Raw genomic sequence first — 57,671 nt, forward strand, 5'->3', positions numbered from 1 at the left:
AAGAAAGGGCCTTTGTTGCCCATGGAACGCAGATAATCCTCGGCTTCGCGGACCAGTTCCTCGGCGGCTGGTTCATCCACTTGAGACTGGTCGACTTCCATTTCAAGACGGTGGACATAGTTGGCCAGGTCGTCGTTGCAGTGCAGAAGCACCCCGGCCTGGGCCTTCCATTCGGCAGCCTTGCGGGGCAGATCCCCCTCGTCCAGGTGGACGCCCAACATGGACGAAAGCCTGTGCAGCAGCTGCAGAGTTCCCTGGGCGCATTCGTCGCTGCCTAGATACTGGGGCACGGAGACCCAGATGGACTCGGTGCTGTAGCCGTCCTGAGTCGCCAAGGCATCCAGAACAGTGGGAATGCCTATAGGGCCTGAGTGGCCGTCGGTGTCGGTCTTGGGCTGGTCACCCGCCAGATCGTCTATGGGCAGGGGCCTGGTGTGGGGGCAGTCGGCAAACATGGCGCCTAGAGTGATGATGGTATCCGCCTCCTCGTCTTCGGCCCAGTGGATACTGCGTCGGCAGAAGTCGCTCCAGTGGTAGTTGGGCTCCGGACCCATTTCCAGCAGAAGAGTATGGGCGTCATCTATTTGTACCCGATAAATCTTGGTGGAGGGCCAGATGATCCGACGTCTGCCCTGTACATGGCAAAGCATAGGTCGTGACATCTGGTAGTCGTAGAACCCGTCGCCCGGGATGCTGCCAACTTCGTGGGAATCGTAGGCGTTCAGCAGGTGGCGGATGACGTTTGTCGAGGCTGAGCATGCATCATTCCAGCCGTCGAAGGCGGCCACCATGGTGCAGTGTTGCCTGTGCCTGGCTTCTTCACTCATACCTCTCACCCTACCGGTCGGAAGCCCTGCCCTGCATGGCTTTGCCGTCAGCAGAGGGTGGCTCTATAAGGCGGCGACACGCTCTTTTTGCCAAGTGAGAGGGTCTACGCTACAGTAGTGCAACGTGCTTCAGCAGTCACCACCACGGTGGAAGTTGAGTGTGCGGGCATAGCTTAGTTGGTAAAGCGCGACCTTGCCAAGGTCGAGACCGCGGGTCCGAGTCCCGTTGCCCGCTCGAGGTTTCGAGCAGTTTAACCAATACGGTGGGTTAGCCAAGCGGTTAGGCAGCGGCCTGCAAAGCCGTATAGACGAGTTCGACTCTCGTACCCACCTCTCTCTCGAAACGAGAATGACCCGGGCGGTTGGCGCAGAGGTAGCGCACTTCCCTGACACGGAAGGGGTCACTGGTTCGAATCCAGTATCGCCCACGAGGATCACTTCGGTGGTCTTTCCCAATCCGGGCGATTGGCGCAGCGGCTAGCGCACTTCGTTCACACCGAAGGGGTCGCAGGTTCGATTCCTGCATCGCCCACCTGGATCTCTCTCCAAAGCCTTTTCTTTTTGTACAGTATGTTACAAGTCAGTAATTGTTAGTTTACAAACTTTCTAAACTCTCAACGATCTTTAACCCGTAGATTTCTGCGGCAAACGTTTTGTTAATAAATATTTTTTACTTTTTCTTGCTGCTCTTTACCATCCAGACTGAGGTCGGGTGCCCAGACTTGCTTATGGCGATCACATTCAGCTATCACTTGTTTAGCCCTCCCCCGCCCTGAAATGTTCACGGTTTGTTGGATTTGCCAAGGGCAGGTAAAATCCGCATTAGAGCCGGAAAGCGAACCTCAGGTTTGGCATGTCCGGGGACTTGTGATAATTTGCTCTTAGGAACAGATCGGGGGATCTGACAGAAACAGGAGTGACCGGGCGTGTCCTTGAAGAGGTGATAGTATGATGCAGAAAGGCCTAGGCCAATGAAGGAACATTGCTAGCCTGGTTGAATCTGTAATCCACCCACAGCTTGAGGGAACTGTGGTTTTCCTGTTTTATCCAAGTAATACTTGCGTGGTCTGTTTGTTTGGCCGCGTTCCGGTTGTCGTTAATAGCGGCGGCCGTGCTGTAAAGCTCCTCCGGCGGCGCAGAATTATACCCCCCTCTCCTGCCGCCGGAGGCCTTACTTATAAGCCCTCATTTCAGGGCCTGCAGGTATCGGTATAGGGTGGGAATCGATATCCTAAGCTCGGGGGCTACGATGCCTACAGCACCCTTGATCAGGAAGATGCCACGTTCCTTAATGTCACTGATGATGTTCAGCCTGTCCTGCTTGGTCAACTTGTCCATAGGGATGTCGAACTGACGGATCGCCTCTCTGGTGATCCTGCGGATATTCTCCTCGGGCTCCTGACTGATGTGGCTGCGGGAAGCTTCTGTGGAGATCTGTACATCGTCTGAGTCGATCGAGGTCAGGGTCTGCAGCACATGGGCTGCTTGCTGTAGCTCGGTGATGTTGATGCTGATGCAGAGCAGGCCGATGACCGTCTCCTGTTGGTCGCGGATCAGGTAGGAGGAGACGCGAAACTCGTGCTTGTTCAAGCATCGCCCACGGTAGTCGGAGACGAAGTCGGCCCCGCCATGGTCGGCTCGTATGGCCAGTTGTCGGGTCTGGTCGGTCACGCCATCGCCCAAGGTACGTCCAGAGAGCTGGCCGTTGCGGATGAAGACTATGGAACTCTCCGGGCGTGTGATGTCATGCACGGTAATCTCGGCCATGGGACCGAAGGAATCGGCTATGAATTCTGCCAGGGGAAATACCTCTTCAAGGTTGTCTACGGTGAAATGCATAACTGATCCTCAACATCCTAACAGGGCAGCTTGTAGCCACCGGTTGGTGCTGCGGGAAGCGAAAGGTATTGGATGGCGTGATATGGTCCATCACCTCCATACCAGCCAATCGGCCTCCTCTAATTTCGTATATTAGACCTTCTCTTGCGCCTTGCGGTTAGTACGAACGATTACTATGACCGAAGGAGCATCGAAGTTCGAAAGGGGTTCTTATGGTAACGCAAAAGAGTGGGTGAATTTTGTTTTTCGATACTCGGCCAGTCGTTCGAACTTGGCTTTATGGAAAAGCTGCCTGTCACGATCCTAGGTCACAATGCAAGAGCAATGCGAGCATGAGCGCGTGTTTTGGCGTCAGCCGATCTGACGGCGTCGTTACCAAGGACGCCACACGGGGCTGTTCATCAATTTGGCATGGTGAATGAACGGCGGCCAGGCTTGCTGTTGAAGTCCAGTGAGCTGTGGGGGTGAGATCCTGTTTGATGGGCTTCCTGAAGATAAAGGCGATGTTGTCGATGATGAAATCAAGACGAACCCTCGCAAGATTCAGAATTCCTCATTGGGAACTCAAATAATCTTCGTGCTTGTACTGATTCCTACCCTTTAGGCTACGGTCAACACATCAAAATCACACCATTACCTTGCCTAGAGAGTCTGCCTGCCTGTCCCCGGGCTCAGCTGGCCGCTACGCCACCCACGGCGGGCAGAGCGCCAACCATGAGCATGATGGCCACAAAGATGGCCAACCCGATACGGTAGATTACGAATCCCCGGTAGGAGAAGCGCGAGACGATCTTCAAAAAGGCGATGATGACAATGTATCCCAGCAGGAAGCTGACTACGGTGGCGCAGATGGTGGCTCCCCAACCGGGGAAGGCAGCATCAGCGTTGATGTTCTTCAAGGACTTAACTGTCTCAAGGATGCCAGCGCCGAAGACCGCGGGGATGGCCATGAGGAAGCTGACCCTGGTAGCGGCTTCGCGGGTGTAGCCCAGACCACGGCCGAAGGTCATGGTGCCTCCCGAGCGGGATACACCAGGTATCAAAGCCAGCATCTGCCCGATGCCGAAAAGCAGGGCGTCGCTGACATTCATCTGGCGGATCTCCTTGTTCTGGCGACCGTGGCGGTCAAAGTAGTCCAGCAGGAGGCCGAAGACGATCAGCATCACGACGGTGATCCAGAGGTTGCGCAGCTTGGTCTCGATTACCTTCTGAAAGAGCAGACCCGCCACCACAATGGGCATGGTCCCGAGAATGATGTACCAGCCCAGGGCCGCGTCATGGTCCTTGGAGCCCATACGCTCGCGCCAAGAGGAACCGTCCTTGCCTGTCAGGCAGCGGAACCAGTGAGTCAGTATGCGAATAATGTCATGCCGAAAGTAGAGCAGGACCGCCAGCTCCGTGCCGAATTGGATGATGGCTGTGAAGGCCGCACCCGGGTCCTGGCCCAGCAGGCCGCCCACAATGCGAATATGGGCGCTGGATGAGACTGGGAAATATTCCGTTAAGGCCTGGACCAGGCCAAATAGAATGGCTTCGAAGAAATTCATGGACTCCTCTTGCTCTCTCGGACAACAATGGCAAGCATAGCCATCGCGCAGGGCAGAGTGAACCAAGGGCGCAGCATGTCTCGCAGAATGCCCACAATGGATCTTGTCGGAATCGACGACTCGACGAATAGGGGTGTGGATTATCATGGCCAAAACCTACAGAAAATCCAGGGGCGGAGCCCCATCGGGATTCTTCGAGTGTGAGGGGCGCGGGCTGCAATGGCTGGGCAAAGCCCAGGAGCAGGGCGGTCCCCGGGTTGTGGACGTCTACGACTGGGGCCCGGGCTACCTGGACATCGAGGAGATCACCTCCGCCTCCCCCACGCCGGGTGCTGCCTATCGCTTCGGCGCCCAGCTAGCCCACATGCATGATGCAGGTGCCGACCACTTCGGCTCTGCTCCAGATGGCTACACGGGTACCTGCTACTTCGGACCCCTGCAGGATCCGCTGCCCATGGATGTAGGGGCCTGGAATGATCCGGCCACGTACTGGGGCAGGGGGCGTCTGGAACCCATGGTGGGTATGGCCATGGCACGGCACGCCCTGAACCGAGAGGACCAGAGGACGACCGAAGAGGTGATCCAGGCTCTGCCGGAGCTGCTGGGCACTGCCGCCGATGACAAGCCGGCACGGGTGCACGGGGACCTGTGGAGCGGGAACGTCATGTGGACCAGAAACGATGGGAACACGCAGGCCGTCCTGATTGACCCTGCAGCCCACGGCGGTCACCGCGAGGAGGATCTGGCCATGCTGCAGCTCTTTGGGATCCCTTATTTGGACCAGATTCTGGACGGCTACCAGAGCGTGCATCCGCTGGCGGCCGGCTACGAGAATCGGACCACGCTCTGGCAGCTCTATGCCATAGCCGGGCATTGCGCCTTCTTCGGCGGCGGTTATGTGAGCGAGTACCGGTCCATGTGCCGATCGCTGCTCAGCTAAAGATGTCCTTGAGCTTGCCGAAGATCCCCTTGCGGCCCCCGACTCCGGCAGGCTTGGCGCTCTGCGGGATTTGGGTAGCGTCAGAATCGTGGCTGTCGGCGAAGTCCTCAATGAGGCGGCGCTGATCCTCGTCCAGCTTGGTAGGGATCTGGACCAGCACGTGGACGATGATGTCGCCACGCTCCTCCCGGTTGCCCAGACGGGTTACGCCCAGACCCTTGATGGTGATCTCCTGGTCAGGCTGGCATCCGGCGGGAATCTCCACCTTACGGTGGCCGTCAAAGGTCTCAAGTTCAACCTGATGGCCTAGGACCGCCCAAGTCATGGGCACGGCAATCCAGCAATGCAGGTCCTGGCCGCTGCGGGTGTATCGCTTGTCGGGTTTGATGGTGATGTCCACGTAAAGGTCGCCAGCCGCGCCGCCTCCCTCGCCTACCTCGCCCTGGGAGGCCAGCCGCAGTCGAGAGCCGTCAGCCACGCCTGCGGGCACATTGACACCCACTTCACGCCGGGTTCGCACACGGCCGTGGCCGTCGCAGACCGGGCATGGGTGCTCGATGATCGTGCCGTGGCCCTGGCAACGCTCACAGGGGGCCTGGCTCATCATCTGTCCCAATAGCGTCCGTACAACCTTTTGAGCGTAACCCTTGCCGTTGCAGACCGGGCAAGTTATTGGGGAAGTCCCCTTCTGGGCTCCCGAACCGCCGCACTCCTGGCAGAGGCCGTAAGTGCTGATGGGTGTCCGCACCACGCCGCCGAAGATGGCTGTCTTCATGTTCACGGAGACTTGAGCCAGAGCATCCCGACCGGGCTGGGTACGCGGAATCGGCCCTTGGGTGGCCCCGCCAAAACCGCCGCCGAAGAACTGGTTGAAAACGTCACCCATATCGAAGGCGCTCGCCCCCTGGGAGGCCTGTGGGTTGTTGGGGTCCACGCCCGCATCATACATGCGCCGCTTCTCAGGATCGGAAAGCACCTCGTAGGCACTGTTGACCTCTTTGAACTTATCCTCGTATTCAGGCCCGGCGATGTCCGGGTGATACTTGCGGCTCATCTTGCGGTAGGCACGCTTGATGTCCTGATCGCTCGCGCCTCGCTCAACTCCCAAAACCTCGTAGTAATCTGCCACCGATCATCCTTTTCGTTTGATGCCCTCTCGACCAATGGTCGCACAGGCCTACGATACATATGACGTATACCGTTTCCTGACGGTCACGGCTCTCCGTCGCCGGCCAGGAAGCCAGTCAGGTAGGAGGCCACGGCCCGAACCGCGCTCATAGTCGCTGGATAGTCCATATGCGTCGGGCCAATGGATCCCACAAAAGCCACAGGCTCGTCGGACTCGGAACCGTCTGTCGGCCGTGCGTGCCCATACCCGCTGGTCACCACTGACGCATGTACCAGCTCAGGGGTTCGGGTCTCGGTGCCGATGGCCACGCTGACCCCATTGCTTTCGCGTGAAAGCTCACTCTGGGCCCGCATAAGCCGCATGAGCACCACCTGCTCCTCAAGGGCATCCAACAATGAGCCTAAGTCCCCCAAAGAGACAGCCTGGCTGTGGGTCAGCTGAGAAGTGCCGGCCATATAAAGGCCGCTGGTCTGTTCTTGGGTGGCCATCTCGTCGAAGACGGTGGCCACAAGAAGCAGCATAGCTTTGTCACGGCCCTCGGTAAGAGAGTCAGCCAGCATGCGGCAGCGATCAGCGGCACGGTCCAGAGACCGGTCCTGGCACTGCTTGTTGATCTGGTCGGACAGGCCCGCCAGGGCGTTCGGGTCATCCTGAAGTGGTCCGTGCAGGGTGCGCTGAACCACCCGGCCGGTGTCGGTGATGACAACCATCAAAATGGTCCCTCGGCTCAGCCCTATAAGCTCGGTCCGTCGCAGGTTCGAGCTGGCCAGGGAGGGTGAGGCCACCACGGCGATCTGTCCAGTGATCTGGGCCAGAAGCTGGGCTGCGTGTTGAAGGGTGTCCTCCAAGTTGACCGACCCGGACAGGAAGGCGTTGATGCCTCTGCGCTGGGCGGCTGACAGGGGCACGATGGTGGCCAGCCTGTCGACAAAATAACGGTAGCCTTTCTGGGTGGGGATACGCCCGGCCGAGGTATGGGGCTGAACCAGGTAGCCCTCGCTCTCCAAGGCCGCCATGTCGTTGCGGACGGTGGCAGAGCTGACTCCGAGCTGATGATTTCGGGTGAGCGAGCCCGACCCTACTGGCTCGCGAGAACGAATATAGTCCTCAACGACCGCGCGTAGCACCAGCATGCGTCTGGTATTAGGCAATGTCGCTCCTTCCGTCATGGTTTCATTATTAGCACTCGGGCTGTGAGAGTGCCAAAACGTCGCGCGAAGAGCCAAATTGTGTCGTCTCAAACCGATACCATGGAAACGCAATGCGAAGGTAATCGAACATTTTTGACACAAGTCGAACATGAAGACTTCTAGATTGGAAGGAAAGCAGCATCATATGACAGATTTCACATGGTCCGAACTAGATGAGCGCGCTGTCAAGATGGCCAAGGTCCTCTCGGCTGACGCAGTCGAAAAGGCCGGAAGCGGCCACCCCGGCTCCCCTATTTCACTGGCGCCCATAGCTTATGCGCTCTACCAGCACTTCATTCGGCATGATCCCAACGATCCCGACTGGGCGGGACGTGATCGGTTCATTCTTTCCGGCGGCCACGCTTCTTTGACCCAATACGTACAGCTCTACTTCTCTGGGTACGGTCTGACCATCGACGATCTGAAGCACTTCCGCACCGCTGGTACAAGAACCCCAGGCCATCCCGAGTACGGTCTGACCCCCGGGATCGAGATGACCACCGGCCCGCTGGGTCAGGGTCTGGCTTCCGCTGTGGGCTTCGCCTATGGCCAGCGCTATCAGCGCGGTCTGCTGGATCCGGATGCTCCTGCCGGACAGTCTCCTTTCGACCATAAGGTCTGGGTTATCTGCGGCGAGGGCGACGTCGAGGAGGGCGTCTCCTCCGAGGCCAGCTCTCTGGCGGGAGACCAGCGTCTGGGTAACCTGACCGTCATCTTCGATGCCAATCATATCCAGATCGAGGGCGACACCCGCATCTCACTGGGCGAGGACATCCTCAAGCGCTACCAGGCCTACGGCTGGTACACCGATGAGTTCAGCTTCATCCAGCCCGACGGCTCCTACAAGGAGGATGTCGAGGGTCTGGCTGCAGTTCTGGAAAAGGCCGAGCAGGTCACCGATCGACCAAAGTTCATCAAGGTGGATACCCTGATGGCCTGGCCCACCCCCGGCAAGACCAACGATCCTTCGGCCCACGGCTCAGCCTTGGGCGCGGAGGCCGTAGCCGCCCTGAAGAAGACCTTGGGCTATGACCCGGAGCAGAGCTTCCAGGTGGACGAGGAGGCCCTGGCCCACGCCCGCGAGGTTGCCCAACGCGGCCTGGCCGCCCACAAGGCCTGGGACGAGAAGTATCAGACCTGGCGCAAGGCCAATCCCGACAAAGCTGCCCTTTACGACCGCATCCATGCCGGCAAGCTGCCCGAGGGATTCGACAAGGCAATCGACGACCTGGAGGCTGGCTTCGAGCCTGGCTCCAAGGTAGCTACCCGCAAGGCCTCCGGCGCGGTCATCAATGCCCTGGCACCCATTATGCCCGAGCTCTGGGGAGGATCCGCCGATCTGGGTGGCTCCAACAACACCAACATCAATGGTGCGGTCTCCTTCGCTCCTGAGGCTGATGAGACCGTTCAGTGGCCCAAGGCCAACAAGTACGGTCGCCAGCTGCACTTCGGCGTGCGAGAGTTCGCCATGGGCGCCATCACCAACGGCATCCTGCTGGGTTCGGACACCAGGCCCTTCAATGGGACCTTCTTCCAATTCAGCGACTATGAGCGCCCTTCGGTGCGTCTGGCCGCCCTCATGGACATTCCTAACCTATATGTGTGGACTCACGATTCCGTAGCCCTGGGCGAAGACGGACCCACCCACCAGCCTATCGAGCATCTGACTGCCGTGCGTGCCATCCCTCAGATGGAGGTCGTGCGCCCGGCCGATCAGTACGAGACTGCTGAAGCCTACCGCGCCTTCTTCGAGAAGGACAATACCCACCCCACAGCCATGATCCTGACCAGGCAGGGCGTGCCCACCCTGGAAGAGACCAAGGCCAAGGCCCGTGAGGGTGTACGCAAGGGCGCATACGTGCTGGTCGACACCGAAGGCCAGCCTGATGTGTTGATCATGGCTACCGGCTCCGAGGTGCAACACGCTGTGGTAGCCTCCAAGACTCTGGCTGAGCAGGGCATCAAAGCCCGTGTCATCTCAATGCCCTCGCTTGAGTGGTTCGAAGAGCAGGACGACGACTACAAGGAAGCCATTCTGCCTGCCTCCGTCAAGGCCCGCGTCTCCGTTGAGGCCGGACTGGCCACGCCTTGGTACAAGTACCTGGGAAGCTACGGCAAGCCCGTATCCATCGAGCAGTTCGGCCTGCAGGGCAGCGGCGACGAGAACATGCGCGACCTGGGCATCACCGCTGATCATGTGGTAGAAGCAGCACAGGCCTCCATGGAAGAAGTCCGCTTGGCCCGCTGAACCCGGCATCGTGATCAAACAGGGACCGACCGTGGCAGCCGGCCCCTCCCCTCCCGCAGGAACGCCCGAAACGCGTTCCTGCGGGAATACAGCAACAGACTTCCCGGTAGTGCATAGTGAATGAGATCCCATCGGGAACCCAAATAAGGAGTGACAAGATGGCAGAAAATGCAAACACCCAGCGCACCAGCGATTCCGGTGTCTCGATCTGGCTGGACGATCTGAGCCGTACCCGCATTGAGTCAGGCAATCTGCAACAGCTGATCGCCGAGCGCAATGTGGTGGGTGTGACTACCAACCCCTCAATCTTCCAGAAGGCCCTGAGCCAGGTTGGTCCCTATGACGAACAGCTCAAGCAGCTTGGCCGCATACCCGTCGAGGAGGCCGTTCGCGAGCTGACTACCACTGACGTGCGCAACGCCACCGACATTTTCCGTGAGGTTGCCGAGAAGACCGATTACGTGGACGGACGCGTCTCCATCGAGGTTGATCCTCGTCTGGCCCACAACACCGAAGAGACCGAAAAGCAGGCCGAAGAGCTTTGGAACAAGGTCGACCGACCCAATGCCTTCATCAAGATCCCTGCTACTCTGGAGGGTCTGCCTGCCATTACGGCCACTCTGGCCAAGGGCATCTCGGTCAACGTTACTCTGATTTTCTCTCTTGAACGCTACCAACAGGTCATCGACGCCTTCATCGAGGGCATCGCCCAGGCCGATAAGAACGGCAAAGACCTCAAGCGCATCGGCTCGGTCGCCTCCTTCTTCGTGTCCCGCGTGGACACTGCGGTTGACAAGCTCCTGGAGGCCAACGGGTCTGACGAGGCCAAGTCTCTAGAGGGCAAGGCCGCCGTGGCCAACGCCCGCCTGGCCTACGAGCTCTTCGAGAAGGCCTTCGACAAGGATCCTCGTTGGGCCGATCTGGAAGCCAAGGGCGCCAAGCGTCAGCGTCCTCTCTGGGCTTCCACCGGCACCAAGAATGCTGCCTACTCCGATTGCAAGTACGTGGACGAGCTGGTGGCCCCTCAGGTCGTCAACACCATGCCTGAGAAGACCCTTGAGGCCCTTGCGGCTCATGGCAACGGCGCCCCCTCCATCGAGGGCACCTATGAGGAGAGCCACCAGATCATGCAGAAGCTGGCTGATCTGGGCATCAACATCAAAGACGTGACCGACAAGCTGGAGGCCGATGGCGTTGCCGCCTTCATCAACTCATGGGATTCGGTCCTTTCTGATGTGCAGAAGGGCATCGACCGCGTTAACGGCTGAGCTCCTGACTGAGAGTCGTTGCAACTAATGAATTGTGCCCCGCCCGGTTTGAACCGGGCGGGGCACAATTCATATCTTTACTTCCAGCAGATGTATGACTACTCCGCCTGAGTCTCCTCGACCACATGCTCCAGGGCAGCGATCAGGGCAGGGCTGTCATTGGGCATGTTCAGTCTGGTCAGGGTGCCGCCGGAGGACTGGATGGCCTTGGCCAGCTCCAGATCGACGTCATAGCAGATCTCCAGGTTATCGGCAATGAAGCCGATGGAAGCGGAGACGATGGTCTGCATGCCGCTCTTGGTAATCAGATCTTTGGCCACGGTGACGAAATCAGGGCCGATCCAAGGCTCCTCGGTGCGACCTGCCGACTGCCAGGCAAGCACGTACTGATCCTCATTGAGGCCAGCGGCCTGAGCCACGGCATTGGTTAGGCCAATGACCTCATCCTTGTAGGGGTCTCCTCCCTGGATGATGCGCAGGGGCAGGGAGTGAGCGCTGAAGATCACCTTGGTATCCGGCCGGTCGGTCAGCTCCCTCTTGGCCACCAGCTGATCGCTCCAGAAGTGGATCAGCTCCTGGTGGTTCCACCAAGAACGCACCGGCAGGTATTCCATGTCTGGATGGGCCTCGATGGCCTTGCGTGCGCGGTTATGGTAGTCCTCGCTCGAGTAGGATGAGTACTGCGGGGCCAGAGGCAGGCCAATCACCCTGGTGATGCCATCTGCGGCAATCTGGTCGACCGCATCCCTTATGAAGGGGGCGATGTACTTCAGCCCTTGGTAGACCTTGTAGGCGCCAGGATGTGCATTGTCTAGCGCGGCCTGGAGACCGTCGCGCTGGGCCCTGGTGATCCTGGCTAGGGGCGAGGGCAGACCGATGGCCTTGTAGCGGCCGACCAACTGGTCCATCAGCGGTTTGGGCGGCTCCTGCCCGTGGCGGATGTTGGTGTAGTACCCCTTGATGTCAGACTCCTGGTATGGAGTGCCGTAAGCCATCAGGAGGATTGCAGTAGGTTCAGTCATCGGCAACTTCTTTCTGTGAAAATGGAATGCAGTATGTCAGGCCGACATTGACCAGGGCTATGACGATGACCACCAGGAACATGTTCCTGTAGGAGGTCAGCCCAGCCTTTCCATCCACCTTGCCCAGTTCAATGGCTGAGGCGAAGAGGAGGGGAGCTATGGTGATGCCTATCTTCTTGCAGGCGGACAATCCGCCAATGGCTTGCATACGGTTCTCAGGTCCGGCCAGCCTTCCGGCGATGACCTGGAGCGGCGAGGACATCATCGAGCCCATGCCGACTCCCATTAGGAAAGATAGAACCATGAAGAGCTGCAGGTTGTGCAGGGTCAGGGTGATCACCAGGGCCATCAGTCCTATCAGCGAAGAGGAGAAGACGAGCGTGGTCCGATAGCCGAACTTGTCGACTAGGAGCCCGCCCAGCCAGGATCCGACCACGGAACCTAGACCGACGCCGACCATGACCATGCCGGCCAAACGGACCTGGAGACCGAAAACGGAATGGACATAGGTTGGGATATAGACGAAGAGGGAGAAGAGCATGCCTCCCAGCGTTCCCAACAGCAGAGTGAGCCCATAGGATGGCAGCTTCAGCAGACGGATGGGCAGGAAGGGCAAGGTCTCCTTGGAGCCACCCAGGCTGTGCTCATGCACTAGGAATACCGAGCCAGCCACTAGTGCAACTAGGAGGCATCCGATGATCAGGGGTAGGTAGGCTGCCCCGTACTGGAGGAAGGTAATGGCCACCATCAGCAGGGCCAGGGTGATGCTGAAGGAGCTTAGACCCAGGTAGTCGGTCTTCCAGGCCTGGCCGGTCTGGGAGTCGCCCATCATGAACCAGGCCAGGATGAACAGGATGGCAAGGAAGGGCAGCATCATGTAGTAATAGGCCCGCCATCCGTGGGTGATACCCAGGAGCATGCCCGAAAGAACCGGGCTGACCATGGCGGAAAGACCGGCGATGATGCCCACCGTGGAGACCTTTCTGCCCTGGTTGTTCCTGCGGGCGCGCTGTAGGAGAACGTTCATGGACAGGACCATGATGCCGCTGTCTCCCAGAGATTGCACGAACCGGCCCAATAGCATGACCGCATAGTTGGGCGAAATCGCCGTCATCAGGCATCCAACAAACCAGAAAGCCAGCTCCCAGAGGAAGACCTTCCTGGTCCCGTGGGCATCGGAGAGGTTGGAGGTGATAGGGGTACCCACCACCAAGCCTAGGGTGTAGAGGCCTACCACCCAGGAAGAGCCCATAGTGGTCAGGTTGAAGGTCCTGGTGATGGACGGCAGCATGGTCGGCACCGCTCCCCCATCCAGCTGGGTGATGAAGACGATGACCATGAAGAACCATATAGGCGTGGAAAGGATCGATTTTCTCTCTTTTGTCGACATGTCGTTACTGTCCCAACCCGTCCATGAACAGCTTGTCAATGTGCTCAGGATTGGCCTGGGTGCCCACTAGGAAGTAGGGGAATTCGCCGTAGATGGAGCTGGCTTCGAGGTAGCGCATCTCGGTGACGATCTTCTTGAAATCGACCGGATCGTCGGCGAACAGGGTGACTCCCCACTCGTAATCGTCCAGGCCGATGGAGCCTGTCAGGATGATGGAGACCTTGCCGGCGTAGGAACGACCGATCTTGCCATGGTCGTGCATATAGGTCTTGCGCTGGTCGTAGGGCAGCGTGTACCAGTTGGCACCTGGGACGCGGGTCTTCGACATTGGATAGAAGCAGATGTAGGGCTTGTCTGGCGTCTTAGGGTGAAGACTGGCATTGACATAGGACCAGCCGCGATCCGTGGTCGGCTCGCCCGAGTAGAGGCCCACCTCAGTGACCGACACATAGGATATGGTTGGCTCCAGGTAATCAGACAGAGACAGCTTTTCCAGGTCGGTCTCTACCTCTTGCAGCTGATCCAGGGTCTCCCTGAGGACCATCAAACCCAGATCCGCCTTTTGTCCATTGACCTGACACCAGTAGTGGCTCCCCCGGCCCTGGAACTGGACTGCGTCCAGCTGTGTGGCAAGGGCCCTGAACTCATCCAGGCATTCCCGGCGTTCGCCCTCCGGCACTCGGCGCCATTTGGCCCAATTGATTTTCCAGAAGAGGTGAAGGCAGAACCAGCCCTCCAGGCTCGGTGCAGCTTGCTCAGCCATGAGCGCATCCTTTCGTTTGCTTTTAGCTTGCACGGCATTGTGTGATGTGCCGTTCTCTTGGCACATCCTTTCTCACTTTATAGGTCAAAAGGCTGAGTCGTTGCATTATTAGGTACAGGGTGAAAGACATATTGTGGTAACAGTCAAGGGCTATGAGCTTGTGCTGTCAAGGAAGCAAACGGGTTCTGCATATATCAGCTTCAGACACCAGCGGAAATTAATTTCAGTAAATTTGACTAATCAAGTTGGCTCAAGCCGTGCAATAGCTCAAATGCTCTGCTGAACAAACCTGCTGATGAAAGGGTGCACACCCACAAGGACGGTTTGCTGCGCATCATGGAAGAAGGCGGAGGAACATCAGGCTCTCGCCTCTAAATCACCGAAGCAAAGCGACAAGACAAAGCAGGAGATAAACGGCGCTGACAGGTCGGCATGACCAACAGCTATGAGAAAGTCACCTCAACATGGAAAACCCCGGTCGATGCCGGGGCCAAGCATTCGCTGATGGAATCAGGCTAGCTTGTACTTGGAAATAAGATCCAAGGCGATAATGATAGCCACCCAGATCAAGGCCACGATGATAGTCAGCCGGTTCAGGTTCTTCTCAGCTACACCGGAGGTGCCCGCGTTGGAACCGATTCCACTGCCAAACATGTCGGACAGGCCGCCGCCCTTGCCTTTGTGCATCAGGATCAGCAGGGTCAACAGAATGCTGGTGATGATGACGACGATTTCAAGCGCTATCTTGACAATGGTCACGGCACATACCTCCATGTAAGGAACTGGGAACAAGTATACAGACACCTGGCGAAAAACGCATCAGCCCTTGGCAGTCAGCCGCACGATTCGAGCGAACTCCTCCACCTCCAGGGAGGCACCGCCCACCAGAAAACCGTCTACATCCGGCTGGCTGATCATCTGTGCGGCATTTTTGGAGGTGACCGAACCGCCGTAGAGAATGCGCACGGCCTGGCCCGCTGGCTTTCCGAATTTGCCGGTGATATGGTTGCGGATGGCCCAGGCTGCCTGCTGGGCTGTATCAGGGGTGGCTACCATGCCGGTGCCGATGGCCCAGACCGGCTCGTAGGCCACGATCAGGTTGTCCATGTCTTCCTTGGCCAGGTCACGAATAACATCATTGACCTGGCCAACAGCGAAGTCCAGCTGAATGCCTTGGCGGCGCTCCTCGTAACTCTCACCAACGCAGAGGATGGGCTTCATGCCTGCCGCCAGAACAGCACGAACCTGATCGACGATGTTGGCGTCGTCCTCTGGATGGTACTTGCGCCGCTCGGAATGGCCTACGATGACGTAGCTGCAGCCCAGCTGGGCCAGCATGTCGGCGGATACATCTCCGGTAAAAGCCCCTTGAGCAGTAACGGAGACAGCCTGGGCTCCATATTCTATGGGCAGGTTATCGGCTTCTACGAGCACCTGGACGGAACGCAAAGCAGTGAAGGCAGGCATCAAAGCCACCTGACAACGTCTTTGGTCGAAGTGAGCGTCGCGCAGGAGCCAGGCCAGCTTCTGCACGAAATAGGTGGCTTCCAGGTGGTCGAAGTTCATCTTCCAATTGCCGGCCACCAGGGGGATGCGTGCCATACTGGACCTTTCCATCTGCGTATTACAACAGCAATGCCGGGCCTCCGGCTGCAAAATTCGGTGACCCGGCATAGCCTGTCTGCTTGCTGATTTTACTCCAGTACCTTTAGGCCCGGAAGCTCCTTGCCCTCAAGGAACTCCAGAGAGGCACCGCCGCCGGTGGAGATGTGCGAGAATCCGTCCTCGGGGAAGCCAAGGTTGCGCACGGCCGAGGCTGAGTCGCCGCCACCGACGATGGTGAAGGCTCCGGCCTTGGTGGCATCAATCAGGCCCTGGGCCACAGCACGGGTGCCATCAGCGAAGGCGGGGAACTCGAAGACGCCCATGGGGCCGTTCCAGACCACGGTCCTGGAATCCACGATCTTGTCGTGGAAGAGCTTCTGGGAGTCAGGACCGATGTCCAGACCCATCTTGTCTGCGGGGATGTCCTCAGCAGGAACCACTTGGTGAGGGGAATCCGCCTTGAACTCGTCAGCCACCACAATGTCGTCAGGCAGGACCAGCTCCACGCCCTTCTCGCGGGCCGTGGTGATGTAGCCCTTGACGGTGTCGACCTGATCCTCCTCCAGCAGGGAAGATCCGACCTCATAGCCCTCAGCCTTGAGGAAGGTGAAGACCATGCCGCCGCCAATGACCAGACGGTCGGCCTTGCTCAGCAGATTCTCGATGACGCCCAGTTTGTCGGAGACCTTGGATCCGCCCAGAACCACAGTGAAAGGCCGGTCGGGGTTCTCGGTCGCCTTGGACAGGGCCTTGACCTCCTTCTCGACCAACAGGCCAGCGGCGGAGGGCAGGAACTTAGCCACTGAGTAGTTGGAGCCCTGGGCGCGGTGGACCACGCCGAAACCGTCAGAGACGAAGGCATCGCCCAGATCGGCGATTTTGCGTGCATAGGCATCACGCTCGGCCTCGTCCTTACTGGTCTCTTCGGGGTTGTAGCGCACGTTCTGCAGCAGAACCACATCGCCATCGTTCATGGCGGCCACCTTGGCATGGGCATCAGGACCGTAGGTGTCTTCGGCCAGAGGAACCTGCACGCCCAGCAGCTCGCCCAGACGAGCAGCCACGGGAGCCAGGCTGAGCTCGGGAACGACCTTGCCCTTGGGGCGACCCAGGTGGGCCAAGAGGATGACTTTGGCGCCCTGGTCACGAAGCTGCTCGATGGTCGGCAAGGCGGCACGGATGCGGCCGTCGTCCGTAATAGTTGTGCCGTCCAGCGGCACATTGAAGTCCGCGCGGACGAGCACGCGCTTGCCCTTGAGATCACCGAGGCTCTTCAGTGTTTTCATGCGTATCCTTTCTGACTGCGGGTCCATGCGCCCGCTTTCCTGCCATGGTACTCAGACAGACCGACTTGTGTGAGATATCTCACTCTTGTTTAGCGAGCTCCTCGGCCTTCTTTTTTTCCACCTTGGTAGCCAGCTGCAGCAGACGGCGGATGCGTCCGGCGATGGCATCCTTGGTGACTGGCGGATCGGCCAGACGACCCAGCTCCTCAAGCGAGGCCTCCCTGTGGTCCAAACGAAGCTGGCCGGCTGCTCGCAGATTCTCAGGGATGTCGTCGCCGAGAATCTGAAAAGCCTTGGTGACCTTGGCGCTGGCCTCGACGGCGGCCTTGGCGGAGCGGCGCATATTGGCATCGTCGAAGTTGGCCAGGCGGTTGGCCTTGCCGCGAGATTCCCCGTCGCTGCGCTTGCCGGTCCACTCTCTGGAACACTTGGGAGCACCCATCAGGTTGAGCATGCGTTCGATAACGTCCGGATCGCGCAGAGTTACACGTTCGGAGCTGCGTACCTGGCGGGCCTTGGCGTTGATGCCTAGCCGGCGTGCGGCTCCCACAAGGGCCAGCGCTGCTTCGGATCCGGGGCAGATGATCTCCAGGTATGAGGCTTTGCCCGGATCGGACAGCTCGCCGTGGGCTAGGAAGGCTCCACGCCAGGCGGCTTTGACCTGGGCGATGTTGCCGGAGACGACGTCGGCGGGCAGGCCTCGGACCGGATGCTTGCGACGGTCCAGCAGGCCGGTCTGCAGGGCCAGGGCGCCGCCTGCCTTCAGCACGCGGACCGAGTAACGGGTCAGGTTGCCGGTGGGGGCCTGCCGCTTGACTTGGATCAGATCGGAATCATGACCGTAAACGTCCCTGATGGTGTTCTGCAACCACTGCGCTGCTGGCAGTGAGTCGAATTGCGCTTCCACCACAATGTGACGCTGAATGATGTGCAAGCCGCCGCCGAAGCGAATCATAGCCGCAGATTGCGCTTTCTTGGCAGAGGGGGGTTCGTTGTCAATCGCGGCCAGCTCGCTTTTGACATCATCAAGTAGGGCCAAGAGCCGTCCTCCTACGAAAAAATACTGAAAAATGAATACTTTTTGGCCGCACGACACACCTGCCGTGGCGACCACCGGATTACTGTGATATCGAACACATTGGACAAATTGCGCCTTTGGCTATCTACGTGGACGGTGCGGAAGCTCACGGGCTGAGACCGTCACCTCCATTCCCCGGGACCGCAAATGGGCGGCCAGAGCGTCGGCCATGGCCACTGAGCGGTGCTGTCCGCCAGTGCAACCAAAGGCAATGGTCACATAGTGCTTGTCCTCACGCGCATAGCCGCTGAGCGCAGTCAGAATGGCGGTGGTATAGGCATCCAGAAACTCCTTGGCGCCCTTGCTGGCCATCACATAGTCGCGGACCGGGCTGTCATGGCCGTTCAGGTCGCGCAGCTCGGGGATCCAGTAAGGGTTGGGCAGGAAGCGTACATCCGCAACGAAGTCGGCATCGATGGGCAGCCCGTACTTGAATCCGAAGCTCATGATGTGCACGCCCACGGTGGTCGGGCCGGAGCCCAGGACCATTTCATAGAGGCGGGTGGAAAGCTGATGGATGCTCAGATTGGAGGTGTCGATGACCATGTCGGCACGCTCTTTGAGACTGCTCAGCAACCCGCGCTCCTCGCGGATGCCATCGATCAGGCGACCCGAGCCTTGCAGGGGGTGGGGCCGGCGGACGGACTCATAGCGCTTGACCAGAACCTGGTCTGAGGCATCCAGGAAGAGGATGCGGCAACGCACACCCAGGTCATCCAGATGGCTGAGCACGGCCGACAGATCGTCGAAGTAGGAGCGGGAGCGGACATCGATAACAGCAGCCAAGCGGTGCAGTGAACTTCCAGCTGAGGTCATCATGTCGACCAGAGGCACCAGCAGGCGCGGGGGCATGTTGTCGACTACATACCAGCCCATGTCTTCCATTGAATCAGCGGCTCGTGAACGGCCTGCGCCTGACATGCCTGTGATCAGCAGCACCTCGAAGCCTGCGAAGGGCGGTTTCTCCGTAGTCATGGTCATGCCTCCCTCAAGGCTCGGTCCATTGCAGCCGCCGGAACAGCAGCCAAAGGTCGGTCGGTCATCAGTGCCACCTGGCGCACAGCTTGATAGAGCAGCATTCGCTCACCACTGATGGCCCGTGCACCTGGGATGCCGCAAAAGACCCCCATGAGCGGCGTGATCCGGGGGTCATAGACCACATCCAGCAGGACCGGGCCGAAACGTTCATCGGCATTGGCCTCTTTTCCATTGGCGGGTCTTTCGTCGATAGCTTTGACACCAGAAGCCCTGGCTTCTCTGGTCTCAGCTGTACTGAGCAGATCGGCTAGAGGATCGGCCGCACCCGAAGGCAGGGTTGAGACGACAATATCGGCCTTGGACAGGGCTCCTTTCGCTTTTTCGCCCTGATCCATCGCGACGACGACCGGAGTGGGCAGGTCCAGCCGGGAGGCGAGGTCCAGCATGTGGTCGCAGTGCTCCGGGTTGCGGACGAGCAGGTCTACACGTTTGACCCCCAGCACCTTCAAGGCGCAGAAGGCGGACTCGGCTGTGTTCCCGTTGCCGATGACCAAGGCCCGCGCTCCCCCATACGGTTTGCGGGGAAGCTGGTCCTGTCGGCCCTGCCCGGCAGCCTCGAGCAGGGCAGCCAGATCGTCAGGGTCTCCGTCGGCCCGGCAGCGGTCGACAGCTTCCAAAAGTGCCGCCACAATCCCCTCCACGTCTGTGTTGTATAGGGACAGCCCGTTAGCAGGGCCACCCTGCTCAAAGACTGCCGTGTTGGCCACCCCCAAGGTTCTAGACCAGTAATCACGAAAAGCGCCTAAGGAGCCGACAGCCTTCTTCAGGGGCATGGTTAGACTCAGACCGGCCCATGACAGGTCAAGGCTGTGGATAAAGTCCGCCAGGCCGTCAATATCCACGCGCACTCGGTCATAGTGCCAGCCGTCTAGGCCCAGTGCGGCATAGGCTGAGCCATGCAAGAGGGGCGAAAGGGAATGGCTGATGGGGTCGCCCAGGACGGCACAACGGCGATCAGGCCCATTCATATCTGCAATCACGCACCAATCAAGATCAGGGCATGGCCCTTTGCCAGCCTCTTGAGCCATTTTATCGCTGGCTGTCCCCCGCCTGAGCCTGGTCGGTATGCAGAGCCTGGTAGATAGTCCCGGCCTTGGCGGGGCCGATGCCCTTGACGGCCTCCAGCTCCTCCTGAGAGGCCTGGCGCATGCGTTTGACCGATCCGAAATGATTGAGCAGCTTCTTTTGGTAGGCGGGGCCGATGCCCGGAATCTCGTCCAAGGCCGACCTGAGGGCACCCTTGCGTCGGGTTTGACGGTGGTAGGTGATGGCGAAGCGGTGGGACTCGTCCCGCACACGCTGCAGCAGGTACATGCCCTCGGACTGGCGCTTGAGGATGATGGGATAGTCGTCGTCGGGAACCCAGACCTCCTCCAGACGCTTGGCCAAGCCGCACAGGGCCACATCGTCCACTCCGCAGTCGTGCAGGGCCCGTGCGGCGGCGGTCACTTGGGGCTTGCCGCCATCGACCACGACCAGGTTGGGTTTGTAGGCGAAGTGGCGGGCGGCGGTATTCTGCTGGACAATACCTCCCTCTTCCTGCTCGACCAGCTCAGGAGCCTTGTCGCTGGCCTTTCGCTCGGCCTCCAGGCTGTCGCCGCTGTCGCCTGCGATGTTGCCGTGGCGGAAGCGACGGGTCAAGGTCTCGTAGATGGCGCTCATATCGTCCACAGCGCCCTTGCCGTCCTCACCGCGAATGGCGAATCGACGGTATTCGGACTTCTTGGGGACGGCATCTTCGAAGACCACCATGGAAGCCACCTGGAACTGGCCGCCCACGGTATTGGAGATGTCGTAGCACTCGATGCGCAGCGGGGCCCGGTCCAGTCCAAGAGCCTTGGCTACGTCGTTCATGGCCTGGGTGCGGGTGCCCATGTCGCTCATGCGGCTGAGCTTGCTGCGCTGCAGGGCCTGGCGTGCGTTGGCGTTGGCACGGTCCATCAGGGACTTCTTCTCCCCGCGGCTGGCCACCCGGATGGCTACTGCGGACCCGCGCAACTCGCGCAGCCACTCCTGCAGGTCACCGGTCCGATCAGGCTGGATGGGGACAATAACCTCGGGAGGCACCGGTGAGATGGGAGCCAACAAGTCGGCACGTCCAGTCTGATCCTGATGCCGGTGTCGGCTCCTGGTGGCCCTGGCCCGGGCCTCGGCATCCAGGGCCGTGACCTTCTGGGTGGAGCCCATGGCATCCCTGTCCTGGCTGATGGAGACAGGGATGTCTGAATCCGCGGGCAGCTTGTGCAGCTCGCTGTTGTTCTCATTCATCAGATCCGAGTAGACCTGCACCAAGAGGTCGCTGATCAGTTCGCTGTCGGAAACATCCTCGACCCGTTCCACGCTCCAGTTGCGTTCACCGCGGATTGCTCCCGAGCGCACGAAGAAGGCGTGGACCGAAGCCTCAAGTTCGTCCGAAGCTACACCAAAGACGTCCACGTCCACGTTGGAGGCGAAGGCTACAGCGTTCTGCTCGATGACCGTATCCAGCATGGCGATCTGGTCGCGCAGGCGGGCGGCCTTCTCGAAGTCAAGCTCCTTGCTGGCCTTCTGCATGCTCCTGGTCAGCCCGGCCCTGTAGCTCTTGCCCAGCCTGCCGGTGATGACCCCGGTCAGCTCCGTGCACAGACGACGGTGATCGCTGGCGCTGATCCGGCCTACGCAGGGAGCCGAGCACTTGCCTATGGAAGCCAGCAGGCAGGGACGGCCGCTGAGCTTGGCTTTGCGGAAGACGCCGGGTGTGCAGGTGCGCACTGGGTAGGTCTTGAGCAGGGCATCCAGCGTGTGCTTCATGTCCCAGACCTTGGCGTAGGGGCCGAAGTAGCGGGTGTCGTGCCGCTTGCGCACGCGGGTCATCCATACCCGGGGGAATTCCTCCCCCACGGAGACGGCCAGATAGGGGTAGGTCTTGTCGTCGCGCAGCTTGACGTTGAAGCGGGGATCGAACTCCTTGATCCAGGTATATTCCAGGGTCAGGGACTCCAGGTCGGTGCCCACCACGGTCCATTCCAGGCTCCGGGCCGTCAACACCATGGTCTGGGTGCGCGGATGCAGGTTTTCCAAGGGCTGGAAGTAGTTGGTCAGACGGTTGCGCAGGTTCTTGGCCTTGCCCACGTAGATGACCCGACCGTCTCCGTCCCGCCACTTGTAGACGCCCGGCTGGGCGGGAATGTCAGAGGTTTTGGGGCGGAAGAGATCTCGGCTGTCTCCCAGCAGGGGCGCGCCGTTCTTGTTGACGCCGCTCGTGGTACCAGTGACGGACTCCTCCTCAAGGGCTTGGGCGGTGCGCCGCCATACCTGCGGCGTGTGCCGCTCGAAGCAGCTGCGGGTCATGATCGTGTGGCCTTGGCTACCTTTGCAGGATTCAGCATGGGCTTCAGATACTTGCCAGTCCAGCTGTTTGGATTGGCAGCCACCTGCTCTGGAGTGCCCTGGGCCACCACGGTGCCTCCGCCGTCGCCGCCCTCGGGCCCCAGATCGATGATCCAGTCGGCGGTCTTGATGACGTCCAGGTTGTGCTCGATGACGATGACCGTGTTGCCCTTGTCGACCAGACCGTGCAGGACTTTGAGCAGCTTGCTGACATCCTCGAAGTGCAGGCCCGTAGTGGGCTCGTCCAGGATGTATACGGTTTTGCCGCCGGAGCGCCGCTGCAGCTCAGTGGCCAGCTTGACACGCTGGGATTCGCCTCCTGACAGGGTAGGCGCCGGCTGACCCAAACGAATGTAGCCCAAGCCAACGTCCACCAAGGTGTCCAGATAGCGGGCGATGGAGGGGTAGGCCTTGAAGAATCGGGCGGCCTCTTCGATGGGCATGTCCAGCACGTCCGAGACGGTCTTGCCGTTGTAGGTGACCTCCAGGGTCTCCCTGTTGTAGCGCTTGCCATGGCAGGTCTCGCACTGGACGTAGACGTCAGGCAGAAAGTTCATCTCGATCTTGATCGTCCCATCCCCATGGCAGGTCTCGCAGCGGCCTCCCTTGACATTGAAGGAGAAGCGGCCTGGACCGTAGCCGCGAACCTGGGCTTCTGGCGTCTTGGCAAAAAGCTGGCGTATCTTATCCCAGACGCCAGTGTAGGTGGCCGGGTTTGAACGCGGGGTGCGGCCTATGGGATTCTGATCCACGTGGATGACCTTGCGCACCTGGTCCACGCCCTCGACCCGGGTGTGCTTGCCGGGCACGATGCGGGCGTTGTTGAGCTGGTCGGCCAGGACCGGATAGAGGATGGAGTTGACCAGGGTGGACTTGCCGGAGCCGGATACGCCGGTGACCAGGGTCATGACCCCGAGCGGGAAGGAGACCTTGAGGTTCTTCAGGTTGTTCTCGCGAGCTCCTACCACGGTCAGCTGACGGGTCCTGCTGGTCCTGCGGCGGCGCTTGGGCACCTCGATGGACCGGCGTCCGGCAATATAGTCGCCGGTGATTGAGCGGGAGGCGTTGATCAGGTCCTGCGATCGCCCGGAGAAGATGACTTCGCCACCGTGCTCGCCGGCCCCCGGCCCTATATCGACCAGCCAGTCGGCCTGACGTATGGTGTCCTCGTCGTGCTCGACCACGATCAGGGTGTTGCCCAGGTCGCGCAACCGTTGCAGGGTCTTGATCAGCCGGTCATTATCACGCTGGTGCAGGCCTATGGAGGGTTCGTCCAGCACGTACATGACGCCCACCAGGCCTGAGCCGATCTGGGTGGCCAGACGAATACGCTGGGCCTCGCCGCCGGAGAGGGTGGCCGCAGCCCGGGACAGGGTCAGGTAATTCAGGCCCACATCGTTGAGGAAGCGCAGACGGGCGCGGATCTCCTTGAGGACCTCCCCGGCGATCTTGGCCTGGGCACCCTCCATGTGCAGGCCCTCCACCCATTTCAGGCTGGCCGACACCGCCATGTCACAGACCTGAGCGATGGACAAGCCATCCACAGTCACAGCCAACACCTCGGGCTTCAGGCGCTTTCCCTGGCAGACTTGGCAGGGCACCTCGCGCATATAGGACTCATAGTACTGCTTCATGGGCTGCGAGTCGGTCTCGTCGTGGCGACGCATCAGGGTGCGGACCACGCCCTCAAATCCAGTGGTGTACTCGCGCAGGCGCCCCCAGCGGTTGCGGTAGGAGACATCAACCTTGAAGTCGTGCCCGTACATGACGGCGTGGCGGACTTCCTCGGGCAGGTCCTTCCAAGGTGTCGAGGTGGAGAAGTCCATCTCCTTTGCCAGGCCGTCCAGCAGGTGGCCGTAGAACCGCTGCTGGCTCTTGGTGCCGCTCCAGGGCTCCACAGCTCCATCCTTGAGGCTCTTCTCCGGGTCGGGCACCACCAGCTCAGGGTCGATCTCCAGGTTGAATCCCAGACCAGTGCAGGCTGGGCAGGCTCCGTAGGGTGCGTTGAAGGAGAAGGTCCTGGGCTCGATCTCGTCCAGTTCCAGCTCGTGGCCGTTGGGGCAGGACCGCTTCTCAGAGAAGGGCTGGCGGCGCTCGGGATCTTTGGCATCCAGATCTACAAAGTCAGCCACCACCGTGCCCTTGGCCAGTCGCAGGGCGGTTTCCACTGAGTCGGTCAGCCGCTGGCGCATGCCCTCGCGGATGACCAACCGGTCCACCACCACCTCGATGGTGTGCTTCTTCTGCTTGGTCAGCTTGATGGATTCGGACAGCTGGTGCATGGTCCCATCGATGATGGCCCGGGAGTAGCCGTCGGAGCGCAGGAGCTCCAGGGTCTCCACGAACTCGCCCTTGCGGCCCTTGACGATGGGTGCCAGCAGCTGGAAGCGGGTCCCCTCTGGCCTGGACATAAGGGTGTCGACGATCTGCTGCGGCGATTGGGCGCGCACCTCAGCTCCGCATACCGGGCAATGGGGAATGCCAGTCCTGGCGAAGAGCAGACGCAGATAGTCGTAGATCTCGGTGATGGTGCCCACGGTGGATCGAGGGTTGCGGTTGGTGGTCTTCTGGTCGATGGAGACAGCTGGGCTCAGACCTTCGATGAAGTCCACGTCGGGCTTGTCCATCTGACCTAGGAACTGGCGGGCATAGGCGGACAGGGATTCCACATAGCGTCGCTGACCCTCGGCGAAGAGGGTGTCGAAGGCCAGAGAGGACTTGCCGGAGCCCGACAGGCCGGTGAAGACCACCATCCGGTTGCGAGGTATGGACAGGTTGACGTTCTTGAGGTTGTGGGCCCGGGCGCCTTGGATGACGATTTTGCGGTCATTGGGCACCATGGATAGGTCCGCCACCAAGGACCCCTTGGATTCGATCATGCGCGGGTTCTCAATGGCCGCGTCCACTGTCGACTTAGGCTTGTTCTGCTGCTTCACGTGCTTCCCATCCGCTTCCCTGAAGACCATGGCCAAGACTGAGGCCAAAGCCTGACCATAATATCGCCGGGGCCGAATAATTCGAACAGGTGTTCGATGACGGCTTAGATGGCCGGGTCCGGCGGGTCAAGCGGCGGGCGGCCGCAGCCGTTGAGGAAGCAGTCGTTCTGATGGTCGTTGACGATGCCTGCAGCCTGGAGGAAGGAGTGGACCGTCACCGGCCCCAGAAAGCGCAGGCCCAAGTCGCGCATGTCCTTGCAGACGATGGCCGACAGGTGGTCGTAGCGCGGTATCGACTGATCGTCCGGGTAGTCATGATTGATGGTTAGCCCGCCTGTGAACGACCAGCAATAGTGGTCGAATTCCTCTCCGGGCAGTTGTCGGGCGATCAGGGCGGCGTTAGCCACCGTGGCCTCGATTTTCCGTCGATTGCGAATGATGGCTGGATCGGTCATGAGACAGTCGATTCGGTTGTTGTCGAAGGCGGCGATAGCTTGAATATCGAAGTTGTCGAAATCCTTGAAGAGGGCCCGGCGGCGATGCAGGACCAGCTTCCAGCTGAGCCCGCACTGGAATATCTCCAGGGAGAGCATGGCAAAGAGCCTTTGGGAGCCGTGCAGGGGGCGGCCCCACTCACGGTCGTGGTAGCTGCGCATGAGCGGATCGTCCACCTGAGCCCAGTCGCATCGATGTGAAGGTTCGGCCATGCTGTGCTCCTCTTCCCGACGTTCAGGTTCAGGCTAGCACTGGAGACCGCCTGGACCGGGTGGTCAATACCACTGAGCGAGGCAAGCCGATTTAGAGTTGAAGCAGAGGCCGGTCAGCCCATGCCCGGGGCCATCCCCACGGCGACAGTACGGTTGCTGCCGGCTAGGAGAGGAAGCATGTGCCATGACTGACAAGGACAATCCGCGCAGACTCTGGACCGACGAGGAGGATCCGGTCGAGAGGGCCAAGCGCACCTCCCCTGCCATGCAGGGTAGCCAATCAGCCTCAGGCTCGTCATCGGCAGCCCGGGGTTCAAGGAATGGAAGTTCGGCATCTTCCGGTGCATTGGCTTCGAATTCTTCTACTTCAAAGTCGTCTACTTCAAATTCATCTAGCTCAGGTTCATCGCCTTCGGGTGCCGCAGCCACGCAGTCTGATGATTCGTCGAAGAAGGCATCGACTGGAAAAGCCAGTGCTGATGAGACCACCAACACAGGCAAGAGTCGTTCTGATCGCAGCGGCAATGAGGCAGTGCAGGGATCCAGCCAACCACAGAACCAAGCACAGGACCAGCAGCAAAAACAGGGTCAGTCCGAAAAGGAACAGGAATCCTCCAAGGGCCGAGGCTGGAAGCTCTTCGAGGACATCCTGCTCTGGGCGGCCTGGGTGGCCATGGTGGGGTTCAACGGCTATGCAGAGGTCTACCACTTCAATGGCACGACGGTTGGCGGCCTGGCCCGCAAGGTCGACCTGTGGATCATGCCCGCCGGATACGTCTTCGCCATCTGGGGAGTCATCTACATCGCCCTGGCCATCTGGCTCTTCCGGTTCTGTCTGGCCGGCCCTAGCCGCAAACGTCTGGGCTTCCTGCCCTTTACGCTGAGCGGGCTGCTCTTTGTGGCCACCTGCTGCCTGAACATCGCCTGGCTGGCTCTGTGGCATATGGAGCGCAACTTCTGGGCCCTGGTCATCATCCTCATTCTGACCGTGCTGGCCTGGATGCTCTACGCCCTGGTGCGCAGGGATGCCACTAAGGCCGGGACCCCCACCGCAGCTAAGGCTTTGGATTGGATTCCTCTGTCCATCTACGCCAGCTGGCTGAGCGTGGCCACCCTGGTCAATGCAGGATACATGGTGGTTGCCGGGCACAAGGTAGGAAATGCAGTCCAGGGATTTGCCGCCATCATCCTGGTAGGCGCCCTCCTGGCCGTCGCCTACCTGATGAACAGGCATGGTAAGGACTGGGTCTTCGGCCTGGTGGTCATCTGGGCCTGCCTGGGCATCGGCATCAGGATCTTCTCCTTCGCGGCCGCCATGGGCGTGCTGGTCATCGCACTGACCGCTGTGGGTGCCTTCCTGGTCTACTTCCCCTGGAGCAAGTTCAGACTGGTCCGCCGCTGACCCATCAATGATCCAGCCATTGCCCCGTCAGCCGAGACGCACTGTCGGGGCTGGCTTCTTGCTACCATGGTCCCTTGCAAGTTTTGAACCACCAAGGAAAGCGGGGTCGGAGGCGGCATGGCTATTGAGGCGCAGGGACTTGAGATCCGAATAGGTGCCCGACTACTGCTGCAAGCCACCGACTTCCACGTGACCAAGGGCGACCGGATCGGCCTGGTGGGTCGCAACGGCGCTGGCAAGACCACGCTGACCAGGGTTATCACCGGCGACATGCTCCCCTCGGCCGGCAAGGTGCGGGTGACTGGGCAGTTGGGATATCTGCCCCAGTCCACCCATGCGGGGGATTCCGAGCAGAGCGCCCTAGACAGGGTCATGAGCGCCAGGGATATCGCATCCATCATCCAGCGGATGCGTAAGGCCGAGACCGAGATGACCAGTCCTGATCCCAGGATCATGGAAAAGGCCATGAAGCGCTACGACAAGGCCCAGCAGGACTTCGAAAACGCGGGGGGTTATGCTGCACAATCGCAGGCCATCGTCATGGGCGAGAGCCTGGGACTGAGCCAGGAGACTCTGCAGCAGGCACTGGGCACGCTCTCCGGCGGACAGCGCCGACGGGTCGAACTAGCCAGAATCCTCTTCTCTGACGCTGACACTTTGATTCTGGACGAGCCCACCAATCATCTGGATGCCGACTCCATCGAGTGGCTCAAGGGCTATCTGCGCCGGTTCGAGGGCGGCTTCCTGATTATCTCCCACTCCACCGAACTGCTTGACGAGACCGTCAACCGCATCTGGCATCTGGATGCTCAACGTTCCTGCATCGACATGTACACCATGGGATGGAAGGCCTACCTGCGCCAGCGCGTGGTGGACGAGGAGCGTCGCCGTCGCGAACGCGAGGTGGCTGAGAAGAAGGCCGACAGACTGATGCGGCAGGGTATCCGTCTGCACGCCAAGGCCACCAAGGCCGTGGCCGCCCAGAACATGATGCGCCGGGCCCAGCGCCTGTTGGCCGACACCCAGGAGGCGGAAAAGGCGGAAAAGGTGGCCGACCTGCGTTTCCCTGATCCGGCGCCCTGCGGCCGCACGCCCATCATGGCTGAGGACTTGTCCAAGGCCTACGGCTCCAACATTGTCTTCACCGGAATCAACCTGGCCATCGACAAGGGGTCCCGGGTGGTCATCCTGGGATACAACGGCGCTGGCAAGACCACCACCCTGCGCCTGCTGGCCGGCATCGAGCAACCTGACACAGGCAAGGTAACCCTGGGGCATGGGGCCAAGATCGGCTACTTCGCTCAGGAGCATGACACCTTGGATAACGAGGTCACTGTTCTGGAGAACCTGCAGCATGTGGCCCCGGACCTTGACAACACCCAGGCGCGGACCATCCTGGGTTCGTTCCTCTTCTCAGGGGACGATGCCATGAAGCCCACCAAGGTGCTTTCGGGCGGTGAGAAGACCCGCCTGGCCCTGGCCACGCTGGTAACCAGCCGGGCCAATGTCCTGCTGCTAGACGAGCCTACCAACAACCTGGATCCGGCTTCACGCGACGAGATACTCAAGGCCATCGCCAAGTACGAAGGGGCCATCGTGCTGGTCACTCACGACGAAGGTGCCGTCAAGGCGCTTAATCCGGAGCGGGTGCTGCTCATGCCCGATGGGGATGAAGACCTTTGGAGCGACGATTACCTGGAACTGGTGGCCGAAGAGTAGACCAAACCAAGACAGCGAAAAGCGGGGCGGAGATCTGCGATTCCTTTATGCCTGATCTCCAGTCTACGATTTCTCGGTCTTTTCCTGCAAGAGGTCTATTCGCTCTTGACATAGGAATGGCCACGCAGCTGGTCACTAGATGGTCAGTCGTCCTCCCCCAGGACTTCCACCCCTTTAACGCCTGGGGTCTGACCTATGGATTCGACCAGCTCGGTCACGTCACCCTTACCGAGCAGGTTGACAGTGACATCGGCCCCCTGCCAGGCATCTCGGTGCAGCTCGTGGATGGTCAGCACCCGGGACTCGAAACCCATGCGGGTGGCCAGCAGCAGGGACTCGCGCAGGCAGCCATGACCGTCTTGGTAGATGATGCGCAAGACCGTGTTCTGACGGTTGCGCAGGAACCACTTGAGTATAGGTGCGATGACCAGAACGGCCAGAAAGTAGAAGATAACCGCCAGGATGGCGATGGCGAAGAGCTGGACGCCGCAAGCCATGCCTACGGCGGCTGCCACCCAGATAGCACTGGCCGTCGTCAGTCCCTTGACCGAATCATGGTTGAAGAAGATGACTCCGGCCCCGATGAAACCGATACCTGAAGCCACCCCGGCCGCGATCCGCGAGGCGTCCCAGGAATAAGCACCAACAGCGGCCTGGATGCCGTAGAGGGAGACCATGGTGAACAGGCAGCTGCCCAGACCCACCAGAATATGGGTTCGGATGCCAGCGTCGTGTTTGAGGAACTCACGCTCGAAGCCGATCAGACCACAGAGGACCACCGTCAGGACTACCGCTAGAATCTGACCCTGGTTCGGCAATGCGAATCCCTGCATGAATTTCCTTTCCTGCCCGAGTAGTTTGGCAGACCTTATAACGCGTGCAGGACAAGGCCATCGGATAGAGTAGAGCCAACACGTGGCCGGCTACGCCGCAGCACGTGGACCTTGTGAATGAGGGGTGTGATGCCATGAAGCCATCATCAGATGATCTTCGCGAAGCGCGACGTACCTTGGCCACCAGCGCTTATTCCGCAGACATGATCAGATCATTGGAGCAGCCGTTTTTGGAGGACGGGGTACCGCTGATGCGCATCGCCGCTGGATCCTTGGCCTCAGTGGCCGACATCATGCTGACCCAGGCTGGATTGGAGCCGGCAGGTGCCAGGATCGTCCTGCTGGCAGGGTCCGGAAACAATGGTGGCGACGGTCTTTATGCCTCGGCTGATTTGGCTGGACACGGGGCCGACGTGACCGTAGTAGCCACCGGACGGAGCCTGCACCAGGGTGGGTTGGATGCCCTCCTGCGAGCCGGCGGAATGGTAACGGCCCTGGATCCCCAGGCAGTCATCCCTGGATGCGAGACCCCCTCCGGACCGGATCAGGCTTCCGATGAGCTGGATCAAGCCTTGGAGCTGTGCCGACAGGCGGATCTGATTATTGATGCTATGACGGGTATCGGCCTCAAGGGTGCGCTGCGCGGCATTCCCGCCATTTTGGCCGCAGATCTGGGTATGGGGAGCGGTCTGCCCGACAAGCCCGCTTGGAACGAATCTGTAGGACGGGATGGACCGCTGGTTCTGGCCGTGGATACCCCCTCCGGTTTGGACGTGGACGAGGGTACTCTGCCCGGAGCCTACATCCCGGCAGATGTGACTGTGACCATGGGAGCCATGAAGCCCTGCCTGATGCTTCCCCCGGCAGCTTACGTCTGTGGCAGAATCGTTCTGGTGGACTTCGGCTTCGATACCTCCGCCCTGGTCCCGAGCGTCTCCTGCATGAACGTTGTGGACTGCGCCGGTCTCCTGCGGTCTCCACGGGTGGATGACACCAAGTACAGCCGGGGTGTGGTTGGCCTGGTCACCGGATCGTCCCTCTACCATGGCGCAGGGCTGCTTTCCAGCAGGGCGGCGGCCAGCGGCAACGTAGGCATGATCCGCTACTGCGGCCCCAAGCCGGTGGGTGATCTGATCCTGCAGGAGCTGCCCGAGACGGTCCTAGGCCGCGGAAGGGTCGAATCATGGGTGCTGGGCTCAGGCGTGCCCACCCAGCAGGCCCAGGAGGCCGCCGGACCTGAATGCCAAGACGGTCAGCGGGATCTGATTGCCGATATACTCAACCGACAGGCCGCCGATCTGGACGAGGATGAGGCCGCAGCCGACCCTCCGGTGGTAGCCGATGCCGGAGCCCTGGATCTGCTGCCCGACCGGCTGGGTCCGCGCACAGTGCTAACCCCACATGCAGGCGAAATGGCCGCCCTGCTCAACTCTCATGGCGAGAATGTGGACAGCGACCAGGTTATGGCCGAACCCCTGCACTGGGCGATTCGAGCCTGCCAACTGACTGGAGCCACTATTCTGCTCAAGGGAGCCATCACACTGGTAGTTGGCGAGGACGGAACCGACCGTCCCAGAGTCATGACTACGGGATTCGGCCCAGCCTGGCTGTCAACGGCGGGATCAGGGGACGTGCTCTCCGGAGCCATCGGGGCTGTGTTGGCCCAGAACGCTGGACCGATTCAGGAGGATGCCACGCTGATGGTGGATCTGACGGCAGCTGCGGCCTTTCTGCACGGTCTGGCTGGTACTCTGGCCAGCGACGGCAGACAGGCAGGCTGGGAGCAGCCGCTGATATTCGATCCCCGCAAACCACAGGATTTTGCGGATCTGATAGCTGGGAACAGCCAGCAAGCGGGGCCATGGGCTGCTGCAGGACTCATAGGACAACCGATCCGCGCTGGACAAGTAGCCGATGCCCTCCCCAGGGCCATAGGACTGGTCATGTCCAGATCTGAATGGACTGCTGACCAGGCTGACCCGTCCGCACAGGATGAAGATGATGACTCCCTGTTCTTTGAGCACAGTTCACTTTGGTTCTAACACGTCATCGGGAGGGGAATCGATTCGATGACCTCGCAGCTCATCGTCATGCGCCATGGGGAAAGCGTCTGGACTCAGAAGTCAGTCAACCGTTTCGCCGGTTGGGTGGACGTGCCGCTGACGGAACATGGACTACAACAGGCTCGTCATGCCGGACAGCTGCTCAAGGAGTCAGGCCTATTGCCCGACTTGGTCTTCACTTCCCTGCTGACCCGTAGCATCGTCACCGCCAACATGGTGTTGGATCTGATTGATCGAGCCTGGATTCCGGTGCACCGCACCTGGAGACTGAACGAGCGCCACTATGGCGTCTTCCAGGGACAGACGCGACCAGCAATGCTGGAACGTTATGGGCAGCAGCAATTCGACATCTACCGGCGTTCCTATGAGGTTCGTCCACCTGCCATCGAAACCAATTCACCATACTTTCAGGGACGGGATCCGCGCTATGCCCCGTCCACGTGTGACGGGCTGGACAGGCGGAATCCGGCGGAGATCCGTGCTGAGTGCCTTAAGGACCTGTTGGTCCGTCTGCATCCCTACTGGAGCAGCCGGATAGCCCCCAACCTGGCCCAGGGCCGGACTGTGCTCATCGTCACCCACGGTTCCGTGGTCCGCAGCCTGATCAAGGTTTTTGAGGATATAGACGACAAGGACATCCGAGCCATCAACGTGCCTACCGGCGTTCCTATGGTCTACAACTTCGAGACCGATGATGACGGCAATCCCCAGGTTCAAGGTCCGGGTCGCTATTTGGATCAGGAGGCTGCAAGCAAGGGCATCGCTGAAACCGCAGCCTTGGGCCGATAGGGCCTTGGGTATAGATTGGCTTGTATGACACTGCTCCAACTGCGCTACATCGTCAAGATTGTCGAATGCGGCTCCATGAACGAGGCTTCGCACGAGCTTTACATCTCACAGCCGGCCCTGAGCTCATCAGTCAAGGAGCTGGAGAACGAGCTGGGCATCGAGATCTTCACCCGCCACTCCCAGGGAATCGCTCTGACCGTGGACGGGGCGGAATTCCTGACCTACGCCCGGCAGATTCTGGACCAGACCGACCTGCTGGAGGCACGATACCGGCAGGTCAGGCCCCGCAAGCAGCTCTGCCGAGTTTCCACTCAGCACTATATGTTCGCAGTCGAAGCGTTCGTGGAGATGATCAACTCCATCGATTCGGACGAATATGAATTCACCATACGGGAGACGCGCACCAGAGACATCATCGACCAGGTGGCTACTCTCCAGTCCGAAATCGGCATCATCTACGAGTCCGACTTCAACAAACGGGTCCTTTCCAAAATGCTCCGGGAGAAGCACCTGGACTTCCATCCCCTCTTCCGAGCAGACCTTCATGTCTTTATCGCCCGGACCAACCCCCTGGCCGATCGGGCCATGGTTACCATGAAGGACCTGGAGCCCTATCCCTTCCTTCAGTATGAACAAGGCGAGGAGGGTTCCTTCTACTTTGCTGAGGAGGCGGTCTGGCCCGACTACTCCCCCAAGCAGATCACCGTGAGCGATCGTGCTACCATGCTCAACTTTATCGTCGGGCTCAACGCCTACACGGTCTGCACTGGCATCGACAACGAAGATCTGAACAACGAGAAGATCGTCAGCGTTCCCTTGGAGTCAGACGAATCCATGCTTGTGGGCTGGATAGTCAACAGCCGGACCAAGCTGTCCCATGCTGCCGGACTTTACTTGGAAAAGCTGCGCCAGGTGGTGTCCAACCATGGATACTCACTTATCGAACAGAAGTCAGGCGAGTAGCTGTCAAGCAGACATCAGTCGAACAGGTGACAGCTGGTCCGAGAGCTGCGATAATTGGACTTCCCCGCTGGTGATTAGTTGCCGCATAGTCGCTATTTACTCTACATTCAGCGCTTGTCCCCGGGCTCCGATGGATGGTATCTTCCCCTGGTGACCCACATCCTGCGATTTGAGCCCCAAGGCCTTGAGCAGTGCCCGATCCAAATGTTCCAGACCTCCCTGACTCTTTGCTGCTGCGGTCAGATCCCAGACCTTGCCGTTGATCATGATGGTGGGTGTTGAGAACTCCCCCTTGGCGTCCTTGGCGTCCTTGCGAGTGATGGCGTAGGCGTTGACCTTGTCCACCCATGGCTTGTATGCACCTTGGGCGAAGCGGTCTGCCAAGGATCCGGGCACGCCCACTCCCACAGCCAGATCGGCCAGACGGGCGTCGGAGACCGCCTGGTACGAGCTCTCATTAGGCTGGAAGTCGGTTGCGAAGACAGCAGCAGCAAAGGCCGGCAGGCGTTCAGGATCCTCCTGAGCCACCATGGCCAAGGCATTATCCACCCGGCTGGAGTACTGGTCGCTGGATGCCGAATCCAGGAAGTTCAAAAAGTTGTAGGTGACATTGATCTGACCGGCGCTGATCATGCGTTGCAGCTGAGGATCGATGACTCGGCCCACCTTGCCGCACCAGGGGCACATGGGATCCATGAAGATCTCAAGAGTAGGCGCATCGGCAATCTTCTTCTTGCTGCCGACACCCTTGGCTGAAACAGTCAGTCCTCCCTGATCGTTGGCAACCGACGGCTTGACAGCAACCTCTTGCAGGGCCTTGTATGCTTGAGCATCCCCGCTTGGGCCATGACTAGCTTGGGATGTCGTTGCTTCGACAGAAGGGTTTCGATCCACGTGGTTGTTTCCTGAACGATTGGTCCACAGCATGTAGATGCCTGCAACAAGCACCAGCACAAGAGCCACTGCTGCCAGTATCAAAGGCAGCCTCCGAGATCGCCGTGCAGACTCGCTCTCTTTAAGCTCGCTCTCCTGAGGCTGGCTTGTCTCTACCGTTTCCGCACTAGCTGGATTGGGTTCGTCATGAGATTCTGCCGCATCCGAAAGTTTCGCTGCCTCTGTTGTTGGGGCTGAAATAGCGGGCTCCACCGCATCCTCTGAATTCGTCTGATTGGCAGCATCTATCGCGTCGGCCTCATCCCGGCTCGGTTTTGCATGACCACTCTGCTCCAGCGGTTGCGTCATGATCCACGGCCTTCCTTGCGATGATGATTCGTCGGCCTGTCCGTCGAACCTTTACCAATTTACACGAGGGCCGGATGACAGAGCGGCCATCCGAAAAATGTGCGTCAATGTGGCCTAGATGCACAATCGTCATAAGGCCAACACGAATCCAAGCAGTCGTCTTCCCCTTGCTCAGGCCCCGTAGCGCTCAAGATATTGCCTGGCGGCATCGGCCGTATGCTCGTCCAGAATGGGCAACCCGTTCGAACCCTTCATGGAGGCGGCCGCGTCGAAGATCTGGCGGACATCAACGATGCTGATGACCGGGAAGCGGAACTCGTGCATGATGGACTCGACTGCCGAGCCTTGGCCATGACCAGTGCGCTCCATCCGATCTACGGAGAGCACCAGACCGACGATAGTCACCTTGGCCTGGGACATGATCTTGGGCACCACCTGGCGGACCGCGGTCCCTGCGGTCATGACGTCATCCACAAGCAACACCCTCATGCCGTCCCTGAGCTGGGTGCCGACCATAAGGCCTCCATCGCCATGGTCTTTGACCTCTTTGCGGTCAAAGGTGTAACCGACCGGCATGCCGTGCGCCCCGCTCAGTGCTATGGCGGTGGAGACGGCCAGGGGGATCCCCTTGTAGGCTGGGCCGAATACCGTGTCGATGTCAGCAGGCAGAGTCCCCTGCTTCACGGCCTGGACGATGGTCCGGGCGTAAAACTCCCCCAGCAGGGCGATCAGACGTCCGTCGTTGAAGGCTCCCGCGTTGATGAAGTAGGGCGAGTGCCGCCCTGACTTCAGTGTGAAGTCCCCGAACTTGAGCGCCCCGCTCTCGAGCAGAAAGCTGGTGAAACCCTTCTGAATGCGACGGATCTGCTCATGTGCATCCTCGTCATGGTCGGCTTTGTCTTCTGATATGGATGCGCTCATCGCCAGCACTCCCCTTTCTTGAGCAAATCGGCCAGATCGGGCCGCTCGTCCAACAGATCGTCCAGCTCCCGGGCCACCCTTATGGGCGCCACAGGGTCCACTAGGGCCGCAGCTCCGACCTCCACGGCATTGGCCCCCGCATAAAGGAATTCCAAGGCGGTGCGTCCCGAGTCGATGCCTCCGATGCCAATGATGGGAATGTCGGGCAGTGCCTGGCGCACCCGCCAGACGAAGGACAAAGCAATGGGCAGGATGCAGGGGCCTGAGACGCCACCGGTGCCTTGGGCCAGGATCGGTTTGCCCGTATTGATGTCAATGCGCATGCCCACCAGGGTGTTGATCAGGCTGAGAGCATCCGCTCCCCCGTCGACGGCCGCCCGGGCCACTTCCACAATGTCGGTGACGTTGGGAGTCATCTTGACCACCATGGGTTTGTCGGTCAGACCCCGCAGCCGGGTGATCAGCCGGTTCAGAGCCCTGGCGTCGGTGCCCACGGACATCCCCCCATGTGAGACGTTGGGGCAGGAGACGTTGATCTCCAGCATGTCCGCCGGGGAATCGGCCAACCGTTCCACGACCGTGGCATAGTCCTGGTCGCTGTGACCGGCCACATTGGTGACCACGTTGGCTCCCAAGGCCTTGAGTCTGGGCAGTTCGTCCACCAAATAATGGTCCACGCCCGGGTTCTGCAGTCCCACGGAGTTGACCATGCCAGCGGGACTTTCTGTAGTCCTGGGCGTGGGGTTGCCTTCCCAGGGTATGGGCGAAACCCCTTTGGTAGAGATGGCGCCCATCTGCGAAACGTCGTAATAGCCCCCACAGGCATCCAGGTTGAAGGTGCCCGAGGCCGTGCCCACCGGGTTCTTCCAGGGCGTTCCAGCCACAACAGTGCCATGCAGCCAGGTGTGTGGCTCGAGAGGGTCCATAGCCATGGCCGTCTGTGTCTCTGCGCTTGTCAGCCCGCTCATCGTGCCTCCTTCTTGTCCTGGTCTGCATCCCAGATCAGACGATCGGCTGCAAAGACGGGGCCGTCCTTGCAGACCTTGAGCCTGCCGTCCACGGTGTCGACCACGCAGGCCACGCAGGTGCCATAACCGCAACCCATTCGAGACTCCATGCAGCACTGGGCCGGCAGGCCGGACTTACGGGCCCATGCGGCCACAGCCCGCATCATGAGCAGGGGTCCGCAGGTCAGGATGATGGTCCGCTCAGGATCAATATCGCCACGAACGCGTTCCAGCAAAGTCATAACATCCCCGGAGGCGTTGTCGATGGACTCCAGCCGATCGGTCAGGGAGCCCATGATGACATCGGCGAACCGATGGTCACGGTAGCCCAGCAGAGCAGTGGTGCGCACACCGGACCTGCCCTGAAGGCACTGGGCCGCGCGGATCAGCGGGGGGACGCCCAGCCCGCCGCCCACCAGCAGATAATCTGCCGGCTTTCCCAGATCGAAACCATGGCCCAGGGGCCCCAGCAGATCTACTGCCATGCCTGGCTGCAGGCGTGAGAATTCATAGGTTCCTTGCCCCACTACGGCGAAGATGATCTCGATCTGCTCGCCCTCCAGAACACGGCTGATGCCGAAGGGCCTGGGCATCATGGTCAAGCGGTCGGCTGAGTAGAGGTTGAGGAAGGCTCCTGCCGGAGCGTGGGCTGCCAGATAGGGGTCTTGGATGGTCATCCGCCAGACCTGTTGGTCCAGGGGCTCCATGCCGGTGATCTGGGCAGTACGTCGTCCGGGCATCCGGCCTGCCTGTCTGGCCTGCTCCTCTACGCGGCTGGTTGATATGAAGAGGTTGGGCTTCATCTGGCCTCCTTGATCGTCTGATTGAGATCGTCCTTCATGGCTTGCGCCGCTTGACGGGCATCACGAGTGACCATGCCCAGGGCCGCCTGAACGCTGAGCTGCGGACTGTAGTCCGGATCCTTCCGCCAGGCTGCGATGATCCCCCGAGAGGAGTTGACCACAGCGCCGCCGCCGGCTTGGTCGAACATGGGCGCTACGTCGGATGCCGAACCGCCCTGGGTCCCGTAGCCAGGGACAAGGAAGAAGGTGTGGGGCATGGTCCGGCGCAGAAGGGCGCCGTCTTCAGGGTGGGTAGCCCCGACCACAGCTCCAAGCCTGGAGTAGCCCGATTCGTCGATGGAGGATTGTCCCCAGGTTTCGACCAGGTCGCCCAGGCGCTGATAGACGGTGCCGTCGCCTGGGCCCGCGTCCAGGCTCAGCTCCTGAATCTGGCTGCCCGAGGGATTGGAGGTGCGCACCAGGGCGAAGAGGTCACCCTGGATGCGCTCGGCCGCCTGCAGAAAAGGTTCCACACCGTCGGAGCCCAAGTAGACGTTGATGGTCAGCGCATCCTCGTACCAGGGGAACCTCCCGCCCCCTCGGGCAGGCCCATCCACTGCCTGCCCAGGTGCAAAGGGCAGGGGAAGCCCATCTAGGTGGGCGGCATAGGCCTGAGCCGTGGATCCGATATCCCCGCGCTTGGCATCTCCGATGACATAGAGGCCACGGTCGGCTGCAGCCCGGCAGGTGCCGGTGTAGGCCCTGATGCCCCAGGGGCCTAGGGCCTCGTACATGGCAATTTGGGGTTTGACTGCAGGCACCAGGTCACCCACGCCCTCCAGAATGGCCAAGTTGAAGCGCAGATAAGCCCGCGCCAGGTGGTCTGCCCAAACTGCCTGAGCCTGTTCACCCTGGTTCTGCTGCGGATCCTTGGGATCCAGACCCATCTGAGCCATGCTCCCGGCAGCACGCTGCCTGGCCTCTTCGATTAGCTGACTGGGGAGTAGTTCCGGTCGCGGATCCAGACCGACCACGGTCGGATTGTGCTTGTCGTCGATGAGCGCGGTCAGACGGTGCATGCTCGGATCCTTTCCCTGGTGATGACGCGGCTTGCAGGCAGGCGGGAGAAGACCAGACGCCCATCCTTGATGGTGGCCATGACCCGTCCTGCCAGCTCTGTCTCGGCAAAGGGGGTGTTCCGTGCCTTGGAATGGAAGTGACTGGGATCAACCTCCCACCTGGCATCAGGATCCAAAATGACCAGGTCGACGGGTGGCAGGTTCGCATCGCTGTGCCGGTCGGCCTCCAGCTGAAGGTGACCGGTCTTATTGAGCTTGTTTGCTTTGTGCAAGGACAGGTCTTCAGGCAGGAGCCGATGCATGCCCAGGAGCTCGGCGGGGGCCAGGGACATGAGCTCGATCAGGCGGTCGTGGTCAATCAGCCCGCTTTTGACCAGAACCTGGTTGCAGACCGCATAGGCAGTCTCCAGGCCGATGATGCCGTTGGGCGCATCCTCGAGCCCCAGTGCCTTTTCAGCGGCGGTATGAGGGGCGTGGTCGGTGGCGATCATGTCCACAGTGCCGTCAGCCACAGCCTCAAGGGCGGCCTGCTGGTCGGCGCGGGAGCGCAGCGGAGGATTCATCTTGGCCATGCTGCCGCTGCGCAAGAGATCCTCATCACAGAGGGCCAGATAGTGGGGCGCGGTCTCACAGGTGACCGATAGTCGGCGGGCCTTGGCCCGGCGGACGGCTTCGAACCCACCGGCTGTGCTGACATGCTGCAGATGCACCCGAGTGCCGGTGCGTTCTGCCAATTCAATGTCTCTGTTAATGATGGAGATCTCTGTTGAGGCGGGAATCCCCTCCAGCCCCAGCTGGTGGCTGACGGCTCCCAGGTTGATCTGACCGCGGTCGTGGTGCTCGCAGTGATCCAGAAGGGGCAGGTCAAAAGCCCGGGCGTTGGCCGCCACGGCTTCCAGTGTCTGGTCGGTGACCGCCGAACCGTCGTCGCTGATGGCCACTACAGGATGAGCCCATTCGTGGCCAGGCAGGTGATCCGACCAGTGGTCTGGGTTTGAGGCCTGACGGCCGGCACGGTCCAGAGTAGCCGCTACGCAGAGAGCGTAGTCCACCGGAAGACACAGCCCATGGTCCCGCTCGTAGGATTCCAGGTACTCGATGACCGTACGACCATCGGTCATCTTCGCATCGCCGTCCATGGCGGGCTGGGTATTGGGCATGAGCAGTATCAGCCCGTAGCCTCCGGCCGCTGCTGCAGCCGTGCCGGTGACCATGTCCTCCTTGTCGGGCTGGCCAGGGTCGCGCAGGTGGACGTGCGGGTCGACCAAGGCCGGAGCCAGCACCAGCCCCGAGGCGTCGATCTGGCTGGCCTCTGCCGACATGGCGCCAGTTTCGTCAATCAGCGCGCTGTCGGCGGCCTGGGAAAGCACCAGATCGACCGCTCTGCCGCTGCGCCAATCAGTCAACCCCAGCAGCCGCATGTCAGTCTTCAGCCTTCTCGTCGCAGTAGTCGCAGCGGTAGACCCCGGCAGCGTCAAGGTGGAAGCGCTGGTCCACGCCGGTCTCCACCGTGGTTACGCAACGAGGGTTGACGCAGGTGATGACGTTGACCAAATGGCCGGGACGATCCGGCTGATGCTTGCTGACGATCCTGCCCTGCCGGACAACATCGACGGTGGCTTCAGGGGCGATGAACCCCAAGGCAGTCAGATCCAGATCCCCGGTCTGCTCAATCTTGATGATGTCCTTGGAGCCGTACTTGCGGCTGTCCGTGTTCATAATCAGGGCCAACCGGGTCTGCGAGGGGTCCACGCGCAGGTAGTGCAAGACCTTCAGGGCTGTGCCTGCACGAACGTGGTCGATGATGATTCCATCAACAATGCTGGTGACCTTCATGCCGCCACCTCCTTCCGCTCGCGGTAACCAGGCAGTTCATCGCCCAGCAGGGCGCTCTCCAGGGCCATTCTGACCAGCATGCCGTTGCGGACCTGCTGGAAGTAGGCCGCACGCGGGTCATCGTCCACCTCCACAGCGATCTCGTTGACCCTGGGCAGAGGGTGGAGGATAGCCATGTCGGGGCGCGCAGCCCGAAGCTTGTCCGCATCCAGGATGTAGGTGTCGCGCAGACGCAGGTAGTCGTCCTCGTTGAAGAATCGCTCCTGCTGGACACGGGTCATGTAGAGCACGTCCAGGTCGCCGATGACCCCGTTCAGATCCCCGGTCTCGCGGTAGGTGCAGTCGGCCGAGGAGCGGATCCTCTCCAGGACGTATTCGGGGGTGCGCAGCTCGTCAGGGCTGATCAGGACGAAGTCCACGTGGCCCAGGCGGCAGAGGGTGGTAATCAGGGAGTGGACTGTACGACCAAAGGTCAGATCCCCGCACAGGCCGATAGTCAGATGGTTCAGCCGACTTTTGCGGGCGCGGATGGTGGCCAGGTCAGTCAGGGTCTGGGTCGGATGCATATGCCCGCCGTCGCCGGCGTTGATGACCGGAACCGTGGCCGCCCGAGATGCCACTAGTGCGGCTCCCTCCTTGGGATGGCGGATGGCCACGATGTCGGCGTAGTTGGAGACGGTCTTCAGGGTATCGCTGATGGACTCACCTTTGGAGACGCTGGCCAGCTGGGCGCCGGCGAATCCGATGACCTGGCCGCCCAGGCGGAGCATGGCCGTCTCGAAACTGAGCCGGGTGCGAGTGCTGGGTTCATAGAAGAGCGTAGCCAGGACGCGACCGTCGCAGGTGTGGGCCACCTGACGGCGATGGGTGTCGATATAGGCCGCACGATCCAGCAGGTCCAGGATCTGGGTCATGGGGATGTCGTCGAGAGTGACCAGACTTCGCCCACGAAGCGGAACAAGGGTTGCGGGGCCGGAGCGGGAATCGACGGCTGAAGAGGTGTTGGATGCGTGATCAACTTGTTGGGACAACGGCTCACCTTCCTCAAGGTGGCCACCTTATGTGACCTGAACAAGCATACGACCGCGGATGGACCCAGGGTCAGCCGCCGTAGAAGAGTGCTTCCATGACCTGCCTGCAGCGGCGCATGGCCGCCAGCAGTTCGTTGACAAAGTGCTGTCCCCGGTGGGCCGGATAGCCCAGACAGACAGCGATACCTCCCAGAATCTGCCCGTCATCCGGCAGGATGTCCGCCTGAGTGACACGTCCAGACCAGAGGAAGTTGGCGTTGCGGGCTGCGGTGCAAAGCACCCAGCTGCGGCGCAGAGCCTCGGCATCCTTGGCATCTATGAGCTCCGCAGTCTCCAAGGCATTCAGGGCTGTCATCGTGCCAGTGACCTGCAGCTCAGGCAGATCGTAGGCATGACGCAGCTGGAGAAGCTGAACCGTCCACTCCACGTCAGACAGCCCTCCCCGGCCCAACTTCAGATGACGATCCCGACGCACGCCGCGCGGCAACCGCTCTGCCTCCATCCGGGCCTTGAGACGCCGGATCTGACCCAGCTCCTCCTCATTGGGCGGCCGGTGGGGGTAGCGCAGCGGATTGGCTGTGTCCTCGAGAAAATCCTTGGCCAGGCCGGCATTCCCAGCTGCGAATCTCGCTCGGATCAGGGCCTGATGTTCCCAAGTTTCGGACCAGTCGCGGTAGTAGCGTTTATAGGAGTCCAGCGAACGCACCAGAGGCCCATGGCGTCCTTCCGGGCGCAGGTCAAAGTCAAGGTCGATGCCGGGCTCCAGGCTTGCCGGTCCAGCCAGTACGGCTCGCAGGTCTGCGGTCACTCCACGCGCGAATTCCGCTGCCTGATCCTGGTCGGCGCCTGATGCGGGACGGTAGATCAGCATGATGTCGGCGTCGGAGTTGAAATTGACCTCCCTGCCTCCATAACGACCCATGCCGATAACGGCCAGATCAGCTGGCGCGCTCCGTGGCTTCTTGCCATTCGAACCTGCCTGTTCCGAACGGTGGTCCACAGCCCAGTCCAGGGCTGTATTGATGGCTGCATCGTAGACATCGGACATGCCCGTCAGGCAGGCCTGCTGATCGTCCACACCGCTCATCCAGCCCAGTCCGATCCGCTCGATCTCCTGACGGCGCATGGCCCGCACTGCGGTGGCGAATTCCTCAAGCGAATCCGCATGCCGGGTTCGATAAGCTGCGGTGCGCTTGTCCAAGGTGGCCCGATCCCTGGGGATCATATCCTGGTCATGGCCCAGCCAGGTCACCGACTGGACGGATCGTGCCAGGGCGCCAGACAGGTAGCGCGAGTTGGACAGGACGTGGCAGAGGCGGCTGGCAGCCGAAGTAGAGTCCCGCAGGAAGCCCAGATAGGTGCTCTTGCCGCCGAAGTGCTCCTCAAGGGTTCGCCAGCCCAGCAGCCCCATGTCCGGATCCTGTCCCTCCCCGAGCCACTGGAGAACGGCGGGCATGAGAATACGGTTGATCCGCGCCGATCGAGTGATCCCCGTGGTCAGTGCGGCAACGTGACGGATGGCGGCATCAGGGTCGGCAAAGCCGATCGATGCAAACCGGGCGCGTGCAGCCTGAGGGCGCAGGCTGACTTCATCCTCGTCCACCTGGGCGTTTATGGGCAGCATGGGACGGAAGTAGATGGCCTGGTGAAGGTTGCGCACCTCGATCCTGGTGGCCTGGTATTGGGCCAGCATCTGGTCAGCATGCAGGCCGAAGGCCCGGGCCAGCCGTCTCAGATCGCGGTTGTTCTCCAGCTCCTCCAGGCTGGGCGGCCGTTTGCCGAGGGTACCCGAACGGTTGATTTTCGGAAAAAGGTGAGTGCGACGCAACTGCCAGATCTGCAGACGGTGCTCCATGACCCGCTCGAACCGATAGTCATGGCTCAGCTGGTCGCCGTGTTTGCGTGAAATGTAGCCGCCCCGCGACAGTGCCTGCAGAGCGTCCAAGGTTGCAGGACAACGCAGACTGGCATCGCTGGAGCCATGGACCAGCTGGAGCATCTGGACAGTGAATTCTACATCCCGCAGTCCTCCCCGGCCCAGCTTGATCTCGCGCTCCTTGCGATCCTCTGGTATCAGCCGTTCCACACGCTGGCGCATCCGCTGGCAGTCGTAGACAAAGTTCGGACGCTGGCAAGCACCCCAGACCAGTGGCTCGACCATGGCTGAATAGGCCTCGCCCAGAGCCTTGTCGCCTGCAACCGGACGGGCCTTGAGCAGGGCCTGGAACTCCCAATTCTCAGCCCATTGGGCATAGTAGTCAGCGTAGGAGGCCAGACGGCGCACCAGAGGGCCGTCGCGCCCTTCGGGCCGCAGGGCAGTATCGACTTTCCAGAGCGGAGGTTCGGTCGATCCTGGAATGACCGACTGACAGACACGCTGCAGGAGGACGGCCAGAGCGGTGCCCACAGCAATGGGATCGGTCTCGTTCGACTCCACACCCGACGTCGGCTCCACCAAGTACATGAGGTCAACATCGGATACGTAGTTGAGTTCCTGGGCACCTAGCTTGCCCATGCCGATGACTGTCAGACGGCATGAATCCGCATGGGGAACCTGACGGCAGGCAATGCTCAGGGCCCCGTGAAGTGCGGCATCGGCCATATCAGATAGGGCTCGGCTGATTTGGGGCTCCAGATCCAGAGGATCCTCAGCCGCTAGGTCACGGGCCATGACGGCAGCCAGCTGAAGCCGGTATTCGAACCGCAGCGCATCGGCGTAGGCCGCCAGCGATGGCGAGGAATCTGAATGCTTCTCCAACCTGTCCAAGGCGTTCAGGACACGCTTCCGTCTGGTTTCCGCCGAACAGTCAGCCAGATGGTCAGGGTCAAGGGCGGCTGCCTCAACGAGCTCCGGCCGCGAGCGCATCAGTCGGCCCATGGCTTCCGAGGCCCCCAGCACCCTGATCAGCGAGCGAGCGGCCACTTGGTGCTCCTGAGATGATCTGGCCAGGAAGTCCGGCCTGGTGCCCTGTGCATGCTGTTCCAGAATTCGTATCAGCCCAGCAAGGGCTTCGTCCGGATCGCAAGCCTGATCGAGGCTCTGGACCAGGATTTGCTCCAGATCCTGGTCGTCAACCAGACGCGCAAGCCGATCCAGCCGAACTCGAGCCTTATCCAGGTCGTGCAGCCCAAGGTGGATCAGGGTTGAAGTGGGCGGTTGCACCGAATCTGCCATGTCTGATCCCCTGCCTTTCCACGGGTCCCGCAACGACTCTGATATCTGTGGAACCGGTACAGGCATTATAGGGATGACGGGTCGTCAGCCCTTGCGACCCTCTCGGAAGGCGCAGACGGCGCAGTATACGGTGACGACAGTCAAGCAAACAGTAAAAATCAAGTTGGGCCATGTCAGCAGGCTGCCATCCCGTGCAGCCTCAGCCAGGGATTGGACCAGCCAGATGGCGCAGGCCACAGCAGTCAGGCCATACATGCGAGAACGGGCCTTGCCGGTGATACGCACGATTATGCTCCTTTTCGAAAAGGCACCAAAGATAAGCGATCGGCATAAGGGAAGGGAAGCACTTGAGGAGCTTGCTCCCGAGGCAACCCATCCCTATGCCGATAGTCGGTTAGCTCTTGCGACGCTTGGACATGACATCAATAGCCACGGCAAGAAGAAGCACTAGCCCCTTGATGGTCTTGACGATGGCCGTATCCACGCCCATGATGGACAACCCCTGGTTGATCACGCCCATGACGAAGGCTCCGACAACTGCTCCGGGAATGGTTCCGATGCCGCCGGTGACCGCCGTGCCGCCAATGAAGCAGGATGCAATGGCATCCATTTCGAACTCCATGCCCGCCTGGGCAGTGGCTGATGCCAGTCGTGAAAGCATGCAGATGGCTGCCACAGCTGATAAAAAGCCCATGTGGACGAAGAGCGTGAAGTCCACCCGTTTGGCGTTGATGCCGGAAAGCACAGCGGCCTTGCGGTTGCCGCCCACCGCATAGACATGCCGGCCGAATACGGTCCTGGTCAGAATGAAGTTGTAGATCAGGACCAATACGGCCACGATGACCAGCATTATGGGCGTCCCGCCCTGGTTCTCATTGCCGGAAGAGGCCAGCAGGTATGTCACGAAAAGAATGACGACTGCGGCCACGATGATCTTGCCGGTCATCAAGGCCTTAGGCTCGGGAACCAGACCTACAGCCAGGGTCTTGCGGCGTTTGGCGATTTGAGACCAGGCGTAGGCAAGGATGCAAATGATGCCCAGGACCACAGTCAGGCCGTCGAATGGGCCCCACCATCCCAGGATGTTGGGCAGGTAGTCACGGGCGATCCCCCTGAACTGCGCAGAGGTGATGGGCACGGACTCGCCGACGATGACCGTAGCCAGACCACGGAAGATCAGCATGCCGGCAAGGGTGGTGATGAATCCGGGAATGCCGATGACGGCAACCCAGAATCCCTGCCAGATGCCAATCAGCAGACCTACAATCAGCGACAGGCCGATAGCCAGGATCCAGTTGACTCCCATGTGTTCCATGAGGATGGCGCACACGCCTCCGATAAAGGCCACCAGGGATCCCACCGACAGATCAATGTGCGTGGCGATGATGACCATGACCATGCCGATGGCCAGGATGATCACGTAGGCATTCTGCTGGATCAGCGATACGAAGCTGTTGGGCTTGAGCAGCACCCCCTTGGTCAGTATCTCGAAGACGATCACGATAACCACCAGAGCGCCGACTATGCCATACTGGCGAGCGTTGCTGGCCAGGGAGGCCAGAATGCCCGGCCCTGCCTGTTCTTGTTCTACCGCCTGGGCGGTGCTCTTGTTGCTGTTGGGCGAGCTCATCTGGCTGCCACTCCCTTCTTTTCCACGGTCATGCCCTTCATCAGATATTCCTGCGAGAAGTCCCGGCGCTCCACGTCGCTGGTGATGACACCCTGGCTGACCGTATAGATCCGGTCACAGATGCCGATAAGCTCAGGCAATTCCGAGGAAATGACCACCACAGCCTTGCCTTGGTCGACCAACTGGTCGATGATCTCGTAGATCTCATACTTGGCGCCAACATCTATGCCACGGGTGGGTTCGTCCAGGATGAGCACATCAGGATCCGAGATCACCCACTTGGCCAGCACGACTTTTTGCTGATTGCCTCCGGACAGAGTGGAGACGGGCACATCAATGTCGCTGCACTTGATGTTGAAGCCCTTGCGGTACTCCTCCACCCGTGCCCTCTCCAGGTTCTCGTTCATGACCCCGTAACGGCTCATCTTTTTTAGCGAGGCCATGGAGGCGTTTTCCCTGATGTTCTGCAACAGGTTGAGTCCATAGACCTTGCGGTCCTCAGTTGCGTAGGCCAAGCCCGAATCAATGGCTGACTGAACGTTCGGCAGCTCGACCTGACGGCCATGAAGCTCAATCTGTCCACTGATCCGGCTGCCATAGGACCGTCCAAAGATGCTCATAGCCATCTCGGTGCGGCCGGCGCCCATGAGACCCGCCAGTCCAACGATCTCACCCTGATGGACAACCAGATTGGCATGATCGACCACGGTTCGTGACGGATCCAGCGGGTGGTGAACTGTCCAATCGCTGACCTTGAGCACCTCCTTGCCGATATGCGGCACGTGCTGGGGATAGAGGTTGGTAAGCTCACGTCCTACCATCCTCTGGATGAGCAGATCCTGATCCAGTGGGTGGTTCGGGTCTATTTGCATGCCGCCGACCGTGGAGCCATCGCGCAGAATGGTCACCCCATCCGCAATCTGACCCACTTCGCCAAGCTTGTGGGTGATGAGGATGCTGGTCACCCCCTGCTGGTCACGCAGTTGCCTGACCAGGTCCAGCAGATGCTCGGAATCATCATCGTTCAAGGCGGCTGTTGGTTCATCCAGAATAAGGAGCCTGACATGCTTGGACAGCGCCTTGGCGATCTCCACCAGCTGCTGCTTGCCCACTCCAAGGTCCATGACCCGGGTATTGGGATTCTCGTTCAGCCCTACACGCTCCAAGAGGTGCGAGGCCTTGGCCCTGGTGGTGTCCCAGTCCATCACGCCCCTGCGCGCCTGCTCATTGCCTAGGAAAATGTTCTCGGCAATAGACAGGAAGGGGCTTAGCGCCAGCTCCTGGTGGATGATGACGATGCCGTCGTCCTCTGAATCATTGATGGTCCGGTAACGGCAAGGCTTGCCATCGAACAGGATCTCGCCGGTATAGCTGCCGTGCGGGTATACCCCGGACAGCACGTTCATCAGGGTGGACTTGCCGGCGCCGTTTTCCCCGCAGATGGCATGGATTTCGCCTTTGCGAACCTCCATGTCGACATTGGACAGGGCCTTTACCGGACCGAAGGTCTTGGTGATCCCCTGCATTCGCAACAAGATGTCCTCGTTGGACATGCTTTCACCTCCTGTGCGCCGACCGTCCCTCCCCTTGATCGATAGCGGAGCGGTCAGGCGCTACTGTGATGCCAACCTCACTTGGTTAGCTGATCGAATCGTTCCTGGGTCAGGTAGTTCGCCTTGACCAGATCGGTCAGGTTGTCCTTGGTGATGGCCTTGGGATCCAGCAGTTTCGAAGGAACCTTGATGCTGTTGTTGTCAAAGGTTCCGTTGATGCCGGTAACCTTCTTGCCCTGGGCAATTTCGATGATCATGTCGTATACGGCTTGGGCCAGCTTGTTGACGTCCTTGAAGACGGTCTGACCCTGCAGCCCCTTGGAGATGTTGGCCACGGCAATTTCCATGGCGTCTTGACCAGTAATCTTGGGCCAGCTGTCGGTATTGGGCTGGATGTCGGGCCTCTTGGACTGTATGGCGTTGATGACCCCCTGGGAGATGCCGTCATAGGGGCTCAGAACGGCATCCAGCCGCTCACCGTGCGCGTAGGTGGAATCCAGTATGGACTCCATGTCCTTCTGAGCCTGTTCGGTCTTCCAGGACTGCACCGATATCTTCTGCCAGTCGGCAAGCTTGAAGTCCTTGGTCACACCGCCTCCGTGCTGGGAAGGGCTGACCAGAACTCCTGACTGGAAGTAGGGCTGCAGAAGCTCCCAGGCGCCCTTGAAGAAGTACTTGGCGTTGTTGTCGTCGGGAGAGCCTGTGAACAGCTCGATATTGAACGGACCCTTGGCCCCGTTTTTGAGTCCCAGCTGATCAATCAGCCAGTTGGCCTCCAGCACGCCGGTGCGCTCAAGCTGGAAGGTCGCATAATAATCAACGGCCTTGGTGTTCATGATCAGCCGGTCATAGGCGATGACCTTGGCCCCGGCATCCTTGGCCTTCTCGACCGCAGGCCCTACGGCAGTACCATCCTTGGCGGCCACGACCACGATCTTGGCGCCCTTGTTGACCATGTTTTCGATGTCGGCGTTCTGCTGGGCGGGCTTGTCGTCCGCGAAGGAGAGCACTACCTTGTAGCCTGCCTTCTCCAGTTTGGTCTTCAGGTTGTTGCCATCCTTGTTCCAACGTTCCTCCGACTTGGTGGGCATGGATACGCCGATGGTGGCGCCTTTGCTGATCGCCCCTCCCTCCTGGGAGGAACCGGAGGCACGTGAGCCTCCGCAGGCACCCAGTCCGGTAAGCATGGCGACGCCAATGACCGCCGCCATGGTTCGTTGCATGATCTTCATGAAGACTCCTTCATCCTTGAATTCTCGGGCAGACATCAACGTCCGCCTAGGCCACTTCATTGAAGGCCCAGTGGTCAGCATACCTATTTGTGTTAACTATTTCAATTCAATGAGGTTAATTATCTGCTTATCTGTTTTGTATATGAATTTAATATTATATACAAACTTTGCCTTCCATCGGCGCAACCGGTGTGCTGGGCTGGGACAAGCCACGATCTTGGCTACACTGGAACCTATGGCACATCGATTGTTCGGTTCACAGTCCTCTCTGCGTGAGGCCAACCGTGCACTATTGCTGGATACAATCCGAAGATTCGGTGCCATGACTCAGATTGAATTGGCTGAGAATACCGGGCTTTCAACAGCTACTGTCTCCAACCTCGTACGTCAGATGGGCGATCAAGGGCTTCTGGAGACATCCTCCACCACCAGAAACGGCCGTCGCGCAACCCTGGTTATGCTGGCCCGTCGCAAGGGTCTCGGGGTCGGACTTTACATCGGCCGCCAAGAGATGCGGTTGGAAGTCGTCGATGTCAGCCATGCCATCCTGGCAGAGCATGATATGGCTCTGCCACGGCAGCACAAGCCGGACACCACCCTGGAGCGCGCCATGATTCTCATCAAGGAGACGCTGACTTCCATCGGTGCCCGATCGAACGAGCTTGTCGGTCTGGGCCTGGCCATGGGGGCTCCTGTGGACTGCAGGACTCACCAGCTGGCCATCCCCGGCATCCTGCGAGGCTGGGACAAGGAGGACCTGATCGGTATCTTCCACGAGGCTTTCCAGGTGCCGGTCCAGGTGGACAACGATGCCAACTTCTCAGCCATGGCCGAGCTGAGAATGGGCGCGGCACCACCGGGCTTGCCGGCGAGATAGGCCATGTTCAGGTGGATCCCTTGGGCGATATCTGCATCTGCGGCAACCGCGGGTGTCTGAATACGGTAGTGGACGAGACCCGCCTTGTGTCATTGCTGAGCGTGACCCATGGGAGCATGACCCTGGATGACTTGGTGGCCAATGCCGTCAAAGGAGACCCGGGCTGTCGACGGATCGTGGGCGACGCAGCCATCCGCATCGGCAATGTAGTGGCTGATCTTTGCAACGCCGTAGACCCGGAGGTGGTGATTCTGGGAGGCATCCTAAGTACAACCAAAGACGTGTTTTTGGATCCGCTCCGAGAGACTCTCCAGCGCATGCTTTTCCCTGATGTCATGGTTCCCATGGAGGTGCTCCCTGCCCGATATCCGATTACCGGTTCCGCTCTGGGGGCGGCTATGATGGCTGTCGATAGCGTCAACGGACACATTGATGTGTCCACAAAATCCGCAGGCCGATCATCGTAGAGGAGGTGACCTGGATTGCATGAAACCTCTGTCTTGATGCAGGTGGACGACCTCTGCATCAGGTTCGGGTTCGTTGAGGCCCTCAAACATGTAAATCTGGATATTCGCCAACACGAGGTGCTTGCCGTCGTGGGTGACAATGGGGCAGGCAAGTCCACACTGGTCAGGATTTTGTCAGGCTTGATCCGACCTGATCAGGGTACTCTGATCTGGAAGGGCAGCCCAGCCAGCATTTCTTCCATCAGAGTCGCCAACCAGTTGGGCATCGCAGCAGTCTTCCAAGGGCAGGACTTCTGCGACAACCTGGATGTTTCCTCCAACCTCTTTCTGGGTAAGGAACTGCGAGATCACCACCATCGTCGTGATGATGAAGCCATGCGGCGGCGCACCCGTCAGGTCCTGCAGTCGCTGGCCTCCCCGATACTGGTAGGCCAGCCCATGGCCGCCCTCTCCCTGGGGCAAAAACAGACCGTATCGATCGCCAGAACCCTGTTGGACAACCCCGAGCTGATCCTGCTGGACGAGCCTACGGCATCCTTATCTGTCATGCAGTCAGCCGAGGTGCTTAACTACATCAAGCGTATGCGTTCCGAGGGCCGCAGCATTCTCATGGTCTGCCACGATCTGCCGGATGTCTTCGCGGTTTCCGACCGCATAGCAGTCATGCGCCAAGGTCGGCTGGTAGGCGTCCTGCCTACGGCCAGGACATCCTATGAGACGGTAATAGCGTTGATTTCAGGCATCGACCCCGAGGATGTCATACAGGATCAGGAGCAGCTGGATGCCATGGCCAGAGCCAAGGCCCGCGTCCATGCCCTGCGCGGCACCAGAAAGATCCTACCTGAGTGATCATGAACGGAGGAACCCTGGAATGCAGCTGATCGACGCTCTTCTGACCATTGTCTGCGCCCTTATAGGGCTGATGGTAGGACTGATCTACGGACTTCTGCCGAAGAAAAACGACCGACTGACCGATAGGCAGCAACGCTGGACACCTGTCCTATCCCTGATCGGAGTTGGCCTGGTGGTGATTCTCATTCTGCTGGGACGCGACCTGGCCTCTTGGGTAACCATCGGAGGAATGGTTCTTGGGCTGCTGGTTGGCATGATACCACCGCTGCACAAAGCCGCGCTCAAGGCTTTGCCATGGCTGAGACCCCGCACTGACGAACGAGGACGAAAGCGGAGCTGAAAGTTAAGAACGCCTCTCGCTCGATCATCAATGCGGGGCAGAATATTCCGCTTTGATGCCGTCAGCCCTTGCTGCTGGAGGGCTCTGAGCTGGTGCCTACCTGCCGGAAGAGGTGACGGACGTTGTGCCAGATGCGTCTGGTGACGCCAGAGTGGTTCATGGAGTAGAGGTGGATGCCGTCCACCCCATGGGCCACCAAGTCGGCGATCTGCTGTGAGGCGTAGATGATGCCCGCTTCGCGCAGGCTGGCCCGGTCGTCGCCCCAGCGCTCCAGGATGGACTCAACCGCTGCTGGAATTCGCGCCTTGCAGACCTCGCTCATGTGCCTTACCTGACCTTCGTTGGTGATGGGCATTATCCCGGCCTCGATGGGCACTTGAATGCCAGCTGCACGGGCCCGATCCAGGAAGTCAAGGAAATCGGCGTTGTCGTAGAAGAGCTGTGAAACCAGATGGTCCACACCGGCATCCACCTTAATTTTCAGATGCTTAATATCCTCCTGGGGAGAAGTAGCCTCCGGATGGGTCTCCGGATAACAGGCTCCGTAAATCGACAGATTGGGCCTACGCGACCGAATGTAAGCGGCCAAGTCGCTGGCATGGTCGAAGACCCCGGCGGGCTCACGCCCCTCCACGCTGTCACCGCGCAGGGCCAGCACCGCTGCCACCCCTGCCTCGTCGAACATGTCCAGGGCCTGGTCGATCACCTCGTGATCCGCGTACTGGGCGGTCAAGTGCGCCACGGCAGGGATGCCGTACTCGACATGAATGGTCTTGGCTATGCGGGCCGTGGCCGTGCGATCTGAGCGTCGGCCGGTCCCGTAGGTCACCGAGATGAAGTCGGGCATCAGCCCTTCCAGTCCGTCCAACGTGTCGTAGATAGTACCGACCGGGGCATCACGCTTGGGAGGAAAGACCTCCAGGGAAAAGATAGGCTCATGCATGATCCGACTCCTGACTGGACGACAGTTCCGCACGCACCTGCCGGGCGGCGGCCACCATGTGCTCCAAGCTTGGCCAGGTCTCCTTATCCCCTCGGGTCTTGAGTCCGCAGTCGGGGTTGATCCAGACCTTGGCTGCATCCAGCTTCTTCAGGATGGCGTGGATCCGGTCCACGATCTCCTCGGTGGAAGGGATGCGAGGCGAGTGGATGTCGTAGACCCCAGGTCCTGCCTCGGTCTCGAACTTGGCCTCCTGAATGGCATCCAGGACGGTCAGATCGGAGCGGGAGGCTTCGAAGGAGATCACATCGGCGTCCATGGCATCAATGTCCTTGATGATGTCGTTGAACTCCGAGTAGCACATGTGGGTGTGAATTTGAGTAGTTGGTTTGACTCCTGAATGAACCAACCGGAAGGCAGGAATGGCCCAGTCCAGGTATCGGCTGTGCCAATCCGAGCGTCGCAGCGGCAGCTTCTCGCGCAGGGCAGCCTCATCGATCTGAATGATGCGGATGCCTGCGGCCTCCAGATCCTGGACCTCGTCACGGATGGCCAGGGCCAGCTGGCGGGTCTGCTGCTTATGATCGATGTCCTCGCGGGGCCAGGACCAGTTCAGAATAGTCACTGGCCCGGTCAGCATTCCCTTGACCACATGGTTCGTGCGGGCTTGCGCATAGGAAGACCAGCGCACGGTGATGGGCCGGGCACGGGAGATGTCCCCCCAGACGATGGGAGGCTTGACGCAACGGGTGCCGTAGGACTGGACCCAGGCGTTCCGGGTGAATAGGTAGCCCTTGAGATTCTGTCCAAAATACTCGACCATGTCGTTGCGCTCGAACTCACCATGGACCAGCACATCCAGGCCGATCTCTTCCTGGTGGTCGATGACCTGGTCGATCTTGCGGGCGATGAAGTCGTCGTAGTCCTCCTGGCTGATTTCCTTCTTGCGCAGGCGAGCCCGCTCGACGCGAACCTCGGCGGTCTGGGGGAAGGACCCGATGGTGGTCGTGGGCAGCAGGGGCAGGCCCAGCTCCTGGGCCTGGATCCTCTGGCGCTCGGGCCGGGCCGGGGTACGCACGAAGTCCTCGTCCTTAAGGCCGGCCAGGCGCTGCTGCACCTGGCGGTCGGGCTGGACGCGGCTGCCATCGAAGAGCTTCTGGTTGTTAGCAAGAGCCTCGCTGGAGCGGCGCTGGTCCTCGTCGGCATCGGCCAGCTGTGCCAAGTCGTGCAGCTCGCCCAGCTTCTCCAGAGCGAAGGCGAAGTGGGGGCGTACGGTGTCGGCATCCAGCCCGTCCTCGTCGGCCACTGTATAGGGTACATGCAGCAGGGAGCATGCGGTGGACACCACCACGTTCGAGGTCACCTGGTGCAGGGCATCCAGGAGGCCCAGGCTGACTGCATAGTCATTACGCCAGATGTTGCGGCCGTTGATCAGGCCTGCGAAGATAGTGGTTCCCTCTGGTACGCCGTGTTCCTTGAGGGCCGCCAGATTCTCATCCCTGCCCTCGACCAGATCCAGGCCGATGCCGTCGAAGCCCAGATCAGCCAGCCGGTCATAACAGTCCCCCACATGGCCGAAGTAGGTGTTGATCAGGACACGGACCTTGCCCCGATCGCTCTCACGGGCCTTGAGGATAGGTGCATAGAGGGTCTCGAAGAGTTCCAGGTCGCCCTGTTCCTTGTCCAGGACCAGGTAGGGCTCGTCCAGCTGCACCCAGTCGGCGCCTAGGCTGATGAATCGCTCCAAAATGGCCGCAAAAGCCTTGGCCAGGTCCTGGACCAGTGTCGGGTCAGGATCCAGCTGCTCGCCCTGGGGGCCACGGGCCAGCTTCAGAAATGTGTAGGGGCCGATCAGCACCGGCTTGGCAGCGATACCCTGCTCACGCGCCTCCTGGAACTCCTTGAAGGGCTTGTCGCCTTCAAGGGCGATTTTGGTGTTCTGATCGATCTCGGGCACCAGGTAGTGGTAATTAGTGGTGAACCACTTCTTCATAGGCAGGGCGGTCACGTCACCTTGCTCCCCCTGGTAGCCACGGCCCATGGCGAAGAGGGTGTCTTCGGAGCCCAGGCCCAGCTTCCGATAGCGCTCAGGCACGACGCCCAGGAGGATGGATGTATCCAATACCTGGTCGTAGTAGCTGAAATCATTGACGGGAATCAGGTCGACGCCGGCCTCCTGCTGAAGCCTCCAGTGCTTGGTCCGCAGATCGGCGGCTGTGCGCTGGACCTCTTCAAGATTCCGTTCGCCCTTCCAGTAGCCCTCAATGGCCCTCTTGAGTTCACGATGCGCACCGATGCGCGGGAACCCGGACACGGATGTAATCGCTGCCATGAAACCTCCCAGTTTCGTCCTGATGTCTCCGGTCAGCCTATCAGCGGCGGGGGGAGGCGGGTAATTGGTGCAAATAAGGTGTCGCCATAACTTGAATCGATAGCGACAGAGCCACAAGCACGGGACTGCTGGTCACTAAGACCGCCAGTAGAAGGCTCTTTCCAGCTTATCCTGCTCGTCAGCCCTGAAGATCCTGGGGGCCCAGAATGCCAAGCAAACGGGCCTGGTGTATTCCCCAATCGGTCAAAGGCCGCTCAGAGCCCAGCAGAACCATGGTGGCCGGAGGCAGTCCAAGATTGAGTAGGTCCAAAAGGTCCGGATCAGAGCTGTTCTCGGCCAGCCACTGTGAGCAGATAGACATGGTGGGCTCATGACCCAGGATCAGGACTCGGCGGTCACGATCCTCGGTCTGCGCCAACTGGTCGAAGACCGCCTGCATGCCGGATTCATAGAGGGATTCCCGGTAATCAACCCGCGGTCCATCCCCCAAAGGCATGAGCATGCCGTCCAGGGTCTGACGGGCTCGTGGTGCACCCGAGCAGATGATGCGGTCGGGCACGAGACCCAAAGCAGCCAATCCACGGCCCATGGTCCGGGCCTGCTGCTGGCCCCGGTCGGTCAGCTGACGGCTGCGATCGCCCTGTGCCCCCTGGCGTTCGGTCTTGGCGTGACGCATAAGCATGAGGGTTCGGCTGCACCTGTGCAGATCCTCTGCCTTTAGACCTTTTCGCAGACCCATGCATGCTTCCTTTCCCGAAGTTCCCATCAGGCTTCTTTTCCATTATGACAGAGCTGGCTGAAGGTACGGGTCATAGGCGATCAGATTTCTGGCTCCTTGCCGCCTTCCAGAGTGCGCACCTGATGGTCCAGATCACGCAACACCTTGCGCAGCTTGCGATCGGAGACCCGGCGCAGCTCCAGATCCTCAAGTTCTTCCAGGTCCTCCATCTTGCGCTCGCGATTGTTGCCGCTGATCTGGGAAGGCTGCCGGTTTTGATCCACGTCAGTCTGGTAGTCCTTGGTGGCCCGGATATGCTTGCGGAGAGCCTGCTGGCCGGGAGCCATGGCCCTGCTGGTCAAAAGGAAGCCGGTGTGCCCAATCATCTCATGTTCAGGTCGGACCGCCAGACCATCGGCCTTCCAGGAGCGCTCCAGACTCTCCATGATCTCAGGCTCGGTCCATCGGCCGTCGGCGCGCAGAGCCTCGGCTAGTCGGCTGAGCTGAGTGGTAGTGGTGATGTAGGCGGTCAGCAGGCCGCCAGGGGCCATGACACGATAAACCTGCTCCAAACGGTTCCAGGGGTCCAGCATGTCCAGAACGATACGGTCGAACTCGTCCTCGGGCAGATCGGCTGCAACAGTGTCGAAATCGCCAGTACGCAGGTCCCACCGGGCAGGGCGCTGACCAAAGAAAACCGTGGCATTGCCCATGGCCACCCGGGCGAACTCCTCCCGCCGCTCGATACTGGTCAGTTTTCCTTCCGTACCAATGGCATCCAGCAGGCCCAGACTCATGGCCCCTGAGCCTGCTCCCGACTCCAAGACCCTCATGCCAGGACGGATGTCGCCCAGAAGAATGACCCTAGACACATCCTTGGGGTACATGATCTGGGCGCCGCGAGGCATTGAGAGAATGTAGTCCTCAAGCCGCGGGCGCATGACAGTGAAGGCCCACCCTCCTACCCGTCGTGAGGATTTCCAAGGCTTGGACCTATCATGCGCCTCTGTGTCTGTGCCAGCATCCTGCTTGGTACGTATTTGACGCCACTTGTCAGCCGAGATGGTCACCACTACTGATCCCTCAGGCACTCCGATCATGGCTTCATGCGGCAGAAGGCCGTGGTCAGTCTGGGTCAGGCCTCCTGGTTCCAGCATGACCGTCAGCTTGCGGCCACGCCGATCAGTCAGCTGGACCCGCTCCCCTACGCTCAGCGGACCGCGTCGAAAGCTCATGCCTGCTCAGCCCTCCTCGCCCTTGGTGAACTGGGAGTTGTAGAGGGAGGCATAGGCGCCGCCGCGGTCCAGCAGCTGGTCGTGGGTGCCCTGCTCGACCACCGAGCCGTGGTTGACCACCAGGATCAGGTCGGCATCGCGGATGGTGGACAGCCGGTGCGCGATGACGAAGGAGGTCCTGCCCTTGCGCAGGGTGTTCATGGCCTGCTGAACCAGCAGCTCGGTCCTGGTGTCCACCGAGGATGTCGCCTCGTCCAGGATCAGGATGTCCGGGTCGGACAGGAAGGCCCGGCAGATGGTCATCAGCTGGCGTTCGCCCTGGCTGAGCTCGCTGCTGTCCTCATTGAGCACGGTGTCGTAGCCCTGGGGCAGCTTGCGGATGAACTCGTCCACGTGGGTAGCCTTGGCGCCCTCGATCATGGTCTGGTCAGGGATCGTCTGCCCCTCGTCCAGACCGTAGAGCAGGTTGTC

At 60.3% G+C, this 57,671-nt stretch carries 46 protein-coding genes, 4 tRNA genes and 1 pseudogene (2 of these 51 cut by a window edge); 15 read left to right on the forward strand and 36 right to left on the reverse strand.

The window, feature by feature from the left end; genetic code table 11:
* On the reverse strand, positions 1-827 hold the 5' portion of the coding sequence (locus ACUIAD_RS06560; protein ID WP_445343116.1) for a PAC2 family protein. 10 nt of this gene lie to the left of the window's left edge; only the first 827 of its 837 coding nucleotides appear in the window; its start codon is at positions 825-827; its stop codon lies off the left edge, out of view.
* A 162-nt stretch (positions 828-989) separates the two neighbouring features.
* Between ACUIAD_RS06560 and ACUIAD_RS06565 the strand changes: the two genes are divergently transcribed.
* From ACUIAD_RS06565 to ACUIAD_RS06580, 4 genes are all read left to right on the forward strand, one after another.
* Positions 990-1,062, forward strand: a tRNA-Gly gene (locus ACUIAD_RS06565).
* Between the two features lie 27 nt (positions 1,063-1,089).
* Positions 1,090-1,160 (forward strand) — tRNA-Cys (locus ACUIAD_RS06570).
* A gap of 23 nt (positions 1,161-1,183) precedes the next feature.
* A tRNA-Val gene (locus ACUIAD_RS06575) sits at positions 1,184-1,255 on the forward strand.
* A gap of 31 nt (positions 1,256-1,286) precedes the next feature.
* Positions 1,287-1,359 (forward strand) — tRNA-Val (locus ACUIAD_RS06580).
* 653 nt (positions 1,360-2,012) lie between these two features.
* On the opposite strand, the gene ACUIAD_RS06585 is transcribed toward ACUIAD_RS06580, so the two are convergent.
* Positions 2,013-2,666, reverse strand: a complete 654-nt coding sequence (locus tag ACUIAD_RS06585) for a helix-turn-helix transcriptional regulator (protein ID WP_110452090.1) — start codon at positions 2,664-2,666, stop codon at positions 2,013-2,015.
* A 671-nt stretch (positions 2,667-3,337) separates the two neighbouring features.
* Positions 3,338-4,213, reverse strand: coding sequence for an undecaprenyl-diphosphate phosphatase (locus tag ACUIAD_RS06590; RefSeq protein ID WP_445343117.1), 876 nt, complete (start codon positions 4,211-4,213; stop codon positions 3,338-3,340).
* Positions 4,214-4,358: 145 nt separating this feature from the next.
* Here ACUIAD_RS06590 and ACUIAD_RS06595 point away from each other — a divergent pair, with 145 nt between their 5' ends.
* Entirely contained in the window at positions 4,359-5,153 is a 795-nt protein-coding gene (locus tag ACUIAD_RS06595; RefSeq protein ID WP_445343118.1) for a fructosamine kinase family protein, read from the forward strand.
* Here ACUIAD_RS06595 and dnaJ read toward each other — a convergent pair.
* On the reverse strand, positions 5,146-6,282 hold the full coding sequence (gene dnaJ, locus ACUIAD_RS06600) for a molecular chaperone DnaJ (protein WP_445343119.1): 1,137 nt from the start codon (positions 6,280-6,282) through the stop codon (positions 5,146-5,148). The two genes, ACUIAD_RS06595 and dnaJ, sit on opposite strands and share 8 nt — an antisense overlap.
* 83 nt (positions 6,283-6,365) lie before the next feature.
* On the reverse strand, positions 6,366-7,433 hold the full coding sequence (gene hrcA, locus ACUIAD_RS06605) for a heat-inducible transcriptional repressor HrcA (protein WP_110452093.1): 1,068 nt from the start codon (positions 7,431-7,433) through the stop codon (positions 6,366-6,368).
* A gap of 184 nt (positions 7,434-7,617) precedes the next feature.
* Between hrcA and tkt the strand changes: the two genes are divergently transcribed.
* Together tkt and tal are read left to right on the forward strand one after the other, a co-directional pair.
* A complete protein-coding gene (gene tkt, locus ACUIAD_RS06610) occupies positions 7,618-9,720 on the forward strand; it encodes a transketolase (protein ID WP_445343120.1) in 2,103 nt (700 codons plus the stop codon).
* Positions 9,721-9,878: 158 nt separating this feature from the next.
* Positions 9,879-10,988: a transaldolase gene (tal, locus tag ACUIAD_RS06615; RefSeq protein WP_110452095.1), complete on the forward strand. Its 1,110-nt coding sequence runs from the start codon at positions 9,879-9,881 to the stop codon at positions 10,986-10,988.
* Positions 10,989-11,086: 98 nt separating this feature from the next.
* Here the strand turns inward: tal and hemH are convergent, their stop codons facing one another.
* From hemH to ACUIAD_RS06675, 12 genes are all read right to left on the reverse strand, one after another.
* Positions 11,087-12,010 carry a ferrochelatase gene (hemH, locus tag ACUIAD_RS06620; protein WP_445343121.1) on the reverse strand — a complete coding sequence of 308 codons (924 nt, stop codon included), beginning with the start codon at positions 12,008-12,010 and terminating at the stop codon, positions 11,087-11,089.
* Entirely contained in the window at positions 12,003-13,400 is a 1,398-nt protein-coding gene (locus ACUIAD_RS06625; RefSeq protein WP_110452097.1) for an MFS transporter, read from the reverse strand. The genes hemH and ACUIAD_RS06625 overlap by 8 nt, the downstream gene beginning before the upstream one ends.
* Positions 13,401-13,404: 4 nt before the next feature.
* Entirely contained in the window at positions 13,405-14,163 is a 759-nt protein-coding gene (gene hemQ / locus ACUIAD_RS06630; RefSeq protein WP_445343122.1) for a hydrogen peroxide-dependent heme synthase, read from the reverse strand.
* Positions 14,164-14,673: 510 nt separating this feature from the next.
* Positions 14,674-14,922 (reverse strand): preprotein translocase subunit SecG, encoded by a 249-nt coding sequence (gene secG / locus ACUIAD_RS06635; RefSeq protein ID WP_110452099.1) that lies wholly within the window; start codon positions 14,920-14,922, stop codon positions 14,674-14,676.
* A gap of 60 nt (positions 14,923-14,982) precedes the next feature.
* On the reverse strand, positions 14,983-15,765 hold the full coding sequence (gene tpiA, locus ACUIAD_RS06640; protein WP_445343123.1) for a triose-phosphate isomerase: 783 nt from the start codon (positions 15,763-15,765) through the stop codon (positions 14,983-14,985).
* Positions 15,766-15,857: 92 nt separating this feature from the next.
* Positions 15,858-17,054: a phosphoglycerate kinase gene (locus ACUIAD_RS06645; protein WP_445343124.1), complete on the reverse strand. Its 1,197-nt coding sequence runs from the start codon at positions 17,052-17,054 to the stop codon at positions 15,858-15,860.
* Between the two features lie 79 nt (positions 17,055-17,133).
* Positions 17,134-18,093: a DNA-binding protein WhiA gene (gene whiA / locus ACUIAD_RS06650; RefSeq protein ID WP_110452102.1), complete on the reverse strand. Its 960-nt coding sequence runs from the start codon at positions 18,091-18,093 to the stop codon at positions 17,134-17,136.
* A gap of 120 nt (positions 18,094-18,213) precedes the next feature.
* Entirely contained in the window at positions 18,214-19,107 is an 894-nt protein-coding gene (rapZ, locus tag ACUIAD_RS06655) for an RNase adapter RapZ (protein WP_110452297.1), read from the reverse strand.
* 2 nt (positions 19,108-19,109) lie between these two features.
* Positions 19,110-20,138 carry a shikimate dehydrogenase family protein gene (locus ACUIAD_RS06660; RefSeq protein WP_445343125.1) on the reverse strand — a complete coding sequence of 343 codons (1,029 nt, stop codon included), beginning with the start codon at positions 20,136-20,138 and terminating at the stop codon, positions 19,110-19,112.
* 61 nt (positions 20,139-20,199) lie between these two features.
* On the reverse strand, positions 20,200-22,500 hold the full coding sequence (uvrC, locus tag ACUIAD_RS06665) for an excinuclease ABC subunit UvrC (RefSeq protein WP_445343126.1): 2,301 nt from the start codon (positions 22,498-22,500) through the stop codon (positions 20,200-20,202).
* Positions 22,497-25,418 (reverse strand): excinuclease ABC subunit UvrA, encoded by a 2,922-nt coding sequence (gene uvrA, locus ACUIAD_RS06670; RefSeq protein WP_445343820.1) that lies wholly within the window; start codon positions 25,416-25,418, stop codon positions 22,497-22,499. Before uvrA ends, uvrC begins: the two co-directional genes overlap by 4 nt.
* A gap of 161 nt (positions 25,419-25,579) precedes the next feature.
* Positions 25,580-26,182 (reverse strand): DNA-3-methyladenine glycosylase I, encoded by a 603-nt coding sequence (locus ACUIAD_RS06675; protein ID WP_445343127.1) that lies wholly within the window; start codon positions 26,180-26,182, stop codon positions 25,580-25,582.
* Between the two features lie 184 nt (positions 26,183-26,366).
* Here ACUIAD_RS06675 and ACUIAD_RS06680 point away from each other — a divergent pair, with 184 nt between their 5' ends.
* Positions 26,367-27,584, forward strand: coding sequence for a TspO/MBR family protein (locus tag ACUIAD_RS06680; RefSeq protein ID WP_445343128.1), 1,218 nt, complete (start codon positions 26,367-26,369; stop codon positions 27,582-27,584).
* A gap of 117 nt (positions 27,585-27,701) precedes the next feature.
* Positions 27,702-29,303, forward strand: coding sequence for an ABC-F family ATP-binding cassette domain-containing protein (locus ACUIAD_RS06685; protein ID WP_110452106.1), 1,602 nt, complete (start codon positions 27,702-27,704; stop codon positions 29,301-29,303).
* A gap of 143 nt (positions 29,304-29,446) precedes the next feature.
* Here ACUIAD_RS06685 and ACUIAD_RS06690 read toward each other — a convergent pair whose 3' ends face one another.
* Complete coding sequence (locus ACUIAD_RS06690) at positions 29,447-30,136, reverse strand: MgtC/SapB family protein (protein WP_110452107.1); 690 nt, start codon at positions 30,134-30,136, stop codon at positions 29,447-29,449.
* A gap of 134 nt (positions 30,137-30,270) precedes the next feature.
* On the opposite strand from ACUIAD_RS06690, the gene ACUIAD_RS06695 reads away from it, so the two are divergent.
* From ACUIAD_RS06695 to ACUIAD_RS06705, 3 genes are read left to right on the forward strand one after another with little or no spacing between them, the layout of a single operon-like run.
* Positions 30,271-32,178: a bifunctional ADP-dependent NAD(P)H-hydrate dehydratase/NAD(P)H-hydrate epimerase gene (locus tag ACUIAD_RS06695; RefSeq protein WP_110452108.1), complete on the forward strand. Its 1,908-nt coding sequence runs from the start codon at positions 30,271-30,273 to the stop codon at positions 32,176-32,178.
* A 27-nt stretch (positions 32,179-32,205) separates the two neighbouring features.
* Positions 32,206-32,988: a 2,3-bisphosphoglycerate-dependent phosphoglycerate mutase gene (locus tag ACUIAD_RS06700; protein ID WP_110452109.1), complete on the forward strand. Its 783-nt coding sequence runs from the start codon at positions 32,206-32,208 to the stop codon at positions 32,986-32,988.
* A gap of 24 nt (positions 32,989-33,012) precedes the next feature.
* Positions 33,013-33,951, forward strand: a complete 939-nt coding sequence (locus tag ACUIAD_RS06705; protein WP_110452110.1) for a LysR family transcriptional regulator — start codon at positions 33,013-33,015, stop codon at positions 33,949-33,951.
* Positions 33,952-34,047: 96 nt separating this feature from the next.
* On the opposite strand, the gene ACUIAD_RS06710 is transcribed toward ACUIAD_RS06705, so the two are convergent.
* From ACUIAD_RS06710 to ACUIAD_RS06770, 13 genes are all read right to left on the reverse strand, one after another.
* Positions 34,048-35,193: a thioredoxin domain-containing protein gene (locus tag ACUIAD_RS06710; protein ID WP_445343129.1), complete on the reverse strand. Its 1,146-nt coding sequence runs from the start codon at positions 35,191-35,193 to the stop codon at positions 34,048-34,050.
* Positions 35,194-35,364: 171 nt separating this feature from the next.
* Positions 35,365-36,057 (reverse strand): orotate phosphoribosyltransferase, encoded by a 693-nt coding sequence (gene pyrE, locus ACUIAD_RS06715; protein ID WP_110452300.1) that lies wholly within the window; start codon positions 36,055-36,057, stop codon positions 35,365-35,367.
* 53 nt (positions 36,058-36,110) lie between these two features.
* A complete protein-coding gene (locus tag ACUIAD_RS06720) occupies positions 36,111-37,082 on the reverse strand; it encodes a dihydroorotate dehydrogenase (RefSeq protein ID WP_445343130.1) in 972 nt (323 codons plus the stop codon).
* Positions 37,079-37,924 (reverse strand): iron-sulfur cluster-binding protein, encoded by an 846-nt coding sequence (locus ACUIAD_RS06725; RefSeq protein WP_445343131.1) that lies wholly within the window; start codon positions 37,922-37,924, stop codon positions 37,079-37,081. The genes ACUIAD_RS06720 and ACUIAD_RS06725 overlap by 4 nt, the downstream gene beginning before the upstream one ends.
* The gene (gene pyrF / locus ACUIAD_RS06730; protein WP_110452114.1) at positions 37,921-38,982 is read right to left on the reverse strand and encodes an orotidine-5'-phosphate decarboxylase; all 1,062 of its coding nucleotides are present in this window, start codon (positions 38,980-38,982) and stop codon (positions 37,921-37,923) included. Before pyrF ends, ACUIAD_RS06725 begins: the two co-directional genes overlap by 4 nt.
* A complete protein-coding gene (locus ACUIAD_RS06735; protein ID WP_445343132.1) occupies positions 38,970-40,403 on the reverse strand; it encodes a dihydroorotase in 1,434 nt (477 codons plus the stop codon). The genes pyrF and ACUIAD_RS06735 overlap by 13 nt, the downstream gene beginning before the upstream one ends.
* A 1-nt stretch (position 40,404) precedes the next feature.
* Positions 40,405-40,818: an aspartate carbamoyltransferase regulatory subunit gene (locus ACUIAD_RS06740; protein ID WP_110452116.1), complete on the reverse strand. Its 414-nt coding sequence runs from the start codon at positions 40,816-40,818 to the stop codon at positions 40,405-40,407.
* The gene (gene pyrB, locus ACUIAD_RS06745) at positions 40,815-41,756 is read right to left on the reverse strand and encodes an aspartate carbamoyltransferase (RefSeq protein ID WP_110452301.1); all 942 of its coding nucleotides are present in this window, start codon (positions 41,754-41,756) and stop codon (positions 40,815-40,817) included. The genes ACUIAD_RS06740 and pyrB overlap by 4 nt, the downstream gene beginning before the upstream one ends.
* A gap of 163 nt (positions 41,757-41,919) precedes the next feature.
* The gene (locus ACUIAD_RS06750; protein ID WP_445343133.1) at positions 41,920-45,024 is read right to left on the reverse strand and encodes a bifunctional [glutamine synthetase] adenylyltransferase/[glutamine synthetase]-adenylyl-L-tyrosine phosphorylase; all 3,105 of its coding nucleotides are present in this window, start codon (positions 45,022-45,024) and stop codon (positions 41,920-41,922) included.
* An 84-nt stretch (positions 45,025-45,108) separates the two neighbouring features.
* Positions 45,109-45,309 (reverse strand): carbon starvation protein, encoded by a 201-nt coding sequence (locus tag ACUIAD_RS06755; protein ID WP_110452118.1) that lies wholly within the window; start codon positions 45,307-45,309, stop codon positions 45,109-45,111.
* Positions 45,310-45,418: 109 nt separating this feature from the next.
* Positions 45,419-46,654, reverse strand: a complete 1,236-nt coding sequence (gene mmsB, locus ACUIAD_RS06760) for a multiple monosaccharide ABC transporter permease (protein ID WP_110452119.1) — start codon at positions 46,652-46,654, stop codon at positions 45,419-45,421.
* Positions 46,651-48,207, reverse strand: coding sequence for a sugar ABC transporter ATP-binding protein (locus ACUIAD_RS06765; RefSeq protein WP_110452120.1), 1,557 nt, complete (start codon positions 48,205-48,207; stop codon positions 46,651-46,653). The genes mmsB and ACUIAD_RS06765 overlap by 4 nt, the downstream gene beginning before the upstream one ends.
* A 77-nt stretch (positions 48,208-48,284) precedes the next feature.
* On the reverse strand, positions 48,285-49,439 hold the full coding sequence (locus tag ACUIAD_RS06770) for a substrate-binding domain-containing protein (RefSeq protein ID WP_110452302.1): 1,155 nt from the start codon (positions 49,437-49,439) through the stop codon (positions 48,285-48,287).
* Between the two features lie 235 nt (positions 49,440-49,674).
* Here ACUIAD_RS06770 and ACUIAD_RS06775 point away from each other — a divergent pair.
* The 3 genes and pseudogenes from ACUIAD_RS06775 (at position 49,675) to ACUIAD_RS06785 (ending at position 51,975) form a co-directional block, all read left to right on the forward strand.
* Positions 49,675-50,783, forward strand: a pseudogene (locus tag ACUIAD_RS06775) (ROK family transcriptional regulator).
* 57 nt (positions 50,784-50,840) lie between these two features.
* Positions 50,841-51,632, forward strand: coding sequence for an ATP-binding cassette domain-containing protein (locus tag ACUIAD_RS06780; RefSeq protein WP_445343821.1), 792 nt, complete (start codon positions 50,841-50,843; stop codon positions 51,630-51,632).
* Between the two features lie 22 nt (positions 51,633-51,654).
* Positions 51,655-51,975: a hypothetical protein gene (locus ACUIAD_RS06785; RefSeq protein ID WP_445343134.1), complete on the forward strand. Its 321-nt coding sequence runs from the start codon at positions 51,655-51,657 to the stop codon at positions 51,973-51,975.
* Positions 51,976-52,036: 61 nt separating this feature from the next.
* On the opposite strand, the gene metF is transcribed toward ACUIAD_RS06785, so the two are convergent.
* From metF to ACUIAD_RS06810, 5 genes are all read right to left on the reverse strand, one after another.
* Entirely contained in the window at positions 52,037-52,918 is an 882-nt protein-coding gene (gene metF / locus ACUIAD_RS06790) for a methylenetetrahydrofolate reductase [NAD(P)H] (RefSeq protein WP_445343135.1), read from the reverse strand.
* A complete protein-coding gene (gene metE, locus ACUIAD_RS06795; protein WP_445343136.1) occupies positions 52,911-55,247 on the reverse strand; it encodes a 5-methyltetrahydropteroyltriglutamate--homocysteine S-methyltransferase in 2,337 nt (778 codons plus the stop codon). Before metE ends, metF begins: the two co-directional genes overlap by 8 nt.
* A gap of 178 nt (positions 55,248-55,425) precedes the next feature.
* Positions 55,426-55,986: a SixA phosphatase family protein gene (locus ACUIAD_RS06800; protein WP_110452126.1), complete on the reverse strand. Its 561-nt coding sequence runs from the start codon at positions 55,984-55,986 to the stop codon at positions 55,426-55,428.
* 80 nt (positions 55,987-56,066) lie between these two features.
* The gene (locus ACUIAD_RS06805; protein ID WP_110452127.1) at positions 56,067-57,200 is read right to left on the reverse strand and encodes a tRNA (adenine-N1)-methyltransferase; all 1,134 of its coding nucleotides are present in this window, start codon (positions 57,198-57,200) and stop codon (positions 56,067-56,069) included.
* Between the two features lie 6 nt (positions 57,201-57,206).
* Positions 57,207-57,671: the final stretch of an ABC transporter ATP-binding protein gene (locus tag ACUIAD_RS06810; RefSeq protein WP_445343137.1), read on the reverse strand. 1,470 nt of this gene lie beyond the right edge of the window; 465 of the gene's 1,935 nt are visible here — the last part of the coding sequence; its start codon lies beyond the right edge, outside the window — the gene reads right to left on this strand; it ends in the stop codon at positions 57,207-57,209.

It is taken from the genome of Bifidobacterium sp. ESL0819 (genome assembly GCF_052606245.1).

Bases quoted from the DNA above. Each gene is read 5' to 3' on its own strand.
- ACUIAD_RS06585 (WP_110452090.1), bottom strand. From the start codon at position 2,666: ATGCATTTCACCGTAGACAACCTTGAAGAGGTATTTCCCCTGGCAGAA.
- ACUIAD_RS06590 (WP_445343117.1), bottom strand. From the start codon at position 4,213: ATGAATTTCTTCGAAGCCATTCTATTTGGCCTGGTCCAGGCCTTAACG.
- ACUIAD_RS06595 (WP_445343118.1), top strand. From the start codon at position 4,359: ATGGCCAAAACCTACAGAAAATCCAGGGGCGGAGCCCCATCGGGATTC.
- tkt (WP_445343120.1), top strand. From the start codon at position 7,618: ATGACAGATTTCACATGGTCCGAACTAGATGAGCGCGCTGTCAAGATG.
- tal (WP_110452095.1), top strand. From the start codon at position 9,879: ATGGCAGAAAATGCAAACACCCAGCGCACCAGCGATTCCGGTGTCTCG.
- hemH (WP_445343121.1), bottom strand. From the start codon at position 12,010: ATGACTGAACCTACTGCAATCCTCCTGATGGCTTACGGCACTCCATAC.
- ACUIAD_RS06625 (WP_110452097.1), bottom strand. From the start codon at position 13,400: ATGTCGACAAAAGAGAGAAAATCGATCCTTTCCACGCCTATATGGTTC.
- hemQ (WP_445343122.1), bottom strand. From the start codon at position 14,163: ATGGCTGAGCAAGCTGCACCGAGCCTGGAGGGCTGGTTCTGCCTTCAC.
- tpiA (WP_445343123.1), bottom strand. From the start codon at position 15,765: ATGGCACGCATCCCCCTGGTGGCCGGCAATTGGAAGATGAACTTCGAC.
- ACUIAD_RS06645 (WP_445343124.1), bottom strand. From the start codon at position 17,054: ATGAAAACACTGAAGAGCCTCGGTGATCTCAAGGGCAAGCGCGTGCTC.
- rapZ (WP_110452297.1), bottom strand. From the start codon at position 19,107: ATGACTACGGAGAAACCGCCCTTCGCAGGCTTCGAGGTGCTGCTGATC.
- ACUIAD_RS06660 (WP_445343125.1), bottom strand. From the start codon at position 20,138: ATGAATGGGCCTGATCGCCGTTGTGCCGTCCTGGGCGACCCCATCAGC.
- uvrC (WP_445343126.1), bottom strand. From the start codon at position 22,500: ATGACCCGCAGCTGCTTCGAGCGGCACACGCCGCAGGTATGGCGGCGC.
- uvrA (WP_445343820.1), bottom strand. From the start codon at position 25,418: ATGATCGAATCCAAGGGGTCCTTGGTGGCGGACCTATCCATGGTGCCC.
- ACUIAD_RS06675 (WP_445343127.1), bottom strand. From the start codon at position 26,182: ATGGCCGAACCTTCACATCGATGCGACTGGGCTCAGGTGGACGATCCG.
- ACUIAD_RS06680 (WP_445343128.1), top strand. From the start codon at position 26,367: ATGACTGACAAGGACAATCCGCGCAGACTCTGGACCGACGAGGAGGAT.
- ACUIAD_RS06685 (WP_110452106.1), top strand. From the start codon at position 27,702: ATGGCTATTGAGGCGCAGGGACTTGAGATCCGAATAGGTGCCCGACTA.
- ACUIAD_RS06690 (WP_110452107.1), bottom strand. From the start codon at position 30,136: ATGCAGGGATTCGCATTGCCGAACCAGGGTCAGATTCTAGCGGTAGTC.
- ACUIAD_RS06695 (WP_110452108.1), top strand. From the start codon at position 30,271: ATGAAGCCATCATCAGATGATCTTCGCGAAGCGCGACGTACCTTGGCC.
- ACUIAD_RS06700 (WP_110452109.1), top strand. From the start codon at position 32,206: ATGACCTCGCAGCTCATCGTCATGCGCCATGGGGAAAGCGTCTGGACT.
- ACUIAD_RS06705 (WP_110452110.1), top strand. From the start codon at position 33,013: ATGACACTGCTCCAACTGCGCTACATCGTCAAGATTGTCGAATGCGGC.
- ACUIAD_RS06710 (WP_445343129.1), bottom strand. From the start codon at position 35,193: ATGACGCAACCGCTGGAGCAGAGTGGTCATGCAAAACCGAGCCGGGAT.
- ACUIAD_RS06720 (WP_445343130.1), bottom strand. From the start codon at position 37,082: ATGAGCGGGCTGACAAGCGCAGAGACACAGACGGCCATGGCTATGGAC.
- ACUIAD_RS06725 (WP_445343131.1), bottom strand. From the start codon at position 37,924: ATGAAGCCCAACCTCTTCATATCAACCAGCCGCGTAGAGGAGCAGGCC.
- pyrF (WP_110452114.1), bottom strand. From the start codon at position 38,982: ATGCACCGTCTGACCGCGCTCATCGACGACAAGCACAATCCGACCGTG.
- ACUIAD_RS06735 (WP_445343132.1), bottom strand. From the start codon at position 40,403: ATGCGGCTGCTGGGGTTGACTGATTGGCGCAGCGGCAGAGCGGTCGAT.
- ACUIAD_RS06740 (WP_110452116.1), bottom strand. From the start codon at position 40,818: ATGAAGGTCACCAGCATTGTTGATGGAATCATCATCGACCACGTTCGT.
- ACUIAD_RS06750 (WP_445343133.1), bottom strand. From the start codon at position 45,024: ATGGCAGATTCGGTGCAACCGCCCACTTCAACCCTGATCCACCTTGGG.
- mmsB (WP_110452119.1), bottom strand. From the start codon at position 46,654: ATGAGCTCGCCCAACAGCAACAAGAGCACCGCCCAGGCGGTAGAACAA.
- ACUIAD_RS06765 (WP_110452120.1), bottom strand. From the start codon at position 48,207: ATGTCCAACGAGGACATCTTGTTGCGAATGCAGGGGATCACCAAGACC.
- ACUIAD_RS06770 (WP_110452302.1), bottom strand. From the start codon at position 49,439: ATGAAGATCATGCAACGAACCATGGCGGCGGTCATTGGCGTCGCCATG.
- ACUIAD_RS06785 (WP_445343134.1), top strand. From the start codon at position 51,655: ATGCAGCTGATCGACGCTCTTCTGACCATTGTCTGCGCCCTTATAGGG.
- metF (WP_445343135.1), bottom strand. From the start codon at position 52,918: ATGCATGAGCCTATCTTTTCCCTGGAGGTCTTTCCTCCCAAGCGTGAT.
- metE (WP_445343136.1), bottom strand. From the start codon at position 55,247: ATGGCAGCGATTACATCCGTGTCCGGGTTCCCGCGCATCGGTGCGCAT.
- ACUIAD_RS06800 (WP_110452126.1), bottom strand. From the start codon at position 55,986: ATGGGTCTGCGAAAAGGTCTAAAGGCAGAGGATCTGCACAGGTGCAGC.
- ACUIAD_RS06805 (WP_110452127.1), bottom strand. From the start codon at position 57,200: ATGAGCTTTCGACGCGGTCCGCTGAGCGTAGGGGAGCGGGTCCAGCTG.